We start from the raw sequence: 54,416 nt of genomic DNA on the forward strand, positions 1-54,416 counted from the left end.
CGTGAACAGGTGCACCCACAACCACAGCAGCAGCAGCGCGCCGAGCGACGCCGCGATCCACCAGGTGGGGCGCATCGACCCAACCCCGACCAGGACCTGCGTCCACTGGGTGAGGGTCTGCTTGCCCGTGGCCAGGGCGTACACCTCCAGGATCAAGAAGTCCAGGAAGGCACCGACGAGGTAGATCGGCCAGGCGATGCGCATATCCACCGTGCACCTCCCCGGGGAACGGATGCGTCAGTTTCTGCTCACTCGGGATCAGCGGCGGTGTCGGATCCGACGCCACGCCGAAGACCGGTACAGCTCCGAGAACGGGCCCTCCCGACCATCCCCACGAGCCACACGGCCGCCCTCTCACGTTTCCGCAGGTCAGAGCCGTAAGTAAAACTGGCGCGGGAGCCTTCCTCCTGGCCTCCGCCAGCCCGTCTCGACGCTCCCTCCCCTACCCCCAGGCACTGTCAACGGCACGTGACACTGACCCCGATGCCATTCGCCGTTTACGCAGGTCAAAGGTGGTTGTCGCGCACTCGAACGGACGAAAACCACTCATTGGCACCGTGTTTGGCGTGGACCGGTTTTGTCAGTCCTCGACACTGAGGAGCGCCGCAACCTTTGGCAACTCGGGCAGACAGGAGCGACGATGAGCGATTTGGATACACATGGAACACCGGAAGAAGATCCGGACCCGAAGCGTCAGCTTGTGCGTGCCTTGGTCGCTACGGCACTCGTGGCTGAGTTCGTTGCACTAGTGAGCAACAGCCCGGCCGCTGCGATGTCGGCCGGGTTACTCGCTCTTACGCTACGGGCGTTGCTCGAGTTGTAGCGGTTCCCGCACGGCGGCCGGGTGGTTCGTCGTCGTAGTCGAAGGTAGTGGGCAATACCTTGGACGACGGGTCGCTCGGCTGTTTCGTGTCCGATCGGCAGGATGAGTGTACGACTACTACCTGCGTGGCACGGGTCTCCGCATGGCGGCCGGGTGATCGTCAGTCGTTGACGTCGATGCCGTAGTCACGCAGTGCGATCATTCGCACCACGTTTCTCGCGGATTCGGCGTCGGCCAGTGCTCGAACGTATGCCTCCACGAGCTCCCGCTGTGCCTGGCACGCTCTCGCCACAGCGTCAGGCCCGGCGACCTGATCGACCGCGTTTTGCGGTTCCCGCGTGGCCCGCTCTCGCTTCTCGATTGCTGCGAGAACAGTCTCGATGAACTCCCTGTCCTTCATCATGCAGCGATCGTGCCTGCCCTGCTCAACTGTAGCGACCGGAAGGCAGCCCCAGCGCTGGCCAGGAGTTGCATGCCGAACCCCCAAGGCCGGGGAGGTGGCATTGGGGGTTTCAAGCTATTGACACTGGTGACCCGATCTCACAGATCACCGATGGTGACTAAGCACATGTTCGCTGCAGGTCAGCCCATTGTCAACTTGCGACACGCTGCTGCTTGTGTTGCGCCCACCGAGTGGCACGGTCCTGCACGTCGCCGAACCTGTAGATGGGTCGGCCGACATGGTCACGATCTTGCGCGACGATCTCGCCATTGGACAGCCAGCGCCGCCACGTGCCGGGCGGAATTGTCCACCCGGCGATCAGCTTGACCCACAACAGGGCAGCAGTGGCCGTCAGGAGTTGCTCGGCGGCCGACTCGTCCATCCACGCTCGACGCTCCGCAGCGTCGTGGTCCGAACCGCACACGCGGCAAGTGATCGTGCGTGCATCCGGCTCGGCGTACAGGATCGCCGTGCAGCCGAGGTAGCCGCACTGGCCGGCGGGTAACAGATCCGGCGGCCGGTCGATCACCGAATAGGCCAGCTCCACCGCCGAGCCGATCTCGTCGACCGCCTCGCCCGCAGCGGGATGCATGGCCACCGAGCGTACGCGACGTAACAGCCACTTCGCGGCCGCCGAGGTGATAGCGGCCGAAGCGGTCACGCCTTCCGCTGCCCGAGCGAACTCCTCCGTGGTGCGCACGCCATAGTGCTCGCAGAACAGCCTCGTCCATGTGGTGATGGCGTTGGTCAACACCCATAGCGCCTCCCCGGCCCGCGGCTTGTGCAGCAGCGCGCCGGCGTCGCTGAATTGACCGCTCGGGGCGAAGGAGTCCAGTCGGGCCAGCGTGATGTGCAACTCCTCAATGAGCGCGGGCACCGTGGCCAGGTCGCGCTCCAGCACCTCGCGGCACGTCGTGCAAAGGAACGCCTCTCGCGGGGTCGGGTTGCCGCACACCGGCGTCGAGCAAAGCGCCCGCCCGCGCTTGTAGCTCTTGCTCACACCGTTCTCCACTGCTCGACCAGCCGGTGGACGGTTCCGCACCTCTTCGACGTACAAGATCGACTCGCCGATAGGCTCCGGCTGTGGACGCACCTGGTCGCTCGAAGCTGTTCACCGACAGCGAAGTCGCCGAACTCGCACGCGGCATTGCCCTGGCGCTGAACCTCGTCGTTGAGCAAGTTGTAGCTCGGGTCACCGAGCGGATTGAGGAGGCACGGCTCGTTCCAGCCGAGGATGTCGCGACGCCGAGTGCGGCTGCTCCCAAGGCCCCTCCCACAGCTGTATCGCCCTGGATGACGATCAAGGAGGCTGCGGCCTACACGCGGCGCGGCGAGGAGACCTTGTATCGAGCGCTGCGCACCGGCTTCAGCACTCGCTGGAAATCCGGACTGAAGGGCTACCAGACTGCCGCCAACAGCCCATGGCGTATCCACCGCGACGATCTTGAACTGTGGATCCGAGGCGAACCACCCAGCCGCGGAACCCGTCGGCCCCACCGATGATCCGGCCGTTCCGGGTTTCCCCGGACGAGACGCGCTACGCAAGACGGCCCCCAGGTCGCTCACGCTGACCTCCGGGTGGTGAGCCAGGTGTCCACGGCCATCGCGACGCGCACGAGGCCGTAGCCGAACACGGCACCGGCGGGGACGGCGGCCAGGTGTGCTGTCCAGTGCAGACCGGGCGCGATGTGGGACCACAGCGCCGCCGTCAAGCCGATGGTGCTCAGGACGATGCCGACGATCGCTGGTCTGGCGGCGCGGCGGACGATCTGATCGAGCCGCTGCTTGACCCGCTGTGCGGCCTCGAGCTGCTGGCGCATGTGGTCCCAGTCGATGTCCTTCATGATCAGTTGTCCCACCAGGCGGCGTTGGTCGAATCGAGCGGCGACTCCAGGGCACGGCGACGATGCGGGTGCGCGGCGTACCAAGCCCGGACGTGGACCAACCGCTCACGTTCCCAGCGCTGCTGGTCCTGGCGGAGCCAATCGATGACGCTGTTCTTGGCCGTCCTGTACTGCTCGGCTTCGGCCTCCAGCCCCTCCTGCGTCAGGCCGTAGTCGCCGTGTAGCTGGTTGTCTCTCCAGGACCGGTGCCGCGTGTCGGCGAAGTGCTCGACCACCCACTCCGGAAGGTCGCGGGGTGTCGGGGCGTGGTCGGGGACCTTGTCCACGGCGCGGTAGTGGCGCCAGGCCGGCAGGTAGTCCTCGAACTGTCGCTCCGGAACGCCGAGCACGGTCAGCGGGTCGTACACCCGCCAGGCGGCCGGGAAGTCAGCGTGCCTCACCGCGAACTCGACGTCGAGCTGGTTGTCCCGGATGAACTCGACCGGACAGATCGGCATGCGGTCGACGAACGTTGCATGCTCCTTGCCGTTCGCGATCTTCTCGAGTACCCAGTCGATTCGCGGGGACACCCGCCGGCCGGCGAGCGTCGCGGCGGTAAGCACGACGAGTGGATCCCCGGCGCCGTCGAGCATCTGCTCCAGCAGCTCCGCAGCTTTCGCTTCCTGCTCGGCGGAGGGATGCGGCCCGACCGAGCGGAAGGCGTCCCGCCACACCTGCAGGGCGGCGGCGAAACTGACCCGGCGGGTGCCGTCCTCGTTGCAGCCGTCGTCGGCCAGCCGGGCGCGGTGCCGCTGCGACTCGATCCGGGCAGTGACCATGGCCGGCGTGAGGTACTCCCGCACATGGGTTGCCAGGTAGGCGATCGCCTCCTTTGCCTCGCCTTCGGTCCAGCCGGCCAGCTGTGCCGAGGTGGCCCATGCCTCGGCCATGGCCCGGCTCGGCTTGCGGTTGTCCCAACGTGCCACGAACTGCAACAGGTCGAGTGCGCCGTCGGTGTCCACATCGCACCGGACGGCGAGCGAGGTTCCATCGGTCGCGGCTGGTCTGTGGTGGTTGGTGTATCTGGTGATCTCGTTCACGGAGAACTCCTACGACGCTTGGTGGGTGTAGCCGAGCAGGTGGGCGTTGGCGGGTGTGATGCCGTAGGTGGACAGCCGTTCCCAGTTCGGTCGGGTCTTCAGGAACTCGGTGCGGATCTGGATCTGGTCGCCGGGCGCGAACTGCGCCAGCGGGTCATTGCCTCGCCCGGTGGCCGGGAGGACGCCGCAGTTGCGCTCGATCGCCTCGCGCAAGGTGTCGAGGGTGAACGGGCGGTTGCGGTCCTGTGTGGCCATCCGCTTCACGCCCTCGAACACCACCTCGTAGGGGTAGTTCTCCAGCGCCTTGACCACGACACCGCGGACGGCCATGAACTTGACCATCCGGTTCTTGGACCGGTAGTAGCGGTCGGCGAGGTCGTGTGCCTGCTGTTGCCGCCGATCCTTCTCCAGGTCCACCTTCCGGGCGCGCCGCTTCGTCTTCGGCTTGGCCGCTATGGATGATGCCGAGGAGTCGAACAATCCCTCGTCGTCCTCGACGATCTCAGCCTCGATGACGTCGGGCTCGTCCCCGCCGCGCGGCGCGTCAGCGTCCGCCGCTTCTGGCGGAACTGGTTCACTCACTACCGGTTCATTCACCGGTTCCTCATCGGTTCTGGGCGGCGTTGCGTCCCGGAGTCCGGTACTTAAAGTCCCGGAGTGCGGGTTCTGCGTCCCGGAGTCGGGGTGCAAAGTCCCGGAGTCGCCCTCCTCTCCGGGATTCTCCGTCCCGGAGACGGACGTGGACTCCGGACTTTCCGTCCCGGAGCGGCTTGCGCTGCGCCGCTTCCATCGCTTCTGCTCGTCCAGCCGGGCGGTCTCCACTTCGGCCTCAAGGTCCGCGAGGTCGCTGTCTGGTCGCTTCAGCGACAGGTCCAGTTGCCACACGGTGACGTCCTGCCGTTTGCCGACCGCCTTGATCAGGCCAGCGGTCGAAAGCCGGCCGAGCGCACGCTGAATGGACCGCCGGTCAAGCCCGGTGTACAGCCGCAGCGTGGCCAGAGCCGGGAACGACCGGCACGGCTTCCCGCGCCCAACCTCGGCCAGAGCAACGAGCACGAGCCGGGCGGTGGTGTCGAACTTGTTGGCCTCAGTCCTCAACATCGGCGCGTCCCTCAGCGCCCATTGCACGGCCTCCCAGCTCACCGTCACCCCTCTCGTCCACGGGCAGGCCCAGGAAGGCACCGCGAGGGAAGGCACTCTTGTCGAACTCGCCGCGGGCGTGCAGCATCCGCTCACGGTCCAGCTCCGCGTCGTGTCGCCGGGTGGCTCGCAACCGGGCGTCCTCCTCGATCACCTCGACCAGCAGCGCGGGCAGAGCGTCCTTGACGACGCGTCCGATCAGGCCGGCCGAAGCCAGCCGTTCGGCGATCTGGTCGGCGGTGTCGTTCTGCTCCACCTCGGGCTCGGCCAGCCACTCCTTCAGAGTGGGGATCCGGCCCCACGATGGCAGGAAATGGTCCAGCAGCACCGATGTGATCGTCGGCGTGGCGGGATCGGCCATGGCGGCTACCTCGTCGCCGAGTTGCCGGACGTAGGCGTACGCCCAGTGGGCATCGTCCGCATCCCGGGCGGGCTTGCCGATGCGCTCCAGCGCGATCCGGGCCGCGTCGACCGTGGAGATCCCGCCGCGGTCCACGGTGATCGGCGCGTCCTGGTCGCTGTGCTCCTCGACGACCGCCCAGTACTCGCGGTAGAGCGGGAAATTGTCGCAGTAGTGCTTGTGGACGGCGGCGTAGGAGCGATCCTCTGGGGGCTCAACACCACGGACCTTGTCCTGCAAGGCAAGGCACTCGAGCGCGCAGTCCGGGACGCAAGCCCAGATGTGCCCTTCGCCGTTCGGGCCAGGCTTACTGCCCCACAGCCCGACGACCGTCGCGTTGTCGGCGGTCACCTCACCTCGGCAGATCAGGCACGCATCGCCGGTGATGTGCTCGGTTTCGATCTTGGTGGGATCCGGTAGGAACTCCTCCGGGTCCATGTCGACGTCGAGCCGCGCCAACTCGCGCGCCAGTTCCTCGATCATGGTCAGGCTCCAATCTGACGCTGCGGAGGTTCGGGTCGCCATGCGGCGTACACCGTGGGCTTGTTGCGGTGGACCGAGGCGCACAGAGAGCACCGTCCGCACTCGACGACGTGTCGCTTGAGGACCCGCAGCAGACCGTCCATGCCGGCCGAGGTCACCCGGCGGTCGTACCGCCGGTGGACTGGGACATGGTCAAGTCGTTCGGACTCGCCGTAGGCCGGGAACGCGAACCAGTGCTTGAAGTCCGCATACGGCCGGTTGTGCCGCTCGCCCTGGCGCTTCTCCTCCACCCCGTCGCGGTCCACGGTGAACTCGTCGGTAATCAGGATCTTCCGTTCCCGCAGGTACGCACCGAAGAGGTTCGGGGCCACCCCGAGGTGATCGCAGGCGTTGGCCCACTTCACCGTGCCGTCCGACTCCAGGAAATGCCTGTAGCCCTCGGCCAGCGGCTCAAGCTCGGCCGCGCGGGCCTCGGCCACCTGCGCGCGCTGCCGCTCGGCGAGCGCCAGCTTGATCGCCGTCGACAACTGGACGCTCACCTGCTGGAGCGCGAGCAGCGGGTCGGACAGATCCGGCAGGCCGGCAGCGTCGTACCCATCTTGTACGGCGTCACGAACCCGACGAGCGATGGGCGAGTCGCGCAGCAACAGTCCCACCCGGACGACCGCCCGCCGGTCGAACACCCCCAGGTGAGGGGTCCGAGCATCCATCCGACTCAGGGACAACATGTCCCTGAGTTCCGCCCCGACGAGGAGCCGGTAGCCGTTGGCCTCCATCTCCTCGCGGTTGCGCTGCACCAACTTCTTGACCGTGTCGGTGGGGACCTCGTAGTAGTCGGCCACCAGCTCGGCCGTGAGGTGCACGCCGTTCGGTAGGAGCCGGAGCGCTTTCACCTTGTCCAGCACGTCCGTGCGATCCCCGTACCGGTCTCGCTCGGCGCGTGCCTCGGGCGCGGTGAGGTCCGTCCCCTGGCCGACGGCAAACAGCTCCAGCTCGTCGGTCACCGCGCCACCCCCGGGGAAGGTGTGGAATCAGCGCCACACCTTTCGCGCTCCGCGGAGTCAGCCGCCTCCAAGGCGACGAGCGCAGTTATGAGCTGCTCCTCGTATGCGCTGCGATGCAGAGCCGCCACGACGATCGCGAAGGCAGCCATCCGGCGCAGTTTCTCGGCGGCCGCCCCTTCCCACTGGCTCCATACTTCGTCGCCGTCCTCGTCGAGGTAGGACGGGACGGCCGGCACCCAGTAGGCATCGGTGTCAGCGTCCGACTCCCGATGCACCTCGCGGAGCTGGGTGAGGTTGGACACCACGTGATCAACCAGGCGCGAGGAGACCGGCGGATCGTCGTCCTTGTTCTCCTCGATGGCGCACGGATGCAACGCCAGCCGCTGTCGGGCCTGCTCCAGCAGCTCGGCAAGTCCCGTGATCGGGTCGCTCACCGCTCCACCCCCCGTGACTCAGGCAGCGGCTCGCCAGGGCCGGAGTACTTCGCGCGTTCGAGCGTCACGAGTTCAGACTCGGTGATCAGCGGCCGAGCGCGCATCCGGCGGTACACGAGCGCCGCCTGGTTGTCACACGCCGCCGCCGTGCAGGGAGCGGTGACCCTGGCAGACAGCGGTGTCACTGGACACCTCCGTCCGGCGAGGGCCGGCGGCTACCGAGTCGTTCCTCGATCGCGCTGCCGACCTTCTCCAAGCTGCCGCTGATTGCGTGCAGGCGCTCGAACACCGCGTCCATGTCCGCCAGCAGGTTCTCCCGCTCCGCCTCGGTCAACCGCCCGGTGCCGGCGATGAAGTTGCGGACGTCTGCCAGGTTCATGCCCCGGTTCCGGCCCGGCTCAAGGTCGTGGTCGATGGCGATCCGGGCGTGCAGCGCAACGCGGTACTCGGCACCGAGCGCCCTCTCGGCCGACGTCAACTCTCGAACACCCTGATCCTGAACCTGATCGACCAGGTTCTTGGCTTCCTTCAAGCCAAGGTTCCCCGGCCCGGCCGCCGCCTGCAGGTCTTTGATCTGCTGGATCTTGCGGTCGGGTGGGGTGGCCGTCTGGACCAGCACCTGCTTGGCCCACTCGCGGTCGTAGATCACGGCTCACCGCCATGGGTGCGGCGGACGCGGTCGAAGGCCTCCCGCAGCGCGAGGTCGGCGAGCACGCCCTCAAGATCGCGGCGCAGGACGGCGACCTCGGCCCGCAACTCGTCGAGCTCCTCCCGGCGCCGCGTGAATATGTGGATCTTCATCGGTCGCCACCGGCCTCAGCTGCGTCGGCGGCACTCTGGAGGGCGGCGGCCAGGTCCTGGAACCCGCCGTCCCCGGCGGACTCGAGGGCCTCGGCCCAGTCGCGGGCCTCGTCCGGCGACAGGATGTCGTCGACCACCGGCACCGCGGCGCCGTGCCGACGTAGGACGAACCGCACCTGACCCGGCCGGAGGAGTACCTGAACCGTGCCGCCGCCGTCACCAAGGCGCTGGTCCGCGGCATATGGACTTGCCCACGCGGCGGCGTGGGGGCTGCGGAGCCACTCCAGGAACGCCTCGGTCTGGTGGCCGAGCGTTTGTCTCAGCCCGCGCACCGCACGGCGAACCGCGGCATCGGCCGGCGGCGTGGGCGCCGCCTGACCAGCATCTACGTGCGGGGTTGCTGGTAGGGTTGTTGATGTCGACATCGGGTCACCTCGTTGTTCGACAGGGGTCGCGCCGAGTGCCTGGAAGCTGTCGGCCGGCCCCTTCTTGTTGGGGGAGTTAGCGGTCACGGCGACCGCCTTAAGCTGCAGGGTCAGTCGTGGCGCTCGAGCTGGGCACCGCTTCCAGCAGTGCCACCAACTCGGCCGTCACAACACGCAAGCGGTTGCCGATCTTGAGCACCCGGACCGGAAACCGGTCCTGTTTGACCGCCTCATATGCACCGTTGCGGCCGAGTCCGATGGCACGACCGGCCTGCACGACGTCAACCGTCGCTGGCCAGCGCCGAATCTCATCGAGGGTCGGCACCGATCTATCGGCTGACGTTGTAATCCTCGTCATCTACACTCTCCGTAGTCGTGTCGATCTGACGTCACTTTTTCGCCGATAGGATCGATCAATGTCATTTCGACGCCCAGTGCAGTGGCATGGTCCCTCTGAGTTCCTTGGCGTCCTATACAGTGCGTCGATCTGACGGTACGTCGCTGTCCCGCACCACGTCAACCCGACACACGCGCGCAAGACGTCGACTCGACGCGCCCTTGACCGCCAACTGGAGCGAACGTGTACATTCGACGCGGTACGAACCGGGACTAGCAGGGACGGGAGTGGCCTAGAGGTGCTCAGCGACACTGTCGGGGAGATGATCACAACGTGGCGAAGGCACCGCGGTTGGAGTCGTGATCGTCTTGCTGAGGAATGCGCCAAGCTCGGCATGCCGAAGTTGACCGCCGAGTCGTTCACCAACATCGAGAGCGGGCGACGCAAGGACGGAATCCGTCGTCGGCTGGTCACTATTGACGAACTCGTGGTCATTGCTTTGGCTCTCAACATTCCGCCAATCTTGCTTATTGTCCCGTATCCGGATGAGCGGGAAGTCGAACTCACACCCAACACGCGATTGACAACAGACGTGGCACTTCGCTGGTTTGCTGGCGAGGATATGAACGACTGGCGTACTATCGAGCGCATTAAATCGACTATCGTAGGCCACGTACCCGACGAGGACACTCGTTCAGCCGCGTTGCTGTGGATAGATGCAACGGCGGCGATTGGATATCTTCGAGCGTATCGGAGCACAATCAAAGCGAGGATGGCTGAGGGAGAAAATTTTCGCCACCTGACGGGCATTCTAGAAGACGACAGCCTGAAATCTCAGTGGGAGATCGCCAAAGAAAGGCGCACACAGGTCGCCGAACAGATTACTGAACTCGACACGCAAATACTGATGATGCGGCGGCATTTCGTTCAAAACACCGACTGGCCTATACCGGAGCTGCCGACCGAACTCACATATCTGAGCGACATTAGCGTCGATGAATACCAACGACTCTTTGCTACGTCTGGTAGGCATATCCCGACTCTGACGGGACCACAGGGTTCTGAGAGGGTGGTTCAGGTAGGCTCGTTCGTTGATCTTGCCGACCAAAAGCCACACGAGCGCTCAGTTCTGGCACGCGTGGCCCATAGGCAGGCCGTGAACGCTCTACAGCTCAAGCGCGAGCGTTACGCAAGCGCGAAAAAGGCAATGCGCGGTCGTAATCGCTTTGACGAAGCGGTGAAGGAACGGTTTGCGCAAGCAGAACAAGAATGGTTGAAGGCCGTCGCCAACTACAAGCGGGCCGAAAACGAGCTTCAACAGCTGGAAGCGGAGGATGGACGCTAATGAACGCCGGCAGTGTCCGTCGTCGGTGCAGATGCCGCGACGAGAACGGTCGAGACCTCGGGGCGAGATGCCCGAAGTTAACCAGGCGCGGCCACGGCTCATGGCAGCTGCGGCAAGAACTCCGGACTACCGCTGAAGGGCGCCGGCGAACTTTCCGCCGCACCGGCTACCGCACTCAGGAGGACGCACAGGCCGACCTGGACGCAGTGCGCGCACTCCTCGCCCTCGGCAAGACCGAGGAGGACGGCGACGCCATCGCCGTGATGCTGGATGGACTGGGGAAGGACGAGCCGATCCCGAGTCTCGATGAGGTGCGCAGGAAGCTGAAGTCCGGGCAGGACCTCACGGAGAAGCTCACGGTCGGAGATTGGCTGGACAACTGGCTGAAGCAGGAGCAGGGCAGCCATCGGCGCGCCACGGCGGTGTTCTACGAGGGCCACGTTCGGATGTACCTCAAACCGCTGATCGGCCACATCCGGATCGACCGGCTCACGGTCGGCCATCTGGTCGAGATGGACAACAAGATCCTCGACGCCAATGATGCGATCGTGGCGGCCAATGAGGATCGGCGAACGCTGCTGGCGCAGATCAAGGCCACCAGCAAGCGAGCCGAGAAGCGCCGCCTAAGGGAGCAACTGGACGCCATGCCGCCGTTCCGGCGACCGGTCGGACCGACCAGTCGGCAACGTATTAGGGCGACGCTTCGTGCAGCGATTAACGACGCGATCACGCAGCAGCGGTGCACCTTCAACCCGGCGTCGCACTGGCAGATCCCGGCCAAGAAGCCTCGACCGATCATCTGGACCGCCGAGCGGGTCGAGGAGTGGCGGCGCACCGGCCTGCGTCCGAGTCCGGTGATGGTGTGGACGCCCACGCTGGCTGGCGCCTTCCTGGACTACGTCGCCGAGCAAGACCCGGACTTCGAACCGCTGTGGCACTTGGCCGTCAAGCGCGGCCTGCGCCGTGGCGAACTGGCCGGCCTGCCCTGGACGGAGATCGACCTCGATGCCGCCACCTTGACGGTCAGCATGCAACTGACGGAAGTCGAGTACGAGATCGAGGAAGGGGCGCCGAAGTCCGCGGCCGGTGAGCGGACTATCCCGCTCGACGCCGAGACGGTCCAGTTGCTCCGCGCGCACCGGACACGGCAGCGGAAGGAACGGCTGCGGCTCGGCGGTGCGTGGGTCGAGTCGGGCAAGGTGTTCACTCGGCCGAACGGGTCGGCGCTGCGACCGAGCTGGATTGGTGACCAGTTCGAGAAGCTCTACACCGCAGCCGGCCTGCCACCGCTCCGGCTGCACGACACCCGGCACACAGCCGCCACGCTGATGCTCGCCGCCGGGATCGACTTGAAGATCATCCAGAGCACTCTCGGCCACAGCGCGCTGGCCACCACGAGCGACCTTTACACATCGGTGCTCCCCCAAGTGGCCCAGGCCGCTGCCGAGGCGACCGCCGCCATCCTCCCCCGGGCACCCCGCGGAACGCTCGGGCACCCATCGGGCACCCACGAGGCGGTTGCCGGGTTATCCACACGAGGAGGTGATACCCCTGAGAATCAGAAACCGCAGCTAGATGGTGGTCTCTCTGCGGTGTGATGTGGCGCGCCCGAAGGGATTCGAACCCCTAACCTTTTGATCCGTAGTCAAATGCTCTATCCGTTGAGCTACGGGCGCATGTTCAGTTTGGCGGAGGCTCCGGGATTTGAACCCGGGAGGGGGTGTTGCCCCCAACCGCATTAGCAGTGCGGCGCCATAGACCAGACTAGGCGAAGCCTCCCGGGGCGACAGCGTACAAGGCGGGTGGGCCGACGGGCAAAGCGGCTTCGGCTAGCGGCGGAGGTGCCGCTGGGCTCCGACCTGGTAGGCCTCGCTGAGCAGGGACGATAGCTCATCGTCGACCTCGGCGGGGTCGGTCAGACGCAGGGCGTGCAGGACGTTGTGCGCAGAGTAGACCTCGATCTTGCGGAACCGGGGGAGGTCCACCCGGCGGGCCAGGACGAGGTGGCCGTCGAGCCAGTGGATGCGCGGGGTGAAGGCGGCGAAGCTCATCCGGACGTGCAGGGCGATGCGGGTCTTCTCGGGCAGGACGGTGACCGGGCCGAGCGCGGTGACCACCGCGAGGATGCGGTCGAAGCAGGCGCGGACGGCGGGGGCCTTGCCGGCGAAGTGGGTGTCGAGGTCACCGGGCGGGGCGCAGGTGTGGGTCTGGTTGCGGTTGGCGAAGGTACGCCCGCAGCTCGGGCACCTCCACAGTTCCCCGGCGGTCACCGCGGCAGGCTAGCGTGGGGTGGTGTTCACCACACGGCCTGAGCTGACCGGGACCTTCGGGATGGTGGCGTCCACTCACTGGCTGGCGTCGTCGACGGGGATGGCGGTGCTGGAGCGAGGGGGCAACGCGTTCGACGCGGCCACGGCGGCGGCGTTCGTGCTGCACGTGGTGGAGCCGCATCTGAACGGGCCGGGCGGGGAGGTGCCGGCGATCTTCGTCGGCTCCGGCGATCCCGAGCCGAGGGTGCTGTGCGGGCAGGGCGTGGCCCCCCGGGCGGCGACCATCGAGCAGTTCCACGCGCTGGGTCTCGAGCTGGTCCCCGGCACGGGGCTGCTGGCGGCCACGGTGCCGGGGGCGGTGGGCGCCTGGCTCACCCTGCTGCGGGATCACGGGACCAAGCCGATCGGGGAGATCCTGAGTTACGCGATCGGGTACGCCGAGGGCGGGCACCACGCGGTGCCGCGGGTGCTGGAGACGATCGGCGCGGTCGAGCGGCTGTTCGCCGAGGAGTGGACGACGTCGGCGGAGCTGTGGCTGCCGGTCGCCCAGCCGCTGCGCAACCGGCCGCTGGCCGCGACGTACCAAAGGCTGGTGGACGAGGCGGAGGCGGCCGGGCCGGGCCGCGAGGCGCAGCTCGACGCCGCGATCAAGACCTGGTACGAGGGGTTCGTCGCCGAGGCGATCGACAAGTTCTGCCGGACGCCGGTGCTCGACGACTCCGGGGAGCGGCACACCGGCCTGCTCACCGGCCACGACTGCGCCGGCTGGCGGCCCGGCTACGAGACGCCGGTCAGCCTGGACACCCACGGCTGGACGGTCTACAAGGTGGGGCCGTGGTGCCAGGGGCCGGTGCTGCTGCAGCAGCTGGCGATGCTGGAGGCGCTTGGCGAGCTACCGGCACCCGGCAGTGCCGAGCTGGTGCACCGGATCACCGAGGTGGCCAAGCTCGCCTTCGCCGACCGGGAGGCGTGGTACGGCGACGTCCCCGGGGTTTCGCTCGACGCCCTGCTGTCGCCCGACTACGCGCGCCGGCGGGCGGCGCTGGTCACCGAACAGGCCAGCCTGGAGCTGCGGCCGGGCTCGCCCGACACCACACCTCCGCGACTACCGCGGTACCTGACGGAGCACCGAGCGCCGGTCATCCCGCTGGTGCGCACCGGCGGGCTTGGTGAGCCGACGGTGTCCCAGTACGGCGACACCTGCCACATCGACGTGGCCGACCGGTGGGGGAACATGATCTCGGCGACGCCGTCCGGGGGCTGGCTGCAGAGCTCACCGGCCGTGCCCGGGCTCGGGTTCTGCCTCGGCACCAGGGCGCAGATGTTCTGGCTGGAGGAGGGCCTGCCCGCCTCGCTGGAGCCCGGCAAGCGGCCGCGCAGCACGCTCACCCCGTCGTTCGCCCGCCGGGACGGGCGGGCGATGGCGTTCGGCACGCCGGGCGGCGACCAGCAGGACCAGTGGCAGCTCGGGTTCTTCCTCAACCACGCGGCGTTCGGGATGGACCTGCAGGCCTCCATCGACGCGCCGGCCTGGCACACCACGGCGTTCCCGTCGTCGTTCTACCCGCGGCAGAGCGCGCCCGGCGAGATCGTCGTGGAGTCGCGTGTGGACGGTGCGGCGGTCGCGGAGCTGGAACGGCGCGGCCACCGGGTGGTCCGGTCCGAGCCGTGGTCGCTTGGCCGGCTGTCGGCGGTGACGCGTGACGACGACGGGATGCTGCGCGCGGCGGCGAACCCAAGGGGAATGCAGGGGTACGCCGTCGGACGCTAGCCGTCAGGTCTTGGCCAGGCCGAGGAACGGGGTCAGCGAGTCGGGGTTGGCAAGGGCGTCGCGGCTGACCGCGCGGTCGGGGGCGACGCCGGCCAGGATCTTCTTCACCGGGACCTCGCACTTCTTGCCGTTGAGGGTGCGCGGAACCTCGTCGATCACGATGAACCGGTTGGGGACGTGCCGGGGAGACAGCCCGCTGCGCAGCTCGGCGCGCAGCCGAGGCTCCACAGTGGACAGCTCGACGCCCGGGGCGAGGACCAGGAAGCAGAGCAGCTCACCGTCGGGTTGGCCGGCGCCGGAGGTGTCGATCACCAGCGAGTCGACGATCTCGTCGAAGCCCTCCACGACGCGGTAGAACTCGCTGGTACCCATGCGAACGCCGCCGCGGTTGAGCGTGGAGTCGCTGCGGCCGTAGATGACCGCCGAGCCGCGGTCGGTGATCATGATCCAGTCGCCGTGCCGCCAGACGCCCGGATAGGTGTCGAAGTAGGCCTCGTGCAGCCGGGCGCCGTCGGGGTCGTTCCAGAAGAACACCGGCATCGACGGCATCGGCCGCGTGATCACCAGCTCGCCCACGGCGTTGGTGACCGGCCGCCCCTCGTCGTCGTAGGCGAACACGGCGGCGCCGAGCGCGCGGCAGGACAGCTCGCCGAGCCACACCGGGACGTCCGGCGCGGAGCCGACGAACGCGGTGCACAGGTCCGTGCCGCCCGACACCGAGCAGATCTGCACGCCGTGCCCGATCTCGTCGGCGATCCAGCGGAAGCCCTCTGGCGTCAGCGGCGCGCCGGTGGAGCCGATCGCCCGCAACGCGGACAGGTCGTGCGACCGCGCGGGCTGGAGGTGTTGCTTGAGGCAGGACTGGATGAACGGCGCGGACGTGCCGAAGTAGGTGACCCTGGTCCACTCGGCCAGCCGCCACAGCGCGCCGAGGTCGGGATGCCCGGGGCTGCCGTCGTAGAGCACGATCGTGGCGCCGACCAGCAGTCCGGAGATCAGGAAGTTCCACATCATCCAGCCGGTGGTGGTGAACCAGAAGAACCGCTCCCCCGGCCCGAGATCGCAGTGCAGCGCCAGCATCTTCAGGTGCTCCAACACGATCCCGCCGTGGTCCTGCACGATCCCCTTCGGCAGCCCGGTGGTGCCGGACGAGTAGAGCACCCACAGCGGGTGGTCGAACGGGACCGGTTCGAACTCGAGCGATCCCTCGTGCCGCACCAGATCGTCCCAGCGCACCACCGGATGCGGCCCGTCCGGCAGCGTGGCCTCGTCCGAAAGGTATGGGATCAGCACCGTGGCCTTCAGGCTCGGGATGCCGGAGCGCAGCTGCTCCACCGTGGACCGGACGTCGAACGTGCGTCCGTTGTAGACATACCCGTCCACGGTGATCAGCACGGTTGGCTCGATCTGGGTGAACCGGTCGGCGATGGCCCTGGCACCGAAGTCCGGTGAGCAGGACGACCAGACCGCGCCGAGGCTCGCCGCGGCCAGGAACGCCACCAGCGTGCGCGGTGTGTTGGGCGCGAGCGCGACCACCCGGTCGCCGCGGCGCACGCCGAGCGCGACCAGCCCGGCCCGCGCACCGGCCACCTGGCGCCGCAGCTCCCCGAAGTTGACCTTCTCGGCGAGCCCGTCCTCACGGTGGAACAGCACGGCTAGGTCATGGTCGCCCTTGCCCGGCCCCGGACCCAGCGCGTGCTCGGCGTAGTTCAGCGTGGCGCCGGGAAACCACTGCGCGCCCGGCATCGTGGCCGCACCGAGGATCCGCGACGGCGGCTGGTGGAACCGCACGCCGAGGAACTCCGCCGCCGCGCCCCAGAACGCCTCGATGTCGCTGGTCGACCACGCCCACAGCGCGTCGTAGTCGCCGAAGTCGAGGCCGCGCTCGGCCCGCAGCCAGTCCCGAAAGGCCACCATCCGGCTGCGTCCCACGCGCGACGGGTCGGGGCGCCACAACACGTCCGGAGTACCAATGCTCATGCCATACGTTTCTACACGCCGGGCTACGGGTTCACGCTGGCCACCAGATCGGTCAGCCGCTGGGCGATCCGCTGCGCGTCGCCGGGCGTGAAGGTGAGCCACTCCTCGCGGTCCCGGCGGCGCTCGGCGTACACCACGTACCGGCCGGCCTCGGTGTCGAACCAGTTCAGCACGGCCGACCGGGTGCGCCGGCCCACCCGGTCGACGCTGTTGGCGGCGAGCTGGCCGCCGCCGTGCCGGCCGGACTCGACGAGCGTGCTCAGCGTGCGCAGGCCGCGTCCGGTGATGCCGCCGCGCTGCATGACCCGCTCGAAGCCGAGGTACCCGCTGCCCTCGTAGGCCTCCGCGGCCTCGCCGAACAGCGCGCTCGGCAGCGTCACCGGACCGCCCGGCCCCGGCTTCTCATCCGGCAGCAACGCGACCACCGCGCTCACCACGGCACCGCCGCGCACCGGCTCAAGGCGCAGATCGTCGTCGGTCAGCACGGCGAGCAGGCCGTAGTCACCCCGCCCGGCCGCGAGGACCCGCAGGTGCCGGCCAACGGCCAGCTGGCCGTCGATGGTGAACCTGTTGCGCACCAACATGACCAGCAGGTCCTCCAGGCGCGGGTGCAGCTCCCGCCCGTCGTGCAGGCCCCGTTCGGCCAGCTCGCGGAGCACCCGGTCGCGCAGCGCGGCCCGCTCGTCCATGGTCGCGCCGAAGCTCGGGACGCTGATCGGGTACGGGTGCTCGCCGAGACCGAGCAGCTCCCAGACGATGTCGAACTCGGCGTGCGACAGGTGCACCGCGTTGGTCACGCGGGAAAGGATGCCAGGTTCATCCGGCGAGCAACTGCACGACGGCCGCCATCCCGACGACCACGATCACCCCGCGCAGCCACGCCGCCGGCAGCCGCCGGCCCACCCTGGCGCCGAGCAGGCCCCCGGCGATCGAGCCGACCGTGAGCAGCAGCACGGCCAGCCAGGCCACGTCCGCGACGAACACGAACACGAGGCCCGACGTCAGGTTCACCAGCGAGGCCAGCACGTTCTTCACCGCGTTGATTCGCTGCAGGGTCTCGTCCATCAGGATGCCCATCAACGCGAGCATGAGAACGCCTTGCGCGGCGCCGAAGTAGCCGCCGTACACGCCGGTGCCGACGATCGCGAGCAGCAGCGGGAGCCCGCCGTGCGGGTGCCGGTCCTCCTGCGTGGCGGCGAGCTTGCGGGCCAGCCACGGCTGCAGCACGACCAGCACAAGGGCCAGCATGATCAGCGCGGGGACGATCGTCTCGAACGCGCTCGGCGGAAGCACGAGCAGCAGCACCGCGCCCGCGATGCCGCCGAGCATGGCCGCCGAGCCGAGCCGCAGCAGCCGGCCGATCTGGCCGGTCAGCTCGCGGCGGTAGCCCACCGCCCCGCTGACCGAGCCGGGCACGAGGCCGATTCCGTTCGACACGTTGGCCACCACCGGCGGGTAGCCGACGGCCAGCAGGACCGGGAAGGTGACCAGCGTGCCGGAGCCGACCACCGTGTTGATCCCGCCGGCGAACACCCCGGCCAGGACCACGGCGACCGCCTCCAGCGCGGTCACGTGCCCTCGGGGGCGAACACGCAGAACTCGTTGCCCTCCGGGTCGGCCAGCACGTCCCACTCGATCTCGTCGTCGCGGCGGCGCACGATCGTGGCGCCGAGGCCGACCAGCTCGTCGACGTCGCCGCGGACGTCGAGGTGCATGCGGTTCTTGACGGTCTTGGCCTCGGGAACGGGTTGGATCCAGATGAGCGGTCCCCGGCCGGCGGGGTCGGCGATCGGCACCGGCCAGTCGACCGGCCGCACCCAGCCGTCCTCGGGCGGGTCCAGCTCGTCGTGCCGCCGGTACCCCATGGCGGCACACCAGAAGTCGGCGAGCCCCTGGTGGTCGGCGGCGTCGAGCACCAGGTCCTTGAACGCTGCTGGCATGCGCGCATCCTGACACGGCGCGCGCGATCATGCTCGGAGCCGTGAGCGGAGCTTGTGGAGCGAGCCGTTCAACTCAGCTGGTGCGGTCCACCACGAAGTCGCACATGGACTCGAGCGCCGCCCAGGCGGGGATCAGCGGCAGCGCGACGAGCTGGGCCCGCGCCCTGGCCGCGTACGCCCGGACGTCGGCCCGCGCCATGGCCAGCCCCGGCGAGCGGCGCAGCAGGTCGAGCGCCTCGGCGTGCGGCTCGGGGTCGGTGAGCGGACCACGCCGCAGGATCGTGCGCAGCCGGTCGGCCTCGGGCCCTTGCGCGGCCAGCGCGTGCAGCATGGGCACGGTCACGATCCCCTGGCGCAGGTCGGCGCCGGGGGTCTTGCCCATCTCGGCGGCGCCGGACCGGATGTCGATCAGGTCGTCGGAGATCTGGAACGCCATGCCCAGCCGCTCGCCGAACCGAGCGAGCGCCGCGCACACCCGCGGCTCCGCGCCGGCCACCAGCGCGCCCAACTGTGCCGACATCGAGATGAGCGATGCCGACTTGTCCGCCATGACGCTCAGGCAGTGCGCCATCGGGTCCTCGTCCGGTTGCGCGCCAACGGTTTCCCGCAGCTGGCCGCGGATCAGCCGGTCCAGGGTGTGGATCTGCAGGCGCAGCGCCTCGTCGCCGAGCTCGGCGCCGATCCGGGCGGCGCGGGCCAGCAGCAGGTCGCCGAGCAGCACGGCCACGCTGTTGCCCCAGGCGGCGTTGGCCGACGGCACGCCGTGCCGCTGGGTGGCCTGGTCCATCACGTCGTCGTGATACAGCGTGGCCACGTGCACCAGCTCGACCACGACGGCGGCGGAGATGACCTCCTTGCGGTGCGGGTGGTCGCCGAACTGTCCACTCAGGAGGGTCAAGCGCGGCCGGAACCGCTTGCCCCCGGCCCGGATCAGGTACGTCGCCCCCTCGGTCAGGAAGCCGTCGTCGACGTCGGTGAGCTCCTCGGCCAGCCGGCTCTCCACTTCGGACAGTCCATACCGGAGATCCGCCTGGACCGCCGCGTCATCGGTTGCGGTGCGCATACCGCAACCCTCGCGCGCGGCCCCGCGCGGCGGATCCCCCGCGGGACGGGTTGCGGTCCCTCCCGCGCGGGACCTTGGTCCCGAGGGCACGCGAGACGCGACGGGTGGACCGGAGGCTACCGTTCGGACGCGTCGGCGTAGGCGGCGACGAGGCGCTCCTCGGCGTCGGTGAGGTAGGCGTCGAGCAGCTTGGCCGCGGCCTCGAGGTCGCCGGTGAGCAGCAGCTCCAGGATCTCCCGGTTCTTCGCGACGTACGGCTCGTAGATCATCCGCGGGTTCTCCATCACGTGCCAGACCAGGCGTAGCTCGGCCCACACGCGGCGCATCAGCTCGTCGACCCTTGGGCTGCCGATGAGGCTCACGATGGCCTCGTGGAAGCGGAGGTTGGCGGTGCCGACGTCCGGCCAGCGCTCGTCGAAGGCGGCCTGCTCGGCGTCGGTCACCGCGGCGCACAGGCGGTCCATCGCCGCCTTCGGGATCTCGGTGATCTCGCGGAGGGCCGAGCACTCGACGACGCGGCGGACGCGGTAGAGGTCGCTGAGGTCGTCGGTGCCCAGCTTGCGGACGAACACGCCGCGGTTGAGCTCGTGCACGAGCAGCTTCTCGTGGGCCAGCAGGCGGAACGCCTCGCGCAGGGTGTTGCGGGAGATGCCGAGGCCCTTGATGATCGTCTCCTCGGACAGCCGGAAGCCGGGCGGGAACTGACCTTCCATGATCCGTTCGCGGAGGATGCCGGCCACCCGCTCCGCCATGCTCGTGCGGTCGAGCAACGCCCGGTCCCGCTCGAGACCGGCCCATTCATCCCCTGCTGGCACCGCTGCCTCCCGTATCCGACATGTCGTCCTCAAAGCTAACGCTCAATCATGGTCTTGTCATATCGTTCAACAATCGTACGTTGAACGATCCCCTTGTCAGATGCTCTCCGGTCCTCTAGCCTCAACTGTCACGGATAGCCACCGAACGAGCGAGGTGGGTCATGAGCACGGTTCGTGAATCACAGGAACGGCAGGAGCCCCAGGAGGTTCGGCTCGCCTGGTACCGGGAGCTGCCACCGCAGGGGAAGCGCGCGGTGCACGGCGCGTTCCTCGGCTGGGGATTGGATTCGTACGACTTCTGGGTGCTTCCGCTCAGCCTGACCGCGATCGCCGCGACGTTCGGGCTCAGCAGCGGGCAGAGCGGCTGGCTGGCCACGACCACCCTGGTCTGCTCCGCGATCGGCGGGGCGGTCGCCGGCGTGCTGGCCGACAAGTTCGGCCGGGTCCGCACGCTGATGCTCACGGTGATCGCCTACGCGGTGTTCACCGCGCTGTGCGGGCTCGCGCCCAACTACGAGACGCTGCTTGTTTTCCGTGCCCTGCAAGGGTTCGGGTTCGGCGGGGAGTGGGCGATCGGGGCGATCCTGGTCGCCGAGTACGCGTCGGCCCGGCATCGGGGCAGGACCGTGGCGGTGATCCAGAGCGCCTGGGCGATCGGCTGGGGCGCCGCCGTGCTGGTGTACACGCTGGTGTTCAACCTCGTCGACGAGCAGACGGCGTGGCGCATCCTGTTCTTCACCGGCGCCCTGCCTGCGCTCGCGGTGATCTACATCCGGATGAAGGTGACCGACGCCCCGGTCTACACCGAGCACCGGCAGCACGCGGCGCGCGGATCGTTCGCCGCGATCTTCCGCCCCGACCTCCTGCGGATCACCGTCTTCACCGCCATCCTGTCCACCGGTTGCCAGGGCGGCTACTACACGATCGCCACCTGGCTGCCGGCCTTCCTCAAGAAGGACCGCGGGCTGTCGGTCATCGGCACCGGCGGCTACCTGTTCTTCCTGATCGCCGGCGCATTCCTGGGCTACCTGACCGGCGGCTACCTCACCGACCGGTTGGGGCGCAAGAACGCCTTCCGGATCTTCGCCGTCGCCTCCGGGCTGCTGCTGGTGCTCTACACGCAGCTGCCGCCGAGCACCGGCTCGGCGATCATGTATCTCGGCTTTCCGCTCGGCTTCTGCGCATCGGCGATCTTCAGCGGGTTCGGGTCGTACCTGGCCGAGCTGTACCCGATCCGGGCCCGGGGGGCCGGCCAGGGCTTCAGCTACAACCTTGGCCGGGCGGTCGGCGCCGCCTTCCCCGCGACGATCGGCTACCTGGCCGACGCGTTCGGCACCGGCGGCGCGATGACGTTCGGCGCGCTGGCCTACGCGCTGGCGTTCGTGTCGCTGTTCTGGCTCCCCGAGACCCGGGGCGCCGAACTGTCCTAAGTGGAGGTGTCATGTCGACTCCGGCCGAGGCGAGGGCGGCGTTCCGCTCCGGGGTGGTGGCGACCACCTCGGGCTGGGCGGACGGGTACGTCCAGGCCAACCTGGTGTCGGTGCCGCGGGAGCACGCCTACGACATGCTCCTGTTCGCGCAGCGCAACCCCAAGCCCTGCCCGGTGCTCGACGTGACCGATGCCGGGTCGGCGACGACGGTGCTCGCGCCCGACGCCGACCTGCGCACCGATCTCCCCCGCTACCGGGTGTGGCGGCACGGCGTGCTCGACGAGGAGCCGACCGAGGTCAGCCACGTGTGGCGGGCGGACCTGGTGACGTTCCTCATCGGCTGCAGCTTCACCTTCGAGGCGGCGCTGGCCGAGTCCGGGGTGCCGCTGCGGCACGTCGAGAACGGCACGGCCGTGCCGATGTACGTCACCAACCGGAAGTGCCGGCCGGCGGGGCGGTTCGGCGGACCCATGGTCGTGTCGATGCGCCCCGTCCCGGCCGGTCAGGTGGCCACCGCGGTCGCGGTCACCGCGCGGGTCCCTGCGGTGCACGGCGCACCGGTGCACGTCGGTGCGCCGGCCGCGCTGGGCATCGCCGACCTGGCCAGGCCCGACTTCGGCGACCCGATCGAGATCGCGGACGGCGACGTCTGCGTGTTCTGGGCCTGCGGGGTCACCCCGCAGGCGGCGCTGATCGAGTCGAAGATCCCGTTCGCGATCACCCACGCGCCGGCCCACATGTTCATCACCGACGTTCGGGACATCGAGTACCGAACCTAGCCGGGAGGGGGCCCGACCATGTCCGACTCCACCACCGTCGCCACCGCCGTCCTGCTCAGCTGCCTGGCGATCACCTGGCTGCTGTGCCGGGCAAGGGTTTTCGGCACCCTGACCCTGACCGGGTTCGTCCTCGGGTCGCTGGCCACCGCGGCCGTGTTCGTCTTGCTCGGCTAGTTCAATTACCGTCGGCATCGTGCCGAAACCCGTACTGCTCACAGTGGACGACGACCAGGCGGTCTCTCGCGCCGTGGCGAGGGACCTGCGCCGGCGCTACGGCGAGGACTACCGCGTGGTGCGCGCGGAGTCCGGACCGGCGGCGCTGGAGGCGCTGCGCGAGCTCAAGCTGCGCGGCGAGCCGGTGGCCGCGATGCTCGCCGACTACCGGATGCCGCAGATGAACGGCATCGAGTTCCTCGAGCAGGCCATGGACCTGTTCCCGCGGGCCCGGCGGGCGCTGCTGACCGCGTACGCCGACACCGACGCGGCCATCCAGGCGATCAACCTGGTGGACGTGGACCACTACCTACTCAAGCCGTGGAACCCGCCGGAGGAGAAGCTCTACCCGGTGGTCGACGCGCTGGTCGAGACCTGGCGGGCGGTGGGCGAGACCCCGGTCACCGAGATCAAGGTGGTCGGGCACCGCTGGTCGGCCGGCTGCTACACGGCAAGGGACTTCCTCGCCCGCAACGCCGTGCCGTACCGCTGGTACAGCGTCGAGGAGCCGGAGGGACGGCGGCTGCTGGACGCGGCCGGCGCCACCGAGACCGACGTGCCCGTGGTGATCACCTCGGACGGCACGGTGCTGCGCGCCCCGAGCGAGACGGAGATCGCCGCCGCCGTCGGCCTGTCCACCACGCCCACCCGGGACTTCTACGACCTGGTGGTGGTCGGCGCCGGGCCGGCCGGGCTCGGCGCCGCGGTGTACGGCGCGTCCGAGGGGCTGCGCACGGTGCTGGTCGAGCGGCGGGCGACCGGTGGCCAGGCCGGGCAGAGCTCGCGGATCGAGAACTACCTCGGCTTCCCGGACGGCGTCTCCGGCGCGCAGCTGACCGACCGGGCTCGCCGGCAGGCCAGCAAGTTCGGCGCGGAGATCCTCACCACGCGGGACGTGACCGGGCTGGCCGTCCGCGGCTCGGCCCGGGTGATCCAGTTCGGCGACGGCTCCGAGCTGGCCGCGCACTCGGTGATCCTGGCCACCGGGGTGGACTACCGCAGGTTGGACGCTCCCGGCATCGACGACCTCACCGGGCGCGGCGTGTACTACGGCTCGGCCATGACCGAGGCGCCGGAGTGCGCGGGCGAGGACGTCTACATCGTCGGTGGCGCCAACTCCGCCGGGCAGGCGGCGGTGTTCTTCTCCCGGCACGCAAGGCGGGTCACGCTCGTGGTCCGCGGATCGTCGTTGCGCAGCTCCATGTCGCACTACCTGATCGAGCAGCTCGAGGACATCAAGAACATCGAGGTGCGCACCGGCACCGAGATCGAGCAGGTACACGGCGCCGACCACCTGGAGAAGCTGACCCTGCGCGGGCCGGACGGCTCCGAGACCGTCCACACCGGACACCTGTTCATCTTCATCGGCGCGGCCCCGCGCACCGACTGGCTGTGCACGGACATCGCCCGTGACGAGCGGGGTTTCATCCGCACCGGCCCGGACCTGCTCCTCGACGGCAGTCGCCCGCCCGGCTGGCCGCTCAACCGCGACCCGTACTACCTCGAGTCCAGCGTGCCCGGCGTGTTCGTGGCCGGCGACGTGCGGGCCGAGTCGGTCAAGCGGGTCGCCTCGGCCGTCGGCGAGGGCGCCATGGCCGTCACCCTCGTGCACCGCTACCTGGAGGACCGATGACCCCGGACGAGCTGCGCGAGCTGTTCCTGTTCGCCGACCTGACCGACGAGCAGCTCGCCTGGGTGGCCGAGACCGGCCGGGTCGAGGAGTTTCCGGCTGGCACCATGGTGACCACCGAGGGCGAGCCGGCGACCGGGTTCTACGTGCTGCTGTCCGGCACGCTGTCGATGAGCCGGCTGGTCCGCGGGCAGTCTGTGGAGATCACCCGGTCCGACTACCGCGGCGCGTACACCGGGTCGGTGCAGTTCTACCTCGGGGAGGAGAACCCGCGCTACGGCGGCTCGACCAGGGCCGTCACCGACTGCACCTTCCTGGTGCTGCCCGCCGACGAGTTCGGCAAGCAGTTCCGGAAGTGGTTCCCGATGGCCGCGCACCTGCTCGCCGGCGTGGTGCTCGGCGGCCGCAACCGGGCGTCGGTGATCGGCCAGCGCGAGCGCCTGCTGGCCCTCGGCCGGCTGACCGCCGGGCTGACCCACGAGCTCAACAACCCCGCGGCCGCCGCCAGCCGGGCCACCGAGGCGCTGCGCGAGCGGGTCGCCGGCATGCGGCACAAGCTGGCCGTCCTCGCCGGGTCCGATCTGGACGCCGTCCAGCTCAAGCGGCTCACCGCGATCCAGGAGGAGATCGTCGCCCGCATGACAACGCTGGAGCCACTGTCCCCTTTGGACGCCTCCGACCGGGAGGACGAGCTCGGCGACTGGCTCGACTCGCATGACGTGCCCAACGGCTGGGACCTCGCCCCCATCTTCGTCGGCGGCGGCGTGACGATCGCGGACCTGGAACGCCTCGAGTCCGAAGTGGACATCGAGCACCTGGTCGGCGCCATCCACTGGCTCGGCTACACCGTGGAGACCGAGACGTTGATCAACGAGGTGTGCGACGCCACCTCACGCATCTCCAAGCTGCTCGACTCCGCCAAGCAGTACTCCCAGCTCGACCGCACCCCGCACCAGTGGATCGACGTCCACGACGGCCTGAACTCCACTCTGGTCATGTTCAACCACCGCTTCGCCGACGGCATCCGCGTCGTCAAGGACTACGACCGCAGCCTGCCGCAGATCCCCGCCTACCCCGCCGAGCTCAACCAGGTCTGGACCAACCTCATCGACAACGCCCTCGACGCGATGGGCGCCGCCGGCACCCTCACCATCCGCACCGCGCTCGACGACCAGTCCGTCCTCGTCGAGATCTGCGACACCGGCCCCGGCGTCCCCGACAAGATCCGCGACCAGATCTTCGAACCCTTCTTCACCACCAAGGACGTCGGCGAAGGCACCGGCCTGGGCCTGGACGTCTCCTGGCGGATCGTGGTCAACCGTCACCGCGGCGACCTCCGGGTGGTCTCGCGGCCGGGTGACACCCGCTTCCAGGTCCGCCTCCCGCTCACCGAACCCCCGGAGGACCTCACCGCTTGACCCGCGCCCGCACGGCCAGCACGGCGAGCGCCAACAACACCGGCCCGACGACCCGGGCGACCATGACGGTCCAACTACCCGCCGAGGTCAGCTGCTGCCCCGCATCCCGCAACACCACCGCCCCCAACGCGATCCGCGCCGACTGCTCCACCCTCGGGCCCGCCCACACGGGCTCGCCGGGCAGCCCGACGGTGAACAGCAGCACCGACACCGTGGCGATGACCACGACGAGCGCCGCGAGCGCCCGCGCGGCGCGCTGGCCGTAACCGGACAGCAGCCAGTAAGCGGTGAGGATCCACCGCTCCGATAACGGCGTCGCCGGCGACTGGCGGCGCATCTCCATCTCGCCGTAGTAGAAGTCGCCGGCGCCGGCCTCGTTCTTGCTGTCCTCAAAGGCTTTACGCAACGACCGGTACAGCCCGGCGACCCGGGCCGGCCCAGCCGCAACCGGTACCCCGAGGTGCGGGTGCTGCTGTTGGGTGAACGACAGATACTCCTCGGCCAACTTCTGGCGCCGCGTCCACCACCAGTGAGCACGCTCGGTGTTGAACCGGCAACGTCCCTCGAGGCGAAGCTGGTCCAGCCGGTGGGCGCCGGCGAACAGGCACCAGCTCAGGTCCACATTGACCAGTACGAGATTTCTGACATCACAGCCGCGCAAGGAAAACAGCCTGACGCCCGTCCCAGCGAACCTCTCCTCCCATTCTCTGTCCCATTTGCCGCCTCGCGGCCACGGTGCGTAGCGGTGACTTGTCGCGATCATGGAGGTGTCGCCGAAGGTGGCCTCGGACGCGTCGACGGCGGCGTAGCTGACCTGCAGCCGCACACCGCCGACGAACTGGGTTCCCACGCACGACACATAGTCGGCCCGACCACCGATGTGCACCCAGCGCGCGAACTTGGCGCGGTCCAAGGTGAGCCGGTCACCCAGCAGCTCAACTTCTTCCACGTCTTCGAATTGAGCCTTGGTGAAGTCCAGGTGCCCGAACTCCCCGAGAGCTGGTATCAGCTGGGCCAGCAGGCTTGCGGTGACGGTTGTTCCCCGGGCGTCGAGATCAGCCTTTGGCTGCAGCGCATCCAGGAACTGCTCGAGCTGGTCACCGCTCAGGTGACCGAGGCAGCGATCGAACCCCTTGGCCTTGACGCCGGCGCAGGCCTCGACCTCGCAGGTCGGCCACATGGTCACGCTGACAGTGTGGCTCGGATGGGCTCCAATCGTATGAGTCAGCCGACCTTGGTGATCCTGTTCTGCGGGCCGGGGGCCACGGGGGCGCCGGCGCCGAGGTGGGCCACCAGCGCGTCGATGTCGAAGCCGGGGGCGGTGACGCGGTCGGCGCCGGCCGTGAGCCTTGTGAAGCCGTCGCCGCCGTTGGCAAGGAAGTCGTTGCTGGTGACCCGGTAGCTCGCGGCCGGGTCGATCGGGGTGCCGTCGAGGGACATCGCGGTGATCCTGTCGCCGGCGGCCCTTGTGCTGTCGTAGGACACCGCGAAGCCGGCGGAGATCTGCAGGATCCGTTGGACGGTTTGCCCGGCGAAGCCGACGAACTGCTGCTCGAGGACCTCCTTGAGCTGAGCGCCGGTGAAGGTCTGGGTGACGACCAGGTTGTTGAACGGCTGCACGGTGAAGCCCTCGCCGTAGGTGACCTCGCCCGGCGCCTCGCCGCCGGGGGAGAAGGCGAAGCTGAGGTCGGCGCGGATACCGCCCGGGTTCATCAGGGCGATCTGCGCGCCGACCGACCGGGTGTAGGCGAGCTGGGCGTCGGCGATCACGTCCCCCAGCGCGCTCTCGCCGGCGGCGGTGGTGGCGCGGGTGATGTCGGAGGTGATCCGGCCGACCACGCGGTTGGCGATCGGGGCGACCGCGGTGCGGTACTTGTCGACGAGCACCTTGGCGTCCGGGTCGACCAGGTCGGGGTTGCGGATGAAGTTGCCGGCGGCGTCGCGCGCCCAGGAGCCGTCGGGGAGGCGGACGCCGTTCTCGACGATCACGTTGCGGGCGGCGATGCTGGTGAACTTCTTGGTGCGCCGGTCCAGCGTGAAGCCGATGTCGGTGATCAGCGTGCCGTTGGAGCCGGCGCTGGTGACGACGGAGTTGGCGCCGGAGGAGTTCGGCAGCGCGCAGCTGTAGAAGCGGTGCGTGTGGCCGGAGACCACCAGCCCGTACTCGGGCCGCAGCCCGGCCACGATGTCGGTGATCGGGCCGGCGAAGTTGGCGCAGCTGGACGGATCCTGCGGCGTGGGCGGCGGGTTCTGCGCCCCGCCCTCGTGGATCAGCAGCACCAGCGACTTGATGCCCAGCCAGCGCAGCAGCTCGGCGTAGGAGTTCGCGGTCTGGATCTCGTCGAGGAAGTCGACGGTCTGGATGCCGGCGGGGTTGACGATGCTGGGCGTGCCCTTGAGCGTCATGCCGACGAAGCCGACCGGGACGCCCTGCACGATGCGGATGTCGACCGGCGGCAGGATCGGCAGCCGGGTCTGCTTGTCCACCACGTTCGCCGACAGGTAGCGGAAGTCGGCCCCTTCGAAGCCGTCGCCGTCCTGGCAGCCGTCGGTGGGGTGGCAACCGCCGCGCTGCATCCGCTTGAGCTCGGTCACGCCTTCGTCGAACTCGTGGTTGCCGACCGACGTGACCTGCAGGCCGAGCTGGGACAGCGCCTCGATGCTCGGCTCGTCGTGGAACGCGGCGCTGATCAGCGGGGTGGCCCCGATCATGTCGCCGGCGCCCGCGGTGATCACCTTCTCGCCGTTGGCCTCGCCGGCCGCGCGCAGCCGCTTGACGTGCGTGGCCAGGTACTCCACCCCACCCGCCGGGTTGCCGTTGACCAGGCCGCCGCTGCCCACCGGAGGCTCGAGCGCGCCGTGGAAGTCGTTGAACGACAGGATGCGACCCTTGGCGACCGATCCTCGCGCCGACTCGTCGTAGCTGACCAGCACCGGTGACAGCGGCGTCCACTTCTCCGGTGCCGGGGTCGACGGCACGGACACCAGCGGCACCGCGAGCAGAAACCCACCGGCGAGCGCGGGCGCCACGGCGTGGCGGAGCAGGGACTTCAGACGGGACACGATTCGCCTCCATCGCACCGGGCTGTGCACAACGGGTTGCATCCTGCCTTCCCATAGTGGCCCGTGCATAGCCTCCGGATGACCTGTCATCGAACGGTTGCTCGCCTGGTCACGGAGCCGGTCCGAGCACCGACGGTGCGTTGCCGATTAAGACGTGGTCCCGTGGGTATGCCACTGAACGTAACCACGATAAGAGTGGAGGCAACGCCAATGACTGAGCGGCACACTGGCCCCGCCGAGGGCGTGAAGGGTGTCGTCGAGGACCTCAAGGGCAAGGTCAAGGAGGCCGTCGGCGCCCTGAGCGGTGACCGGTCCAAGGAGCGTGAGGGCGAGGCGCAGCAGGACAAGGCCGCGTCCCAGCGGGAGGCCGCCGGGCGCGAGGCGCAGGCCGAGAAGGCCCGTGCCGAGGCCGAGATGCACGAGACTCGCCAGCGCTTCGAGCAGCAGTAACCGTCAACCCGGCAGGGTCTCCCCGCCAAGCGGGGCAAGGACCTCGCCGGTGTAGTAGGAGGACATCCGTTCGGCGGCAAGGAAGATGTAGGTCGGAGCGATCTCGTCCGGCTGGGCCGGCCGCCCGAGCGGAGTCCGTTCCCCGAACTTCTCGACGTGCCCCGGGTCGAAAGTGGACGGTATCAACGGCGTCCACACCGGACCCGGGGCCACGCAGTTCACCCGGATTCCCCGCTCCGCCAATGCCTGCGCCATCGAGTACGTCCACGCGATGATGGCGCCCTTCGTGGCCGAGTAGTCGATCAGCTGCTTGTGCCCGCGCAGCCCGTTCACCGAAGCGGTGTTGATGATCGCCGCGTCCTTGCCGAGAAACGGAAGCGCGGCCGCGGTCACCCGGAAGTAGCTGTGCAGGTTCACCTCGAACGTGCGCAGCCACTGCTCCTCGGTGAGCTCCTCGGGCGAGTCGACCGGCCGTTGCATGGCGACGTTGTTCACCAGCACGTCGAGCCCGTGCAGATGATGCACGGTCTGCTCGACGACGTCGCGGCAGTGCGCCGCGTCCCCGAGGTCGCCGGGCAGCAGCACGCAGTCCCGCCCGGTCGCCCGGACCAGATCCGCGGTCCGCTCGGCGTCCTCGTGCTCGGACAGGTACGCGATCGCGACGCTGGCCCCCTCCTTGGCGAAGCCGACGGCCACCGCCCGGCCGATTCCCGAGTCGCCGCCGGTGATCAACGCGCGGCGGCCGGCAAGCAGCCCGCGCCCGGTGTAGTCGTCCATCGAGTCCCGCGGCTGCGGGCGCATCGCCCCGGTCTCACCCGGCGGTTCCTGCTGCTGCGGCGGAAGGTTCGTGTCGGCCATGCCGCACGGATAGCCGGCCTGAACGGGCACAAACACGCCGGCGCCTGGCGGCCTAGGCTGGGATCCATGTGCCGAAACATCACCACGCTGCGTGGGCTGGAGCCGCCGGCCACCGCCGAGGAGATCGAGGCGGCGGCCCGGCAGTACGTGCGCAAGGTCAGCGGCGTCCAGTCGGTCTCCGACGCCACCAGGGACGCGTTCGAGGCCGCGGTGGCCGAGGTGGCCGCCGTGACCACCCGGCTGCTCGCCGAGCTGCCCGCCCGCCGCCAGCCGCCAACCACCGTTCCGCCGCTGCGCCGCCCGGAGGTTCGGGCCAGAATCGCCGCGAGAAACCGGTAGGAGGAGGCACGTCGTGCGCACGTTCAAGCTTCAGGTCCAGATCACGGTGGACGGCTACATGGGCGGCCCGAACGGCGAGATGGACTGGACCACGTTCCCGTGGACCGACGACATCGAGGCCTACACCACCGCTCTGGGTGAATCGGTCGACCTCATCGTGCTGGGCCGCAAGCTCGCCGAGGGATTCATCCCGGCATGGGCGGCCGGGCCCGAGGGCGAGGACCAGGAGTCCATCGACTGGATGAACAACACGCCCAAGGTGGTGATCTCCGACAGCCTCACCGAATCCCCCTGGGACAACGCCACCGTGGCCGGCGGCGACCTCGCCGAGACGGTGCACCGGCTCAAGTCGGAGCCCGGCGGCGACATCATCACCTACGGCGGCAGCACGCTGGCGTCGAACCTGATCGCCAAGGACCTGCTCGACGAGCTGCACCTGTTCGTCAACCCGGTCGCGATCGGCGCCGGGCTGCCGGTATTCCCCGACGTCGGCGGCCCCCGGCACCTGCGCCTGGTCAACGCGCAGTCCTTCGACTGCGGAATCACCGTGCTGCACTACCAACCGAAGCGCTCGGACTAGGGCTTGCGGCCGACACCGGCCCAGATCACGGCCTCGTTGGGCCGGTCGAACTCGATCACGGGCGAGGTCGGGCCGGTCTCCTCCGGGTGCCAGTCCGGGGTCCACCCCATGCCAGGGGGAACCAAGTCGAAGTTTCCGAGCAGCTCCCGGATCTCCGCGTGGGAACGCCAGATCACCGGGCTGCTCGAGGTGTCGTACATCCGCTTGAGCTCGACCAGCTTGTCGGCGATGTCGTCGGGCACGTCCTCGTCGGTGATGTGGGACACGGCAAGGTACGACCCGGGGGGAAGCAGTTCCCGGTAGCGGGCGACCGCGCGTGGGCCGACGTCGACGCCGTCCGGACCGGGTTGCTGGACGTGCAGCACCGCGATCAGCAGCAGCGCTATCGGCTCGTCGAGGTCGATCACGCCGGTCTCGATCACCCGCTGCCACAGCCGATCCGGGTTGCGCAGGTCGGCGTTGATCGCCGCATGCCGCTTGGGGTCGCCGTGCTGCTCGAGCAGCACCTGAGAATGCGCCACCGCGACCGGTTCGTTGTCGACGTACACGACCTTCGAGTCGGGTGCGATCTCGTCGGCCACCTGATGGGTGTTGCCCATGGTGGGCACCCCGGAGCCGATGTCGATGAACTGCCGGACCCCGAGGCGGACCAGGTGCCGCACCACCCGGTGCAGGTACAGCCGGTTCGCGATGGCGATCGGCCGGAGCAGCGGGAACGCGGCCAGGACCCGCTCGCCGAATTCGCGGTCGATCGCCCAGTTCGCGGTTCCGCCGAGATACCAGTCGTACACCCGGGCGACGCTGGGGCGGTCGAGGTCAACTCCCTGGGGCGGAAACGGGTCCTGCTCGGATTCGGTCACGTGCTGATCCCTTTCACCCCGGACTCGTCTTGCCTACGCATCGTCACACCTGCACCTGGGCCCGGAGATCCTGGGCGAGCTTCTCCAGGAACTCGGCGGTCTCGTTGCGCTCGAGCGCCGCGCCGCGCAGCCGGTCCCAGGCGTCGACGAACAGCTCGAAGTCACCCTCGTCGTCGATGTAGGTACCCCCGGCCGCATGCTCGATGAAGACGAAGTCCCTCGTGGCGTCCGAGAACCGCATGATCGTGAAGTCGTTGGGAACGAACGAGAGCCGGGTGTCGAACGGGAGAACGTGGATGAACGTCCGCGGGTAGGACTTCTCGAGCTCGAGCAGGTGCTGGACCTGGTCGAGTGCCACCGACGGGCTCGGGCCGCCCGGCATCCGGCGAAACGCGGCCTCACCGAGAATGAAGCGATAGAAGGGCGGGCGCTTGAGCTCGAAGACTTGCTTGCGCTCCAACCGGTTGCGCACCAGCGCGGTCACATCGGTCGCCCTGGCCTCGCTGAACTGCTTGAGCATGTAGTGCTCGGACTGAAGCGGTCCCGGTATGCGTTCGCCGTGCCAGCTGAGGATCTCCGAGGCCGCGGGCTCGAGGTCGGTGAAGGTGCGGAACCAGTGCGGCACCGCCGATCGGTACCCGGACCACTGGCCCCGCTGGCCACTCGTGCGGGCCAGCGCCGTCATCATGTCGGCCTCGGTCTTGCTGGTGCCGAAGGCCTCGAGCATCTGCCTGAGGTCGGACAGCTTGACCGAGACGGCGCCGTTCTCGATCTTGTTGATCTTCGCCTGCCCGCAGCCGAGCAGCGCGGCGACTTCCTGCTGGGTCATCCCGGCCGCCACCCTGGCGCGGCGGATCTCGTTGCCGAGCTGCCGGCGCCGCGACGTGACCGTGCTGGACACGGGTCTCCGCTCTTCACTCCAGGTATCGACGGGTGGCGTCAATGTAATGCATTCCGCACTCGGACCGCTCCGACGAGCATGGCCGGCGCCGGCCAGGCATGCTCCGCACAGAGAATAATCGCCGACCGCGGTCGAAGTCGTTAGGCGTTAGGCGTTAGGCGTTAGGCGCGATCGAACCGCGCCGACCTCGCCGCGTCCATGAACGCTTCCCATCCCACGCTGTCGAAGACCAGCGCCGGACCGGTCGACTTGCCGTCCCGGACACCGGCAAGTCCCGGCACACCAAGGTTCACCTCGACGCAGTTGCCCCCGTTGGGGCCGCACGACGCGGCCGCCCGCCAGGCACCGCGGGGGAAGGCGGCAACGCTCGCGATCCGCTCGCAGCTGTCCATCGTGCACCCCCGCAACCCCAGTGCTCGACAACAAGAATAATCTTGCCCTACGATTATTCCCGGTGCAAGCGACGAGGAGGCGCGACGACCGTGCCGGCCGACGTGGGGGCCCGTAGCCTGAAAACGCTGCTCACAGCGCCCCGACCGGCGCACCGTGGATGGCGGCGTGGTCGACGCTCCACCGCTGACGGACTATTCCCGCCGAGGCGGCGATGACCGTGAACAATTTGTGGCTCCCCGCCTCGGCATGCTCCCATCCCAGGGACGCCCTGCTCGGCGAGCTCGACGCGCCCAAGCTGTCCATCCTGTGCCGCCAATGCGGCGCCGCCTGGAACCAGGACACCATCCCCGGCAGCGTCATCGACACCCTGCAGGAGCTCCTCGACCAAGGCCGCTTCCGCCCCCGCCAACCCCCACCCCTCCCCGAAGCCAAGCCCTGACCAACAGGCCCGCCCACGGACCTCGAGCGCGGAGGCGGAGGGATTTGAACCCCCGGACCCGGTGAAGGGTCTCCTGTTTTCAAGACAGGTGCAATCGGCCGCTCTGCCACGCCTCCTGGGGGGTCAAGGGTAGCGGGGTGGGGTGGGGAGCTCGTCGAGGTGTTTGAGGACGCGTTCGAACATGGTGGCGAGGATGGCCTGCTCCTCGCCGGAGAGTAGGTCGATGAGGTGCTCGCGGACGCCGGCCACGTGGGTGGGGGCGGCGGCGCGGAGGCGGGCCATGCCCTTCTCGGTGAGCTCGGCCATGACCCCGCGGGCGTCGTCGAGGCATTCGACGCGGCGGACAAGGCCGGCCTTCTCCATGCGGGAGATCTGGTGGGACAGGCGGCTCTTGGACGACGCGACGCGGCCGGCCAACTGGCTCATCCGCATCCGCCGACCGTCCCGCTCGGACAGCTGGACCAGGACCTCGTAGTCGGCGATGGTCATCCCGTGCGCCTCCTGCAGCTCGCGATGCAGCTGCTGGCGCATCAGCTCGGTACCCATGATGTAGGCGCGCCACGCCCGCATCTCGCCGGGTGTGAGCCACCGGGGCTCGGATCCTGCGGAGGTCACGTGACAAGGCTATGCGTTCACCCACAGGTTTCTCCCAGATACCCGACCGGGGGCCGGCGCGGCGAGCACATTGGAATGTCCGCTTCGGACGGTGTCCGTGGATTTCACCAGTTCAGGACGGTCGTGCGGCTTGTCCTGACCGGGATCGAGGAGCATATTTGAACCGAGGCAGGCCCGATGCGAGCAGGGCGCGCCAGCCCGGACCGTCCCGTCGCACCGGCCGCGTCGAGAGAGGGTCAGGTGATGCCGTGGCAGGACCCACTTCAGACAACGCTGTGCCGTGGTGGCCGACCGGTGGCCGCAACCCCGCGGCTGAGCCGACAGCATCGGCCCAGTCGCGATTGTGAGCGGCAGGCAACCGGGTATCCGGGTGCACGTGTGCGTAGTGAACGCACATCTCGTGCGCGTCGACGATGTTGAACCCGCTTCGGGCGGCGTCTCGGACGTGCCCGGTGGGTGTCCACGCCAGCCCGGTGCGACCGGTTGGCCACCGCGAGAGTGTCACAGGACCTGGGTGCGTGTGCCTACGGCGGCACCGCACCCAGGCTCTTTTCTGCCCTAAGGTTTGACCCGTGGAGTTCGATGAAGACGTATCGCTGGATACCTCACAGGTACAGGACCAGCGCGGGGCCGGCGGCGGCCTCGGCGGTCGGGTCGCGATCGGCGGCGGCGGGCTGAGCATCGTCGGCCTGATCATCTACTTCGTGCTGTCCCAGCTCGGCGGCGTCGGCGGCGGCGTGCCGCTGTCCACCGGGGACGTCGGCAACGGGGAGCAGGTCAACAACTCCGACCTGGCCAACGAGTGCCGCACCGGCAAGGACGCCAACACCAACCACGACTGCGCGATCGTCGCGATCATCAACTCGATCCAGGCCTACTGGCAGGACGAGTTCGCCCGGTCGAACCTGACCTACAGGGAGGCGCAGACCAACTTCTTCACCGGCGGGGTGCGGACCGGGTGCGGCAGCGCGACGTCGGACGTCGGGCCGTTCTACTGCCCGGCCGATTCGGAGGTCTACATCGACCTGTCGTTCTTCCGGGAGCTGCAGACCAGGTTCGGCGCCCAGGGCGGCACGTTCGCCGAGGCCTACGTGCTGGCCCACGAGTACGGCCACCACGTGCAGAACCTGCTCGGCACCTCGAACCGGGTGCGCGAGGGCAGCGGGCCGACCTCCGACTCGGTTCGCCTTGAGCTGCAGGCCGACTGCTACGCGGGCGTGTGGGCCAATCACGCCACCACCACCCCGGTGAACAAGAGCGGCCGCCCGCTGATCAAGTCGATCAGCCAGGACGACATCACCCGCGCGCTGGACACCGCGTCCCGGATCGGCGACGACTACATCCAGCGCGAGCTGGGCGGCGGCCAGGTGGACCCGAGCCAGTTCACCCACGGCACCTCCGAGCAGCGCGAGAAGTGGTTCCGCACCGGGCTGGACAGCGGCGAACCCAACTCCTGCAACACGTTCGACACCAGCAACCTGGGCTAGGGAGCGTCCTCAAAGCCAGATGGTGAGGGTGGCCAGGTCGATCATGGCTTGGTAGGACAGGGCTGTCTTGTCGTATCGGGTGGCGATCGCACGGAATTGTTTGAGGCGTTGGAAGCAGCGTTCGACGATGTTGCGGCGGCGGTATGCGGTCTTGTCGAAGGCGGGTGGCCTGCCGCCCTTGGAGCCGCGCCGGGCGCGGTTGGCGCGTTGGTCGCGGCGTTCGGGGATAGTCGCTGGGATGTGACGTCTGCGCAGGTAGGTGCGGATCGCTTTGCTGGAGTAGCCCTTGTCCGCCAGCACCCGGTCCGGACGAGTGCCAGGTCGGCCCGGACCGGATCGCTCGAACCGGACACCGGCCAGGACCTGCGCGAAGCGGGTGCAGTCGTTGACGTTCCCGCCGGTCAACACCACCGACAACGGCCGACCGTGACCGTCGCAGGCGAGATGGATCTTGGTAGTGGGTCCGCCACGCGACCGACCGATAGCATGATCATCTGGCTCGGTCTGCCCGAACCAAGACCCGTTCACCCCCTGTGTACGGCCGGGACCGGTGAGCGCCCGCGGCGTGCTGGTGCGCGCGCACGATCGAGGAATCGACCGAGACCTCTCGATCGAGTTCGTCGATCGCTTCTGCGATCACCCGGACCTTGCGCACAAGCATGGTGAGGGTGCCATTGCGCGACCAGCGCCAGAATCGGTTGTAGATCGTCTTCCACGGCCCATACCGTTCCGGCAGATCCCGCCAGGCGATCCCGGTCTTGGCCTTGTAGAGCATCCCGTTGATCACCCGACGGTCACCCACCCGAGGACGCCCCTTCGCACCTGAGAGCGGCAACAATGGCTCGATCACAGCCCACTGCTCATCGGTTAACTCATGCCTGCGCACCACGACACAAGATCAAACCAGGTCACACTCACCGACTTTGAGGACGCTCCCTAGGGCGCACGAACCGAAACGCCCTCCGCACGGTGTCCGTGCGGAGGGCGTTTCGGTCAGCGGGCTACTCGGCGACCACGTGATCGCAGAAGGCGTGCGGCGCGTGGGCCGCGGTGGCCGTCGCGTCCGCGCTCATGGTCCGCATCAGCGAGGTGAAGCGGGCCTTCGAGGCGTTGGCCTTGGACTTGGCCACGGTCGCGGCCGAGGCGTCCGGCGGGATCCCGTTGACGTCCTCGGTGCTGATCCCGTAGGACGCGGCCACCCACGCCATGGCGTCGGCGTTGCGGTCGAGGGCGACCCGGTCGAGGTTGCCCAGGTTGTCACACGCGGCGTGGTAGCACGGGTCGTACGCGACGTTGGCCGCGCCGCCCCACTTGTCGGCCTGGGCAGGCGTCTTGATGCCCTCGGCGCCGGTGAACAGGCCGCCGGCCGGGATGCCAACGGCGATGAACCTGCCGTAGTCCGAGCGGCCGGTGAAGTCCGTGCCCTCGGTCGGAATGCCTGCCGCGTCGAGGAACTCGACGAACGCGCTCTCGATCTGCGCCGAGCCGAACGGGCCGGGGCCGGCGCCGACGCCGTCGGAGTTGTCGCCGTCGTAGACGAAGTACGCCGCGTTCGGCGAGGCGATCATGTCGAAGTTGAGGTACAGCGCGATGTTGAGCTGCTCCTCGAAGTCCAGCGAGTCGACGTAGAAGTTGGAGCCGATCAAGCCCAGCTCCTCCGCGCCCCACCAGGCGAACCGCAGCGCGTTGTTGACCCGCGGCGAGCTGCCCAGCTGCAGCGCGGTCTCCAGCAGCGCCGCGCTGCCCGAGCCGTTGTCGTTGATCCCGCCGCCTGCGGTGACGCTGTCCAGGTGCGCGCCAGCCATCACGACGTTGTCGTGCCGCCCGGTCTGCGTCTCGGCGATCACGTTGTACGTGGTGCGGGGTTCGGTGGTGCCGCGCAGCTCCAGCGTGGTGGCCGCGCCGTTCCGGGTGGCAAGCGCCTCGCCGTCGGCGAGCGTGATGCCGCCGGTCGGGATGCGCACGGCCGCCGGGTCGCCGAGCGTTCCGGCCAGCGCGCCCGGCACGTTGTTGTAGATGACCGCGCCGACCGCGCCCGCGTCGGCGGCCAGCTGCGACTTCAGCAGGAATGTGCAGCCGCCCCGCTTGATCAGCGCGATCTTGCCGGTGACGTCGACGCCGGTGTAGTCGGACGCCTCGCAGCCCGGCGTGTCGTCGACCGGGACCACGGCGAGCGGCGCGGTGATGCCGCCGGTCGGCGTCGACGGGCTGTAGGTCATCCGGCTGATCGGCACGGCGGTGCCGGCGACGCTCAGCGACTGGGCGAGCGTCTGGTCGAAGGTGAACGGAAACTCCTGGCGGGTCACCACGAACCCGGCGGCCTCCAGCTTGCCGGCGACGTACTCGGCCGACTCGACGTGCCCGTTGGTCCCCGCGGCCCGGTTGCCCCCGTTGCGGTCCGTGAAGCGCTGCAGCGCGATGAGGTGACGGTTGATCGCGCTGACGGTCACTTTGCGCACCAGGTTCCGGGCGAGGGCCGGCCCGTCCGGAAGATCCGTTGCGGCTTGCGGCGCGGGTGACGCGGGAGTCGAGGTGAACGCGAGACCGGCGGCGACCGCGGCCAAGGCGACGACCGTTCTCCGCGTTGTACTGGCGGACGGCATGTAGTTCCCCTTACCTGACGGGATGGACGCCGGGCGCCGACCGCCCCGATCTCGATCGTCACAATCCGGCGAAGACACCCTTACCGGATGGTCGCACCTGGTCAATACCCCCGTTCGTACTGTTATCCGGATTCGGCCGTCCGGACCCTCGCTAGGGTCGTGCCATGCACGCGATCACGATGCGCGAACCCGGTGGTCCGGACGTCCTCGAGTGGTCCGAGCACGACGAGCCTGAGCCGGGTCCCGGCCAGGTGCTCATCGACGTCGCGGCCAGCGCAGTGAACCGGGCAGACCTGTTGCAGCGCAAGGGCGTCTACCCGCCACCGCCCGGCGCGAGCGACGTCATCGGGCTGGAGTGCTCCGGCACGGTCGCCGCGCTCGGCGAGGGCGTGACCGGCTGGGAGGTGGGTGAGCCGGTGTGCGCGCTGCTCGCCGGGGGCGGGTACGCCGAGCGGGTCGCGGCGCCAGCGGCGCAGCTCATGCCGGTGCCGTCCGGGGTGGACCTGGTGACCGCGGCGAGCCTGCCGGAGGTGGCCTGCACGGTCTGGTCGAACGTGGTGATGACCGCTCGGCTGTCGGTCGGCGAGGTGCTGCTGGTGCACGGCGGCGCCGGCGGGGTCGGCACGCACGCCATCCAGGTGGGCAAGGCGGTGGGCGCCATGGTGGCGGTGACCGCGGGCTCCGGCGACCGGCTGGCCCGGTGCGCCGAGCTGGGCGCCGACGTGCTGGTGAACTACCGGGAGCAGGACTTCGTGGCCGAGGTGCGGGCGGCGACCGGCGACCGCGGCGCCGATGTCGTGCTGGACAACATGGGCGCGGCCTACCTCGACCGCAACCTCGCGGTGCTGGCCAGGCACGGCCGGCTGGTGGTGATCGGGATGCAGGGCGGCGGCAAGGGCGAGCTCGATCTGCGCGCGATGCTCGGCAAGTGCGCCAGCGTGACCGCGACCGGGCTGCGCTACCGGCCGGTGGCGGAGAAGGGCGTGATCGTCGCCGAGGTCGTTGAGCACCTCTGGCCGCTGATCGAGACCGGCGAGGTGCGGCCGGTCGTGCACGAGGTGCTGCCGATCCAGCAGGCCGCCGACGCGCACCGGCTGCTGGAGGAGGGCGCGCCGTTCGGCAAGGTGGTGCTCAAGGTCCGCTAGGCGATCAGGTCGGCCACCGCGTCGACGAGCTGGTCGATCTCGGCCGCCGTGGTGTAGTGCGCCAGCCCGATCCGCACCGCGCCGCCGACCTCGGCCACCCCGAGCGCGGCGAACACGCCGCTGCGGGTCTCGTCGGCGAACGCGCAGATGCCCCGGTCGGCCAGGTGCACGACGGCCTTGGCCGCCTTGACGTCGGCCACGGTGAACGCCAGCGCCGGGATCCGGCGCATGGCGTCGCCGATCACCGTCACGTCGGACAGCCCGCGCAGCTCGGTGACCAGCTTGGCGAGCAGCCCGGCCTGGTAGGCCTTGGCCGAGCTGATCGAGGTGTGCAGCCGCTGGCGCCGGGTGCCGGACGCGGCGTCGTCCAGGACGGCCAGGTAGTCGACGGACGCGACCAGCCCGGCGAGCAGCGGGTAGGCGTGCGGGCCAAGCTCGAGCCGGTCCGGGCCGCTGGTGTTGGGGTCCAGCGAGCAGGCCGGCAGCCGGTCGAGCAGGGCCGGGTCGGCGAAGGCCAGCGCGCCGACCGTGGGGCCGCCCCACGCGGTGGCGGACACGGCGATCACGTCCACGCCCAGCGCGGCGATGTCCAGCGGCACGAACGGCGCGGCCGAGGTGGCGTCCAGGACGACGAGCGCGCCGGCCGCGTGGGCCACCGAGGCGATCTTGTTGATGTCCGGCCGGGTGCCGACCGTGCCGGACGCGGCGGTGACCGCGACCGCCTTGGTGCGGTGCGAAACCAGGCTTTCGTACTGCCACGCGGGCAGCTCGCAGGTCTCGATGTCGATCTCGGCCCAGCGCACCGTGGCGCCGGCCCGCTGCGCCGCGCGCAGCCACGGCGCGATGTTGGCCTGGTGGTCGAGCCGGGAGACGACCACCTCGTCGCCGATCAGCCAGTTGCCGCCGAGGGCCTCGGCGAGGCGCTGCAGCAGCACCGCGGCGTTGGGCCCGAGCACGATGCCGGCCGGGTCGGCGCCGACCAGGTCGGCGACCGCACGCCGGGCGGCGTCGACGATCGCCTCGGCCCGCTGCGACGCCGGGAAGACCCCGCCGGGGCCGGAGACCGGGGCGCGCAGCGCGGTGGAGACGGCGGTGGCCACCTGCTCGGGGACCTGCATGCCGGCGGGCGCGTCGAGGTGAATCCAGCCATCCCCCAGTGCGGGAAACAGTCCCCGGATCCGAGCGACGTCGAACGCCATGGACCACACCGTAGAGTGGCTGTGTAGAGCCGCGGTTCCCTGGGTCAGGATGGAGGGAGATGAACCAGCCCAACGACGGAAAGGTCGAGCAGGCGCAACACGTGGTGGTGGTCGGACCGGACGGCACACCGGTCGGCGCCGCGCGCATTCCCGGCGCCGGCGGCGGACCGGGCGAGGATGCCGGCAACCGTGAGCAGGTCGGCGACATGATCGAGCAGCCGGCCAAGGTCATGCGGATCGGCACGATGATCAAGCAGCTGCTGGAGGAGGTCCGCGCGGCACCGCTGGACGAGGCCAGCCGCAACCGGCTGCGGGAGATCCACAAGCGGTCGATCGTCGAGCTGGAGGACGGCCTGGCACCCGAGCTGCGCGAGGAGCTGGAGCGGTTGTCGCTGCCGTTCACCGAGGAGGGCACGCCGTCGGACGCGGAGCTGCGGATCGCTCAGGCTCAGCTGGTCGGCTGGCTGGAGGGCCTGTTCCACGGCATCCAGACCGCGCTGTTCGCCCAGCAGATGGCCGCGAGGGTGCAGCTGGAGCAGATGCGTCGCGGCCTGCCGCCGGGCACCGGCGGGCATCCGGGCGAGGCCCATGACGGCCCGAACATTCGCGGCACGGGTCAGTACCTCTGACAGACCCACGCCCTGAAGGCCACCTTCGCGCGCACTTGTCGGCGCCGGGAAGGTGGCCTTCAGGGCACCTCCACAACCCCCGTTACGTCGCGGCTATGACGCCCAGGTCGCGTCGAAGCGCTCGGCGAGCAGGTCACCGACCATCAGCATGCAGGCCATGCAGCGCCGGCCCTGGTCGGTGCAGGTGATCTTGGAGTTGGGCACGCTGTGCTCGCACAGCGCCTCACCGAATTCCTTGCTGGCCTGCTCGGTGCGAAAGGCGTGGACCTGGTCGTCATACTCGGACCGCCACCAATGGACGTCCACCATGCCCCGACCTCCGCCTCGGTCGCGCGATCCCTCTACCCACAGTAGACACGAGGCCATCGCGATCTTGCACCAGGGTATGACGCATTTTCGGAGCTGGATTTTTCACAGTTGATAGGACAACTGTGAATCGTTAACACCCTGTTAACAGGGCCCCTTTGCCGTGAGCCCGCGGTAGTCGACGCGGCACCGCCCGTGGTTCCGGTGATCCGAACGGTGGGCCTATCATGCGCTGACTCACCTGCGAGAGGAGTTCGACGTGCTCGACCGAATGCGCGATCGGTTGGGGATCAAGAGCATCCGCCGCGCCGTGCAGGCCAAGCTTGCGGGCACCGTCGACGAGGTGCTCCGGCGGCACCAAGTCGAGCAGACGAAGTACCTCGAGGAGCAGATCAGCAAGCTCCGGGACGAGGTGCACCTGCTGACCAACCGGACGGTCGACCGGGTGCACGACCTCGAGATGCGCATCCGCAGGGACATCGTCTTCGCCGGTGAGCACAACGCCGCGCGCGAGGCCAGCGAGTTCGCCCGCGAGCACATGGTCTCCGCGCAGCATTGCCGGCACCCGCACCAGACCCTCGAGTACGGGCTGTCGCTCGCCCCGGAGGGCGGGATGGCGCTGGAGTTCGGCGTGTTCAGCGGCACCACGTTGAAGATCATCTCGTCGGCCCGGGGCGGGAAGGAGGTCTACGGCTTCGACTCCTTCCAGGGCCTGCCGGCCGACTGGCGGGCCGGCTACCCGGCCGGCACGTTCTCCGTCGACGGGCTGCCGGACGTGCCCGGCGCCGAGCTCGTCGTCGGTCTGTTCGAAGACACGCTGCCCGGTTTCCTGGAATCGCACGCCGGCCCGGTGGACTTCCTGCACGTGGACGGGGATCTGTACAGCTCGGCCAAGACCGTGCTGGACCTGGCCGGCCCGCGGCTGCGGGAGGGCAGCGTCATCGTGTTCGACGAGTTCTTCAACTACCCCGGCTGGCAGGAGCACGAGTACAAGGCATGGCGCGAGTACGTCGAGCGCACCGGCATCCAGTTCAGCTACCGGGCCTACACCTGGGACAACGAGCAGGTCGTCGTGCAGATCACCGGCCTATGAGGGTGGGGCCCCCGAGCGCGGGGCCCGCGGCCGGCCGTCGGTACGCTGGCTAGCCGTGCCAGCAATCAGCACAGCCGAAGCACCGATCCCCGCGGAACCGATTCCGGCCACCGCGCGCACCTTCGCGCGCGCGCTCGCCGACATCCGCGGCGGCATGCGGGAGCGGGAGCTGTGGAGCCACCTCGGGTGGCAGGACATCAAGCAGCGCTACCGGCGCTCGGTCATCGGGCCGCTGTGGATCACGCTCAGCATGGCGATCACCGCGATCGCGCTCGGGCTGCTCTACTCCCAGCTGTTCGGCGCGTCGGTGGGCACCTTCCTGCCGTACATCACGGTCGGCTTCATCGTGTGGCAGTTCATGCTGGGCTGCCTGGTCGAGGGCACCGAGACGTTCATCGCCAACGAGGGCCTGATCCGGCACCTGCCAGCGCCGCTGACGCTGTACTCGTTCCGGACGGCCTGGCGGCAGGTGCTGCTGTTCGCCCACAACCTGCTGGTGTACCTGGTCGTCGTGGCCATCTTCTGGAGCGACCTGGCGACCCCGGGCTACGTGCTCAGCGAGGGCGGGATCCCGCAGCCGGGCCTGAGCTGGAGCATCGTGTTGGCGATCCCCGCGTTCGCGCTGCTCGCGTTGAACGGGGTGTGGGTCTCACTGCTGTTCGGCGTGATCAGCACCCGGTTCCGGGACATCCCGCCGGTGATCAACGCACTGACCAACCTGCTGTTCTTCATGACCCCCATCGTGTGGACCACGGACATCCTGACCAGCAAGTTCGGTGCGGCCACCAGCGACTGGCGGATTCTGATCGCCGAGCTCAACCCGCTCTACCACTACATCGAGATCCTGCGGGCGCCGCTGATCGGCGGGGTGCAGAGCTGGCACCACTGGGCGGTGGTCGGCGGCCTGACCGTCGTGGGTTGGGGATTAGCGTTGCTCGTGCTGCGGAACTACCGTTCTCGTGTGTCCTACTGGGTCTGAGTGAGGCTTCGCTACATGGTCAGCATCGACGTCTGGAACGCCTCGGTCGACTTTCCGATCTTCGACGCCAAGACCCGGTCGTTGAAGAAGAAGGTGCTTGGCAAGGTGGGCGGCAAGATCGGCACGGAGAGCCGGGTGCCGATCATCGAGGCGCTGCGCGACATCTCCCTTTCGCTCAAGGAGGGCGACCGGGTCGGCCTGGTCGGCCACAACGGGGCGGGCAAGTCGACGCTGCTGCGCGTGCTGGCCGGCATCTACGAGCCGACGAGGGGCTCGTCGCGGATCGTCGGCCGGGTGGCGCCGGTGTTCGACCTTGGCGTCGGCATGGACCCGGAGATCTCCGGCTACGAGAACATCATGATCCGCGGGATGTTCCTCGGCATGACCCGCAAGCAGATGTCCAAGCGGGTGGACGACATCGCGGAGTTCACCGAGCTCGGCGACTACCTGCAGATGCCGCTACGCACCTACTCGACCGGCATGCGGGTGCGCCTGGCGCTTGGCGTGGTGACGTCGATCGATCCGGAGATCCTGCTGCTGGACGAGGGCATCGGCGCGGTGGACGCCGCGTTCCTGAACAAGGCGCGGGACCGGCTGGTGGATCTGGTCAAGCGTTCCGGCATGTTGGTGTTCGCTTCGCACCAGGACGACCTATTGTTCGAGCTGTGTGACACGGCGATCTGGATGGACGAAGGGCACATGAAGATGCGCGGCTCGCTGCGAGAGGTGCTCACGGCGTACAAGGGCCGGGACCCGTTCGCCCATCTGGACCCGCCGCAGCCGGTGCTGACGAACAGCGGCGACTCCTGATGGGTGGGCAGGAGCGGTTGCCCGCCGACGCCGTGGTGGCCGTGGTCGTCACCCGGCACCGGCGCGAGCTGCTCGCCGGCTCCCTGAAGATGATCTCCACCCAGACCCGGCCGCCCGACCATCTGGTCGTGGTGGACAACGGGCCGGACGAGCCGGCGCGCGACATCGTCGAGTCCTGCCCGGTGCCGTCGACCTACCTGGCGTCGCACCGCAACCTGGGCGGGGCCGGCGGCTTCGCGCTCGGCATGCTGCACGCGCTCGCGCTGGGCGCGGAGTGGGTGTGGTGCGCCGACGACGACGGCCGGCCGGCCGACGAGACCGTGCTGGAGACCCTGCTTGGCGAGGCGTCCGCGCGGGGGCTGGCGGAGATCTCCCCGGTGGTGGCCAACATCGAGACGCCGGAGCGGCTGGCCTTCCCGCTGCGCCGCGGCCTGACCTGGAAGCGCAGCGCGGCCGAGCTCGGCGACGACTTCCTGCCCGGGATCGCCTCGCTGTTCAACGGCGCGCTGTTCCGAGCGTCCACTTTGGACGTCGTGGGCGTGCCGGACTACCGGCTGTTCTTCCGCGGTGACGAGGTCGAGGTGCACCGCCGCCTGGTCCGCTCCGGCCTGCCGTTCGGCACCTGCCTGCGCGCGGTCTACCTGCACCCCGACGGCTCCGACGAGTTCAAACCCATGCTCGGCGGCCGGTTCCACGCCCAGGACCCGGAGAACGAGATCAAGCGCTACTACACCTACCGCAACCGCGGCTACCTGCTCTCCCAACCCGGTCTGCGCAAGATCGGCATGCTCGAGATCATCCGGTTCGGCCTGTACTTCCTCGGCACCAAGCGCGACCCCAAGGCCTTCCTGGAGTGGCTGCGCCTCGTCCGCCAGGGACAGAAGGAACGCTTTTACCGCCACTGACGCCATCGCGGGCCCTACGATCGTCCGGTGCGTCGCTCGAAGATCATCGCGATCCTGTCGGCCGTGGTCGTGGTGGCCGGCGCCTGCTCATCCGGCGGATCCGGCTCGGCGCTGCTCGGCGCGCTCGGCAAGGTGCGCGCCACCGACAGCACCCGCCAGTGGATCGAGTACGGGGACCTCGCCGCGCTGCGCTCGCTGCGCGACGCGAACCGGGACCGGTTCCTGAGCCTGACCGGGTCCGGCATGAGCAACATCGCGCGCTACGACAAGACGGTCGCCGAGAACCTCGCGTTCGACCCGCTGTCGATGCGGACGGCCGTCACCGCGGGCGCGCCGCCGAACTGGTCGGGCATCATCTGGGGCTTCTACGACGTCGCGGCCGTCAACGACAAGTTCGCCGCCCTCGGCATCGAACGCACCGGGGACCTCGGCGGCACCACCTGGTCCGCCAGCCCCGACGGGACCATCCGAATCGACTCGCCCCTCGTCGAGACCGCCGGGCCGGCCACCCTCAACAACGTGCGCACCGCCCCCGGCTCGTTCGCCTTCTCCCCCAAGCGCGACACCCTCGCCTTGGTCACCGACCCCGGCTCCGACACCCTGGCCGACGACCCCACGATCAGGTCCATGGCCCACTGCCTCGGCGACGTCGTCGCGGCCGTCATCTCCCGCGCCCGCGGCCCCGAAACCCTCGCCGTCGGCGTCCGCGCCCCCTCGGCCACCGACGTCACCGAGGTCATCTGCGTCGCCCCCGCCACCCGCGACCCCGCCGCCCTCCGCGACCACGCCAGATCCGAGCTGCAGACGGGCCGATCCGCCCTCTCCGGCAGGCCCTGGTCCGAGCTCCTCCCCGACGCCACGGTGCAGGTCACCGGCCTTCCACCCGCCGTCCAGATCCTCGCCAAGCCCGCTCCCGACGCCCCCGCCGGCCGGTCCATCCAGATGCTCCTGGCCGCCGACCTGGACGCCCTCCTGGACCTACGCTGAATCGACCGGCTTGCGGTAGACGAGCGAGTAGCGCCAGTAGAGGTGGCGGCGGATCTCGGCGCCGGGCAACAGGCCGCGGGACAGTGCGCGGATCTCGCGGAGGCTCAGGTCGGGGTCCATGATCGGCGGGTGCGGGCCGGGCCGGGCGCCGCGCAGCCGGCCGGCGGCCGTGCGGGCCTTGTTGGGGGCGAAGGCGATGCCGCTGAGCAGGAGGTCGGCCAGGGTGGGGCGGCTAAGGCCGAGGATGGCAAGGACGCCGCGCGGCGCCAGCGCGTCCCGCAAGCGTGCCACGGTCGCGGCAAACGGGACGTGGTGGATCGCCGCGATGCACGAGATGAAGTCGTAGCGGGCGGCGCCCAGGTCGAGATCGCGGATGTCCGCCTCCAGGTAGGAGACGTTGGGCGGGTCTGCGAACAGCTCCCGGGCGGCGGCGATCATCTCCGCGGACCGGTCGACGGCGTGCACCTCGGCGGCGTGCCGGGCCAGCAGCCGGGCGAACGTGCCCGAGCCACACCCGACGTCCAGCGCGCGATGACAGCCCACCGGCACCTTCCGCAGCAGGAACGGGTGGTAGAAGTCGTTGTGGTTGAAGCTCATCCGAAGAACTCCGTGACCGCGGCGATGGCCGGTCCGCTGGCGTAAGGCCGCCACGCGGTGAACAACCCGCGCAGCCCGGCGCCATGCTCCGCGCGTAGATCATCATTGTGCGTCAGCACGTCCAGCTCGCTGGCGACCGTCAGCTCGACGAAGTCCCGGACCTGCCGCCCGTCCGGCGAGATCTCCGCGCCGGTGAACCGGTCCCGCATCGGCCCACCGTTGTGCAGCCGCGGATAGCTGAAGCCCCGGTCGCAGCTGCCGTACCGGTAGACGATCTCCTCCGCCTCCGGGCCGATCACCTCGACCAGGGTGGGGCGGGCCGCCACCTCGACGAGCCCCTGCGGGAAGCCGTCGGTGCCGTACGCGGCGTGCGCCAGCCCGGCCAGGCACAGCGCGGGACGGGCACCCCACGACGCCAGCATGTCGCGGGTGCGGCACAGATGGGCGAGCAGCGTGCCACCCGGATGGGGCATCTCCTCCGCACCCCGGGCGACGAGGAACTCCTCGACGTCGGTCATGGGCCCACGATGCCACTTTTCTGTGAGCTGATCCGCCGAGGGCGAACCGGGTTGTGCCGCCGTGTGCCGGGCTGGTGGGGTCGAGCACATGAGCGATGTGAAACGGGCACTGGTGCTGCACGTGGCGGGAAGTGGTGAGCCGCTGGTGTTCGCCCTGTCCGACCGGGGGGCGAAGACGCTGGCCGGCCGGCTGCCGACGCTGATGAACTCGGGCGGGGTGGACACGCCGGAGCTGGCCGATGGGAGCACGGTGGCGGTGAACTTCGCGCACGTGGTCACCGCGCACCTCGACGAGCTGCCGCCGCTCGGCCGGGTGTACGGCAGCGTCACCCACCGCGGGCACGGCTTCAACAAATAGCGTCAGGACCGGAAGACCACGGTGCGGAGCATGACGAAGTTGATCACCGTGGCCGTGCCCTGCGCGACCACCCAGGCCAGCGCGTACTCCCAGCGGAAGGCCGGAAGCACCGACAGCGTCGCCGCGTTCGTGCCGACGTTGACGAAGAACGTCACCGTGTACAGCAGGGCGAACCCGCCGGCCTGGGGCAGCCCGCCGTTGCGCGCCCGGAACGTGAACCGCCGGTTGAGGAAGAACGCCGTGGTGGTGCCCGCGATGAAGCTCAGCGCCTTGGCCAGGTGCACCCACACGCCCAGCTGCAGCAGCGCCCAGTAGCAGCCGGAGTCGACGAGGGCGCACAGCGCGCCGACGGCCACGAACCGGACGATCTGGTTCCCAAGGCCGATCCGCCGAGCCTCCACGGTCGCCACCGTCACCGTCCTTTCCCGCCCACCATCTCCCGCCGCGTCCCCGCTCTCGCATACCCGTCAGGCGCGAGACAGTCTAGGGCTACCCTGTTGCCGGTGTTGACCAGGCTGACCGGCTGGGGACGTACCGCGCCGACCGTGGCAGAGGTAGTCAGCACCAGCGACGTGGACGTGATCGCCGAGACCGTTCGCACCGCGGGCGGGCGCGGGGTGATCGCCCGCGGGCTCGGGCGCAGCTACGGCGACCCGGCGCAGAACGCCGGCGGGGTCGTCATCGACATGACGGCGCTGAACCGGATCCACCGGGTGGACGCCGACGCGGGGATCTGCGAGGTGGACGCCGGGGTCTCGCTGGACACGCTGATGCGCGCGCTGCTGCCGTTCGGGCTGTGGCTTCCGGTGCTGCCCGGCACCCGCCAGGTCACCGTCGGCGGGGCGATCGGCAGCGACATCCACGGCAAGGCGCACCACGTCGAGGGCAGCTTCGGCAACCACGTGCGGTCGCTGGATCTGCTCACCGCGGACGGAACCATTCGGACGCTGACCCCGGACGGGCCGGACACCGAGCTGTTCTGGGCCACGGTCGGCGGCATGGGGCTGACCGGGATCGTGCTGCGCGCCACGCTGCACCTCAACCGCGTGGAGACCGCGTACTTCCTGGTCGACACCGAGCAGATCGGCGGCCTCGACGAGCTGATGGCCCGGCAGTCCACCGACGACGAGTCCTATGTGGAGTCCGTGTCCTGGTTCGACGCGACGACCACCGGCCCCCGGCTCGGCCGCGGCATCCTGACCAGGGCGAACCATGCGCGGCTCGACGACCTGCCGCGACGGCTGCGCCGCCACCCGCTGAAGTTCGACGCCCCGCAGCTGCTCACCGTGCCGGACGTGTTCCCGCCCGGGATGCTGAACCGGCTCACCGGCCGGATGTTCAGCGAGGTCTGGTACCGCAAGTCGCCGACCCGGCTCGGGGCCGTCCAGAACATCACGCAGTTCCTGCACCCGCTGGACATCCTCGGCGAGTGGAACCGCGGCTACGGCCCGCACGGCTTCCTGCAGTACCAGTTCGTGGTGCCGTTCGGCGCGGAGCCGGTGATCCGCCGGGTCGTGGAGATCATCGCCGGGTCCGGGCACGTCTCGGTGCTCAACGTGCTGAAGCGGTTCGGCGACGGCAACCCCGCTCCGCTGTCGTTTCCCATGCGCGGCTGGACGTTGTGCGCCGACTTCCCGGTGCGGGCCGGGCTTTCCGAGCTGTGCGACGAGCTCGACGAGCTGGTGCTCGACGCCGGCGGCCGGCACTACCTGGCCAAGGAGTCGCGCGCCGTACCCGAGGCGATCCAGCGCGGCTACCCCCGGCTCGACGAGTGGCGCAAGGTGCGCGCCTCGGTGGACCCTGACGGCGTTTTCGCCTCCGACATGTCCAGAAGGTTGGCTCTGAAATGATCGACGCGGTCGGCAATCCCCAGTCCATGCTCATCCTCGGCGGCACGTCCGAGATCGCCCTTGCCGTGGCCGAAAAGTACGCCGCGGCCCGTCCACTTCGGATCGTGCTCGCCGCCCGGCCGTCGCCGCGCCGCGACGAGGCGGCGGCCAGGCTCGGCCGGCTGAACGCCACGGTGTCCACTGTGGACTTCGAGGCGAAGGACGTGGACAGTCACCCCGGCGTGCTGGACAAGATCTTCGCCGACGGCGACATCGACCTGACCATCGTGGCCTTCGGCGTGCTCGGTGACGCGGAGGCGGCCTGGCAGAGCCACGACAAGGCGGTGGAGCTGGCCAGGGTCAACTACACCGGCGCGGTGTCGGTCGGGGTGGCGCTGGCCGAGCGGCTGCGCCGGCAGGGCCACGGGGCCATCGTCGCGCTGTCCTCGGTGGCCGGCGAGCGGGTCCGCAGGGCGAACTTCGTGTACGGCTCCACCAAGGCCGGGATGGACGGCTTCTACCTGGGCCTGGGCGAGGCGCTGCGCCCGCACGGCATCCGGGTCACCGTGGTGCGGCCCGGGTTCGTGCACACCAGGATGACCGAGGGCATGCCGGCGGCCCCGCTGTCGACCACGCCCGACCGGGTGGCCGACGTGATCGTCGACGCGGTCCGCAAGCGCAAGGACCTGGTCTGGGCGCCGGCCCCGCTGCGCGTGCTGATGTCGATCTTCCGGCACATCCCGCGGGCGGTCTTCCGCCGGCTGCCGGTCTGACCTATCGTCCGGCACGGACTATCGGAGGTGTGTGGTGGTGACGCCCGAGGAGTGGCTGGCCGGCTTCGAGGCGCAGATCGCCGACGTCAAGCAGAAGGCCGCCGAGTTCAAGGCGAACCTCGAGGCCTCAGGCGCCACCGAGACCTCCCCGGACGGGACGCTGACCGTGACCGTGGCGCCGAACGGTGCGCTCACCGGCCTGACGATCGACGACTCCGCGTGGCGCGGCTCGGGCGAACAGCTCGCCGGCAAGATCATGCAGCTGGCCCGGAAGGCCCAGCGGACGGCCGCCGTGCACGTGGCCGAGGCGTTCGCCCCGCTGGCCGGCGAGGACTCCGAATCGTTGCGGATGGTGACCGGCTACCTCCCACCGGAGGAGGACGAGCCGGAGCCCGACGACGGCAGCCGTGGCTATGCGTTCACAAATAATGAGCCGGACGCCGAAACTCGTCCCCGATCGGGGGAACCGCCGGCCCGCCCCCGTCGTCCTGTGTCCAGTCCGGACGACGATGAGGACTTCGGCAATGACCAGATCTTCGGCCGCAGGGACGATTGGTGACCCGAGGGGTGTGACGCATGCCTGATGGTGTCGCGACGTCGGTATCGCCCACGACCACCGCGACCAGCGGTGCGGGCATCGTGGAGAGCTACTCCAGCCTGGTCACCTCGATCACGAGTGACGCCGAGTCCGAGGGCGAGCGGTGCGTCGACGTCGCGCTCAGCGCGGCCGGCGTGGTCACAGACACGGTCGGGTTCGCCATCGACCCGCTCGGCTCGATCCTGACCGCCGGGGTGGGTTGGCTGCTCGAGCACGTGAGCTTCCTGCGCGAGCCGCTCGACGCGTTGCTCGGCAATCCCGACGAGATCAATGCCAACATCGACGCGCTGAAGACCGCGGCGGCCGAGATGCGCACGATCGCCGAGGAGCACCGCCAGGACCTGACCACGGTCGCCGACTGGACCGGCGACGCGGCCAACGCCTACAACGCCAGCATGCGGCAGCTCGCCGAGGAGCTCGACTCGATGGGCATGACGCTGGACGGCACCGCGGCCGTCGTGGGCGTGTCCGGGATGCTGGTCACCACGCTGCGCGGGATCGTCTTCGACATCATCTCCACGGTGATCGCGGAGCTGATCCGCGGCGCCCTGATCGCACTGGCCTCGGCCGCGGTCACGTTCGGCGGCTCGATCGCGGCATACTGCGGCTACGCCGGCGCAAGGGCCGCGATGACCGCGTCCAAGATCGCCGGCAAGATCAGCAAGCTGCTCGGCGGCCTCGGCCGCCAGGCCGGCCGGCTCGCCGAGCTGGGCCGCGCCATGCAGCGCCTTGCCGACGGCCTCGACCGGTTCGCAACCGCCGGCGACCTCGCCTACGGCACCTACCAGGCGGTCAAACCCTACGAGACACCGGCACCGGAGACCACCCGATGACCGGGCGGCGGCGGCACAGCGGCGGTTCACACCACAGTCCGTCCACTTCGCACACTCCACATCGGAGGCAAGACGGCGGGGACGGCGGCGATCCCAGCCGGCGCACCGGTGGCCAGGGCGGCGGTGGGATCAGCGGCAACCTCGACGCGATCGACACGATGGCCGGGCGGCTGGACGCCACCCGGGCCAAGGTCGAGGGCGTCGGCACCATGGTGCGCAGCATCAACGTCGGGCCGCAGAGCATGGGCATCGTCGGCTCCGGGTTCACCGGCGCCGCCCAGGCCCACCTGCAGACCGCCCAGCAGCACGTCGCCCGCACCACCAGGGCCGTCGAGCAGGCCCAGGCCGGCACCCGCGGAACGGCGGCGGCGTATCGCAACACCGACGCCACCAACGCCGCCAACCTGGCCCGCATCGACACCACCACCCGGCCGCCGACCGTCAACTCGACGTCCGGCACGACGAGCCCGGCCGGGACCACGTCCAGCGGAACGCTGACGGCGCCGCCGACCACGCACGGCGGTCCGCCCGGCGGCCCCGGCAGCGGCGGCCCACCCGGCGGCGGTGGGACCCCGCCCACGCCGCCCGGCGGCGGGACCGGTGGCCCCGGCGGGCACGGCACCCCCGGCGGACCGCCGCAGCACCGGGAGAGCTGGCGGGACACCATCAAGCGGAACTTCACCAGGGAGGAGTACCACCGGCTGCAGAAGGCCCTGCACAAGATGGCCCAGGACCCGAGCGAGCCGGGTCGGGTCGCCGGATCCGGGGCCCTGACGCCGAAGGAGCGCGAGCTGGTCGCCCGCGCGCAGAAGCTGGTGACGGTCGAGGCGGACACGCCGATGCGCAAGGTGATCCCGCCGGGCGACGTGGCGAAGTACCTCAGCGGCCGGTACGACTCGATCGGCGGGTTCGTCAGCCGGGCCCAGGACGGTGGGCACCTGAGCACGCCGGACGACATCGTCCGCGGAAACCGGCTCGACTACTACAACAGCCCGTTCGGCCCCGGCATGAGCGAGGTGCACGTCATCGAGTTCCCGGCGACCGATCCCGGCCGCTACCAGACCCCGCTGGGCGCGCCGCAGGATCTGCACACGAACCTGCCGGAGAACTCCCCTGCCGTGCGCAGGGCGACCGACGACATGATGGACGCGGCCGAGGCGGCCGGGCTCGATCCGTCGACCTACCAGCGCTACATCGCGGACTGGCCGTACAGCGGGATCGGTGTGACCGCCGACGGCGACATCGGAATACCGGAGCGAAGGATGACCGACCGCATGCCGATCCCCGACGGCTCGGTGATGTACAAGTACGACGCGTCCGGTGTGGCCACCCCCGTGGCGACGTACCACAAGGGTCTCGGGTGGGTGACGCACTGATGGCCTACCTCGTTGCCCGGCACGGCGAGTTCGCCACGATCGGCGGAATCGAGTACCCCTGCGCGTACCTGCCGAAGACCAACACCGTGCGCCTGGTGTCCAGGGCCGCCGAGAACCCGAACCCCGAGCTGTACCGATGGAACGAGCAGTGGAAGGTCTGGCTCGGCGAGCTGCCGGCCGACCGGTTCGAGCGGGTGGTGGCGGTCAACTCCTATGCGAGGTACCAGGGCCACCGCTGCGAGGTGGAGACCGTCGAGCCCGACGGCTCCGCCGAGCTGATCTACGCGGACTGGAACGGCGCGTGGGCCAGGAACAACGACTTCGTCCAGACCGATCCCGGCACATACCGCAAGACCGTGCCGGTCAGCGAGCTGTACGACTACCACGAGGAACAGGTGGACCTGCTGTTCGACGGCTGGCGCGAGCGGAACTTCGCCCGATCCGCGGGGGACAAGCCGTGACCCAGCCAGTCGTTCCCGGCTCCGGAAGCCTCACCCAGGACGAGCGCGTGCTCGCAGCCCGGGTGCAGGGCCTCGTCGAGATCGCCCCCGACACCCCGATGATCAAGCTGCTGGCCCCCGGCGAGCTGGAACGCTACCTGCGCCGCGAGGTGTCCCAGGGCGAGTGGGGTCGCCGCCCGCCGTTCGACTTCCGCACCGTCGGCGGAATCGTCGCCAGGGCACAGGACACCACCAACCTCCGCACTCCCGTGGAGTTCATGCGTGCGTTCCGGGTGGACTATCCGGGCAGCCCGTTCCGGCCGGACCAACCCGTGGTGCACGTCATGGAGTTCCTCGCTGTCCAACCCGGACAGTTCGTCATTCCCTTGGGCGCGCCGGCATCCCTGGACCCTTCGGCCGGCCTGCGCCCCAACACCCCCGCCGTGCGCGACGCCGCCTACGCCATGATCGACGCGGCCGCCACGGCCGGCCTCGACCCCAACACCTACCGCATGGAGATCGCCCCCTGGCCATACACCGGCACCGGAGTCACCGCCGACCCCGAGCTCGGCGTGCCCGAGCGTTGG

62 protein-coding genes, 3 tRNA genes and 1 pseudogene (1 of these 66 running past the window's edge) are annotated in these 54,416 nt (G+C 69.4%); 29 read left to right on the forward strand and 37 right to left on the reverse strand.

What is annotated here, in order from left to right; genetic code table 11:
- The 3 genes from VGX25_RS00585 to VGX25_RS00595 all read right to left on the reverse strand — a co-directional run.
- A partial coding sequence (locus VGX25_RS00585) for a hypothetical protein (protein ID WP_326915498.1) occupies window positions 1–210 on the reverse strand: 210 nt, incomplete at its 3' end.
- A 773-nt stretch (window positions 211–983) separates the two neighbouring features.
- Window positions 984–1,226 (reverse strand): hypothetical protein, encoded by a 243-nt coding sequence (locus tag VGX25_RS00590; protein ID WP_326915499.1) that lies wholly within the window; start codon window positions 1,224–1,226, stop codon window positions 984–986.
- Between the two features lie 190 nt (window positions 1,227–1,416).
- Entirely contained in the window at window positions 1,417–2,265 is an 849-nt protein-coding gene (locus tag VGX25_RS00595; RefSeq protein ID WP_326915500.1) for a hypothetical protein, read from the reverse strand.
- Window positions 2,266–2,348: 83 nt separating this feature from the next.
- On the opposite strand from VGX25_RS00595, the gene VGX25_RS00600 reads away from it, so the two are divergent.
- Entirely contained in the window at window positions 2,349–2,768 is a 420-nt protein-coding gene (locus VGX25_RS00600) for a helix-turn-helix domain-containing protein (protein WP_326915501.1), read from the forward strand.
- A 59-nt stretch (window positions 2,769–2,827) separates the two neighbouring features.
- On the opposite strand, the gene VGX25_RS00605 is transcribed toward VGX25_RS00600, so the two are convergent.
- The 10 genes from VGX25_RS00605 to VGX25_RS00650 all read right to left on the reverse strand — a co-directional run bounded on the left by VGX25_RS00605 (window position 2,828) and on the right by VGX25_RS00650 (window position 9,200).
- A complete protein-coding gene (locus VGX25_RS00605; protein ID WP_326915502.1) occupies window positions 2,828–3,124 on the reverse strand; it encodes a hypothetical protein in 297 nt (98 codons plus the stop codon).
- The gene (locus tag VGX25_RS00610) at window positions 3,112–4,188 is read right to left on the reverse strand and encodes a hypothetical protein (RefSeq protein ID WP_326915503.1); all 1,077 of its coding nucleotides are present in this window, start codon (window positions 4,186–4,188) and stop codon (window positions 3,112–3,114) included. The genes VGX25_RS00605 and VGX25_RS00610 overlap by 13 nt, the downstream gene beginning before the upstream one ends.
- 9 nt (window positions 4,189–4,197) lie before the next feature.
- Window positions 4,198–5,289 carry a hypothetical protein gene (locus VGX25_RS00615; RefSeq protein WP_326915504.1) on the reverse strand — a complete coding sequence of 364 codons (1,092 nt, stop codon included), beginning with the start codon at window positions 5,287–5,289 and terminating at the stop codon, window positions 4,198–4,200.
- Entirely contained in the window at window positions 5,276–6,211 is a 936-nt protein-coding gene (locus VGX25_RS00620) for a hypothetical protein (RefSeq protein ID WP_326915505.1), read from the reverse strand. The genes VGX25_RS00615 and VGX25_RS00620 overlap by 14 nt, the downstream gene beginning before the upstream one ends.
- A 2-nt stretch (window positions 6,212–6,213) precedes the next feature.
- The gene (locus VGX25_RS00625) at window positions 6,214–7,215 is read right to left on the reverse strand and encodes a phage antirepressor KilAC domain-containing protein (protein ID WP_326915506.1); all 1,002 of its coding nucleotides are present in this window, start codon (window positions 7,213–7,215) and stop codon (window positions 6,214–6,216) included.
- Window positions 7,212–7,649 (reverse strand): hypothetical protein, encoded by a 438-nt coding sequence (locus tag VGX25_RS00630; RefSeq protein WP_326915507.1) that lies wholly within the window; start codon window positions 7,647–7,649, stop codon window positions 7,212–7,214. Before VGX25_RS00630 ends, VGX25_RS00625 begins: the two co-directional genes overlap by 4 nt.
- Window positions 7,650–7,830: 181 nt before the next feature.
- The gene (locus VGX25_RS00635; protein WP_326915508.1) at window positions 7,831–8,298 is read right to left on the reverse strand and encodes a hypothetical protein; all 468 of its coding nucleotides are present in this window, start codon (window positions 8,296–8,298) and stop codon (window positions 7,831–7,833) included.
- Window positions 8,295–8,450 carry a hypothetical protein gene (locus VGX25_RS00640; RefSeq protein ID WP_326915509.1) on the reverse strand — a complete coding sequence of 52 codons (156 nt, stop codon included), beginning with the start codon at window positions 8,448–8,450 and terminating at the stop codon, window positions 8,295–8,297. Before VGX25_RS00640 ends, VGX25_RS00635 begins: the two co-directional genes overlap by 4 nt.
- Complete coding sequence (locus VGX25_RS00645) at window positions 8,447–8,782, reverse strand: hypothetical protein (protein ID WP_326915510.1); 336 nt, start codon at window positions 8,780–8,782, stop codon at window positions 8,447–8,449. Before VGX25_RS00645 ends, VGX25_RS00640 begins: the two co-directional genes overlap by 4 nt.
- 190 nt (window positions 8,783–8,972) lie before the next feature.
- Entirely contained in the window at window positions 8,973–9,200 is a 228-nt protein-coding gene (locus VGX25_RS00650; RefSeq protein ID WP_326915511.1) for a DNA-binding protein, read from the reverse strand.
- A gap of 334 nt (window positions 9,201–9,534) precedes the next feature.
- On the opposite strand from VGX25_RS00650, the gene VGX25_RS00655 reads away from it, so the two are divergent.
- Both VGX25_RS00655 and VGX25_RS00660 read left to right on the forward strand, forming a co-directional pair.
- Window positions 9,535–10,557 carry a hypothetical protein gene (locus VGX25_RS00655; RefSeq protein ID WP_326915512.1) on the forward strand — a complete coding sequence of 341 codons (1,023 nt, stop codon included), beginning with the start codon at window positions 9,535–9,537 and terminating at the stop codon, window positions 10,555–10,557.
- A gap of 206 nt (window positions 10,558–10,763) precedes the next feature.
- Window positions 10,764–12,155 (forward strand): site-specific integrase, encoded by a 1,392-nt coding sequence (locus tag VGX25_RS00660; protein WP_326915513.1) that lies wholly within the window; start codon window positions 10,764–10,766, stop codon window positions 12,153–12,155.
- 2 nt (window positions 12,156–12,157) lie between these two features.
- Here VGX25_RS00660 and VGX25_RS00665 read toward each other — a convergent pair.
- The 3 genes from VGX25_RS00665 to VGX25_RS00675 all read right to left on the reverse strand — a co-directional run bounded on the left by VGX25_RS00665 (window position 12,158) and on the right by VGX25_RS00675 (window position 12,827).
- A tRNA-Arg gene (locus tag VGX25_RS00665) sits at window positions 12,158–12,233 on the reverse strand.
- 10 nt (window positions 12,234–12,243) lie between these two features.
- Window positions 12,244–12,336, reverse strand: a tRNA-Ser gene (locus tag VGX25_RS00670).
- Between the two features lie 50 nt (window positions 12,337–12,386).
- The gene (locus VGX25_RS00675) at window positions 12,387–12,827 is read right to left on the reverse strand and encodes a DUF5655 domain-containing protein (RefSeq protein WP_326915514.1); all 441 of its coding nucleotides are present in this window, start codon (window positions 12,825–12,827) and stop codon (window positions 12,387–12,389) included.
- Between the two features lie 22 nt (window positions 12,828–12,849).
- On the opposite strand from VGX25_RS00675, the gene VGX25_RS00680 reads away from it, so the two are divergent.
- Window positions 12,850–14,598 carry a gamma-glutamyltransferase family protein gene (locus VGX25_RS00680; protein WP_326915515.1) on the forward strand — a complete coding sequence of 583 codons (1,749 nt, stop codon included), beginning with the start codon at window positions 12,850–12,852 and terminating at the stop codon, window positions 14,596–14,598.
- A gap of 3 nt (window positions 14,599–14,601) precedes the next feature.
- Here the strand turns inward: VGX25_RS00680 and VGX25_RS00685 are convergent, their stop codons facing one another.
- From VGX25_RS00685 to VGX25_RS00710, 6 genes are all read right to left on the reverse strand, one after another.
- Entirely contained in the window at window positions 14,602–16,578 is a 1,977-nt protein-coding gene (locus tag VGX25_RS00685; RefSeq protein WP_326915516.1) for an acetoacetate--CoA ligase, read from the reverse strand.
- Between the two features lie 23 nt (window positions 16,579–16,601).
- Window positions 16,602–17,375: an ESX secretion-associated protein EspG gene (locus tag VGX25_RS00690; protein WP_326915517.1), complete on the reverse strand. Its 774-nt coding sequence runs from the start codon at window positions 17,373–17,375 to the stop codon at window positions 16,602–16,604.
- Window positions 17,376–17,394: 19 nt separating this feature from the next.
- Complete coding sequence (locus VGX25_RS00695) at window positions 17,395–18,150, reverse strand: sulfite exporter TauE/SafE family protein (RefSeq protein ID WP_326915518.1); 756 nt, start codon at window positions 18,148–18,150, stop codon at window positions 17,395–17,397.
- The gene (locus tag VGX25_RS00700; RefSeq protein WP_326915519.1) at window positions 18,147–18,518 is read right to left on the reverse strand and encodes a VOC family protein; all 372 of its coding nucleotides are present in this window, start codon (window positions 18,516–18,518) and stop codon (window positions 18,147–18,149) included. Before VGX25_RS00700 ends, VGX25_RS00695 begins: the two co-directional genes overlap by 4 nt.
- A 73-nt stretch (window positions 18,519–18,591) precedes the next feature.
- Complete coding sequence (locus VGX25_RS00705; protein WP_326915520.1) at window positions 18,592–19,581, reverse strand: polyprenyl synthetase family protein; 990 nt, start codon at window positions 19,579–19,581, stop codon at window positions 18,592–18,594.
- A gap of 116 nt (window positions 19,582–19,697) precedes the next feature.
- A complete protein-coding gene (locus VGX25_RS00710) occupies window positions 19,698–20,396 on the reverse strand; it encodes a GntR family transcriptional regulator (protein WP_414635696.1) in 699 nt (232 codons plus the stop codon).
- Window positions 20,397–20,557: 161 nt separating this feature from the next.
- Here VGX25_RS00710 and VGX25_RS00715 point away from each other — a divergent pair, with 161 nt between their 5' ends.
- From VGX25_RS00715 to VGX25_RS00735, 5 genes are read left to right on the forward strand one after another with little or no spacing between them, the layout of a single operon-like run.
- A complete protein-coding gene (locus VGX25_RS00715; RefSeq protein ID WP_326915521.1) occupies window positions 20,558–21,826 on the forward strand; it encodes an MFS transporter in 1,269 nt (422 codons plus the stop codon).
- A gap of 11 nt (window positions 21,827–21,837) precedes the next feature.
- Window positions 21,838–22,605 carry a putative hydro-lyase gene (locus tag VGX25_RS00720; protein WP_326915522.1) on the forward strand — a complete coding sequence of 256 codons (768 nt, stop codon included), beginning with the start codon at window positions 21,838–21,840 and terminating at the stop codon, window positions 22,603–22,605.
- Between the two features lie 18 nt (window positions 22,606–22,623).
- The gene (locus tag VGX25_RS00725; RefSeq protein WP_326915523.1) at window positions 22,624–22,779 is read left to right on the forward strand and encodes a hypothetical protein; all 156 of its coding nucleotides are present in this window, start codon (window positions 22,624–22,626) and stop codon (window positions 22,777–22,779) included.
- 19 nt (window positions 22,780–22,798) lie between these two features.
- The gene (locus VGX25_RS00730; RefSeq protein ID WP_326915524.1) at window positions 22,799–24,451 is read left to right on the forward strand and encodes an FAD-dependent oxidoreductase; all 1,653 of its coding nucleotides are present in this window, start codon (window positions 22,799–22,801) and stop codon (window positions 24,449–24,451) included.
- Window positions 24,448–25,866 carry an ATP-binding protein gene (locus tag VGX25_RS00735; protein ID WP_326915525.1) on the forward strand — a complete coding sequence of 473 codons (1,419 nt, stop codon included), beginning with the start codon at window positions 24,448–24,450 and terminating at the stop codon, window positions 25,864–25,866. The genes VGX25_RS00730 and VGX25_RS00735 overlap by 4 nt, the downstream gene beginning before the upstream one ends.
- Here VGX25_RS00735 and VGX25_RS00740 read toward each other — a convergent pair.
- The gene (locus VGX25_RS00740; protein WP_326915526.1) at window positions 25,856–27,052 is read right to left on the reverse strand and encodes a hypothetical protein; all 1,197 of its coding nucleotides are present in this window, start codon (window positions 27,050–27,052) and stop codon (window positions 25,856–25,858) included. The two genes, VGX25_RS00735 and VGX25_RS00740, sit on opposite strands and share 11 nt — an antisense overlap.
- Before the next feature lie 38 nt (window positions 27,053–27,090).
- Window positions 27,091–28,929 carry a bifunctional metallophosphatase/5'-nucleotidase gene (locus VGX25_RS00745; RefSeq protein WP_326915527.1) on the reverse strand — a complete coding sequence of 613 codons (1,839 nt, stop codon included), beginning with the start codon at window positions 28,927–28,929 and terminating at the stop codon, window positions 27,091–27,093.
- 210 nt (window positions 28,930–29,139) lie between these two features.
- On the opposite strand from VGX25_RS00745, the gene VGX25_RS00750 reads away from it, so the two are divergent.
- Window positions 29,140–29,379 (forward strand): CsbD family protein, encoded by a 240-nt coding sequence (locus tag VGX25_RS00750; protein ID WP_326915528.1) that lies wholly within the window; start codon window positions 29,140–29,142, stop codon window positions 29,377–29,379.
- A 3-nt stretch (window positions 29,380–29,382) separates the two neighbouring features.
- Here VGX25_RS00750 and VGX25_RS00755 read toward each other — a convergent pair whose 3' ends face one another.
- Window positions 29,383–30,237: an SDR family oxidoreductase gene (locus tag VGX25_RS00755; RefSeq protein WP_326915529.1), complete on the reverse strand. Its 855-nt coding sequence runs from the start codon at window positions 30,235–30,237 to the stop codon at window positions 29,383–29,385.
- Window positions 30,238–30,303: 66 nt separating this feature from the next.
- On the opposite strand from VGX25_RS00755, the gene VGX25_RS00760 reads away from it, so the two are divergent.
- Together VGX25_RS00760 and VGX25_RS00765 are read left to right on the forward strand one after the other, a co-directional pair.
- Window positions 30,304–30,576 carry a DUF2277 domain-containing protein gene (locus VGX25_RS00760; protein ID WP_326915530.1) on the forward strand — a complete coding sequence of 91 codons (273 nt, stop codon included), beginning with the start codon at window positions 30,304–30,306 and terminating at the stop codon, window positions 30,574–30,576.
- Window positions 30,577–30,589: 13 nt separating this feature from the next.
- Entirely contained in the window at window positions 30,590–31,156 is a 567-nt protein-coding gene (locus VGX25_RS00765; protein ID WP_326915531.1) for a dihydrofolate reductase family protein, read from the forward strand.
- Here the strand turns inward: VGX25_RS00765 and VGX25_RS00770 are convergent.
- The 3 genes from VGX25_RS00770 to VGX25_RS00780 form a co-directional block, all read right to left on the reverse strand.
- Window positions 31,153–32,016, reverse strand: coding sequence for an SAM-dependent methyltransferase (locus VGX25_RS00770; protein ID WP_326915532.1), 864 nt, complete (start codon window positions 32,014–32,016; stop codon window positions 31,153–31,155). The genes VGX25_RS00765 and VGX25_RS00770 overlap by 4 nt on opposite strands.
- 43 nt (window positions 32,017–32,059) lie before the next feature.
- Entirely contained in the window at window positions 32,060–32,917 is an 858-nt protein-coding gene (locus VGX25_RS00775; protein WP_326915533.1) for a helix-turn-helix transcriptional regulator, read from the reverse strand.
- 161 nt (window positions 32,918–33,078) lie between these two features.
- The gene (locus VGX25_RS00780; protein ID WP_326915534.1) at window positions 33,079–33,309 is read right to left on the reverse strand and encodes a DUF397 domain-containing protein; all 231 of its coding nucleotides are present in this window, start codon (window positions 33,307–33,309) and stop codon (window positions 33,079–33,081) included.
- 212 nt (window positions 33,310–33,521) lie between these two features.
- Between VGX25_RS00780 and VGX25_RS00785 the strand changes: the two genes are divergently transcribed.
- Window positions 33,522–33,749 (forward strand): hypothetical protein, encoded by a 228-nt coding sequence (locus VGX25_RS00785; protein WP_326915535.1) that lies wholly within the window; start codon window positions 33,522–33,524, stop codon window positions 33,747–33,749.
- Window positions 33,750–33,778: 29 nt separating this feature from the next.
- Here VGX25_RS00785 and VGX25_RS00790 read toward each other — a convergent pair.
- Both VGX25_RS00790 and VGX25_RS00795 read right to left on the reverse strand, forming a co-directional pair.
- Window positions 33,779–33,865, reverse strand: a tRNA-Ser gene (locus tag VGX25_RS00790).
- 7 nt (window positions 33,866–33,872) lie between these two features.
- Window positions 33,873–34,319 (reverse strand): MarR family winged helix-turn-helix transcriptional regulator, encoded by a 447-nt coding sequence (locus VGX25_RS00795; RefSeq protein WP_326915578.1) that lies wholly within the window; start codon window positions 34,317–34,319, stop codon window positions 33,873–33,875.
- A 617-nt stretch (window positions 34,320–34,936) separates the two neighbouring features.
- On the opposite strand from VGX25_RS00795, the gene ypfJ reads away from it, so the two are divergent.
- Complete coding sequence (gene ypfJ, locus VGX25_RS00800) at window positions 34,937–35,851, forward strand: KPN_02809 family neutral zinc metallopeptidase (protein WP_326915536.1); 915 nt, start codon at window positions 34,937–34,939, stop codon at window positions 35,849–35,851.
- A 9-nt stretch (window positions 35,852–35,860) separates the two neighbouring features.
- Here ypfJ and VGX25_RS00805 read toward each other — a convergent pair.
- Both VGX25_RS00805 and VGX25_RS00810 read right to left on the reverse strand, forming a co-directional pair.
- A pseudogene (locus tag VGX25_RS00805) lies at window positions 35,861–36,740 on the reverse strand (IS5 family transposase).
- Between the two features lie 112 nt (window positions 36,741–36,852).
- Complete coding sequence (locus VGX25_RS00810; protein ID WP_326915537.1) at window positions 36,853–38,454, reverse strand: M28 family metallopeptidase; 1,602 nt, start codon at window positions 38,452–38,454, stop codon at window positions 36,853–36,855.
- Window positions 38,455–38,618: 164 nt separating this feature from the next.
- Between VGX25_RS00810 and VGX25_RS00815 the strand changes: the two genes are divergently transcribed.
- A complete protein-coding gene (locus tag VGX25_RS00815; RefSeq protein ID WP_326915538.1) occupies window positions 38,619–39,599 on the forward strand; it encodes an NAD(P)H-quinone oxidoreductase in 981 nt (326 codons plus the stop codon).
- On the opposite strand, the gene VGX25_RS00820 is transcribed toward VGX25_RS00815, so the two are convergent.
- Window positions 39,596–40,798, reverse strand: a complete 1,203-nt coding sequence (locus tag VGX25_RS00820; protein WP_326915539.1) for a cysteine desulfurase-like protein — start codon at window positions 40,796–40,798, stop codon at window positions 39,596–39,598. The two genes, VGX25_RS00815 and VGX25_RS00820, sit on opposite strands and share 4 nt — an antisense overlap.
- Before the next feature lie 59 nt (window positions 40,799–40,857).
- Between VGX25_RS00820 and VGX25_RS00825 the strand changes: the two genes are divergently transcribed.
- The gene (locus VGX25_RS00825; protein WP_326915540.1) at window positions 40,858–41,427 is read left to right on the forward strand and encodes a bacterial proteasome activator family protein; all 570 of its coding nucleotides are present in this window, start codon (window positions 40,858–40,860) and stop codon (window positions 41,425–41,427) included.
- A gap of 93 nt (window positions 41,428–41,520) precedes the next feature.
- On the opposite strand, the gene VGX25_RS00830 is transcribed toward VGX25_RS00825, so the two are convergent.
- Complete coding sequence (locus VGX25_RS00830) at window positions 41,521–41,736, reverse strand: hypothetical protein (protein WP_326915541.1); 216 nt, start codon at window positions 41,734–41,736, stop codon at window positions 41,521–41,523.
- A 256-nt stretch (window positions 41,737–41,992) separates the two neighbouring features.
- On the opposite strand from VGX25_RS00830, the gene VGX25_RS00835 reads away from it, so the two are divergent.
- The 5 genes from VGX25_RS00835 (at window position 41,993) to VGX25_RS00855 (ending at window position 46,507) form a co-directional block, all read left to right on the forward strand.
- Window positions 41,993–42,826, forward strand: a complete 834-nt coding sequence (locus tag VGX25_RS00835) for a class I SAM-dependent methyltransferase (protein WP_326915542.1) — start codon at window positions 41,993–41,995, stop codon at window positions 42,824–42,826.
- Between the two features lie 154 nt (window positions 42,827–42,980).
- On the forward strand, window positions 42,981–43,805 hold the full coding sequence (locus tag VGX25_RS00840; protein ID WP_326915579.1) for an ABC transporter permease: 825 nt from the start codon (window positions 42,981–42,983) through the stop codon (window positions 43,803–43,805).
- 15 nt (window positions 43,806–43,820) lie between these two features.
- Window positions 43,821–44,615 (forward strand): ABC transporter ATP-binding protein, encoded by a 795-nt coding sequence (locus tag VGX25_RS00845; protein ID WP_326915543.1) that lies wholly within the window; start codon window positions 43,821–43,823, stop codon window positions 44,613–44,615.
- Complete coding sequence (locus tag VGX25_RS00850; RefSeq protein ID WP_326915544.1) at window positions 44,615–45,520, forward strand: glycosyltransferase family 2 protein; 906 nt, start codon at window positions 44,615–44,617, stop codon at window positions 45,518–45,520. Before VGX25_RS00845 ends, VGX25_RS00850 begins: the two co-directional genes overlap by 1 nt.
- A gap of 27 nt (window positions 45,521–45,547) precedes the next feature.
- Window positions 45,548–46,507: a hypothetical protein gene (locus VGX25_RS00855; protein WP_326915545.1), complete on the forward strand. Its 960-nt coding sequence runs from the start codon at window positions 45,548–45,550 to the stop codon at window positions 46,505–46,507.
- Here the strand turns inward: VGX25_RS00855 and VGX25_RS00860 are convergent.
- Together VGX25_RS00860 and VGX25_RS00865 are read right to left on the reverse strand one after the other, a co-directional pair.
- On the reverse strand, window positions 46,499–47,158 hold the full coding sequence (locus VGX25_RS00860) for a class I SAM-dependent methyltransferase (RefSeq protein ID WP_326915546.1): 660 nt from the start codon (window positions 47,156–47,158) through the stop codon (window positions 46,499–46,501). The genes VGX25_RS00855 and VGX25_RS00860 overlap by 9 nt on opposite strands.
- Entirely contained in the window at window positions 47,101–47,622 is a 522-nt protein-coding gene (locus VGX25_RS00865; RefSeq protein ID WP_326915547.1) for a DUF6817 domain-containing protein, read from the reverse strand. The genes VGX25_RS00860 and VGX25_RS00865 overlap by 58 nt, the downstream gene beginning before the upstream one ends.
- Before the next feature lie 88 nt (window positions 47,623–47,710).
- Between VGX25_RS00865 and VGX25_RS00870 the strand changes: the two genes are divergently transcribed.
- Window positions 47,711–47,980 (forward strand): hypothetical protein, encoded by a 270-nt coding sequence (locus VGX25_RS00870; protein WP_326915548.1) that lies wholly within the window; start codon window positions 47,711–47,713, stop codon window positions 47,978–47,980.
- Between the two features lie 2 nt (window positions 47,981–47,982).
- Here the strand turns inward: VGX25_RS00870 and VGX25_RS00875 are convergent, their stop codons facing one another.
- Window positions 47,983–48,390: a GtrA family protein gene (locus tag VGX25_RS00875; protein ID WP_326915549.1), complete on the reverse strand. Its 408-nt coding sequence runs from the start codon at window positions 48,388–48,390 to the stop codon at window positions 47,983–47,985.
- 93 nt (window positions 48,391–48,483) lie between these two features.
- Between VGX25_RS00875 and VGX25_RS00880 the strand changes: the two genes are divergently transcribed.
- The 7 genes in view from VGX25_RS00880 to VGX25_RS00910 are tightly spaced (at most 37 nt apart) and all read left to right on the forward strand, a layout consistent with a single transcriptional unit that may run on beyond the window.
- Window positions 48,484–49,830 (forward strand): FAD-binding oxidoreductase, encoded by a 1,347-nt coding sequence (locus VGX25_RS00880; RefSeq protein ID WP_326915550.1) that lies wholly within the window; start codon window positions 48,484–48,486, stop codon window positions 49,828–49,830.
- Window positions 49,827–50,582 (forward strand): decaprenylphospho-beta-D-erythro-pentofuranosid-2-ulose 2-reductase, encoded by a 756-nt coding sequence (locus VGX25_RS00885; RefSeq protein WP_326915551.1) that lies wholly within the window; start codon window positions 49,827–49,829, stop codon window positions 50,580–50,582. Before VGX25_RS00880 ends, VGX25_RS00885 begins: the two co-directional genes overlap by 4 nt.
- Before the next feature lie 37 nt (window positions 50,583–50,619).
- Entirely contained in the window at window positions 50,620–51,141 is a 522-nt protein-coding gene (locus VGX25_RS00890) for a YbaB/EbfC family nucleoid-associated protein (RefSeq protein WP_326915552.1), read from the forward strand.
- Between the two features lie 17 nt (window positions 51,142–51,158).
- Window positions 51,159–52,013 carry a WXG100 family type VII secretion target gene (locus VGX25_RS00895; protein WP_326915553.1) on the forward strand — a complete coding sequence of 285 codons (855 nt, stop codon included), beginning with the start codon at window positions 51,159–51,161 and terminating at the stop codon, window positions 52,011–52,013.
- A complete protein-coding gene (locus VGX25_RS00900) occupies window positions 52,010–53,389 on the forward strand; it encodes a hypothetical protein (protein ID WP_326915554.1) in 1,380 nt (459 codons plus the stop codon). Before VGX25_RS00895 ends, VGX25_RS00900 begins: the two co-directional genes overlap by 4 nt.
- Window positions 53,374–53,850: a hypothetical protein gene (locus VGX25_RS00905; RefSeq protein ID WP_326915555.1), complete on the forward strand. Its 477-nt coding sequence runs from the start codon at window positions 53,374–53,376 to the stop codon at window positions 53,848–53,850. The genes VGX25_RS00900 and VGX25_RS00905 overlap by 16 nt, the downstream gene beginning before the upstream one ends.
- Window positions 53,847–54,416, forward strand: partial view of a hypothetical protein gene (locus VGX25_RS00910; RefSeq protein ID WP_326915556.1) — the 5' portion only. It continues 117 nt past the right edge of the window; the window shows 570 of its 687 coding nt (coding positions 1–570); its start codon is at window positions 53,847–53,849; its stop codon lies beyond the right edge, outside the window. Before VGX25_RS00905 ends, VGX25_RS00910 begins: the two co-directional genes overlap by 4 nt.

The sequence above is a fragment of the Actinophytocola sp. genome (genome assembly GCF_035942955.1).
Classification (GTDB): Bacteria; Actinomycetota; Actinomycetes; order Mycobacteriales; family Pseudonocardiaceae; genus DASYTH01.

What these genes read in the sequence shown, in the direction of transcription:
- VGX25_RS00830 (WP_326915541.1), bottom strand. Translation starts at nt 41,736, where the DNA reads ATGGTGGACGTCCATTGGTGGCGGTCCGAGTATGACGACCAGGTCCAC.
- VGX25_RS00750 (WP_326915528.1), top strand. Translation starts at nt 29,140, where the DNA reads ATGACTGAGCGGCACACTGGCCCCGCCGAGGGCGTGAAGGGTGTCGTC.
- VGX25_RS00820 (WP_326915539.1), bottom strand. Translation starts at nt 40,798, where the DNA reads ATGGCGTTCGACGTCGCTCGGATCCGGGGACTGTTTCCCGCACTGGGG.
- VGX25_RS00735 (WP_326915525.1), top strand. Translation starts at nt 24,448, where the DNA reads ATGACCCCGGACGAGCTGCGCGAGCTGTTCCTGTTCGCCGACCTGACC.
- VGX25_RS00655 (WP_326915512.1), top strand. Translation starts at nt 9,535, where the DNA reads ATGATCACAACGTGGCGAAGGCACCGCGGTTGGAGTCGTGATCGTCTT.
- VGX25_RS00815 (WP_326915538.1), top strand. Translation starts at nt 38,619, where the DNA reads ATGCACGCGATCACGATGCGCGAACCCGGTGGTCCGGACGTCCTCGAG.
- VGX25_RS00795 (WP_326915578.1), bottom strand. Translation starts at nt 34,319, where the DNA reads ATGCGGGCGTGGCGCGCCTACATCATGGGTACCGAGCTGATGCGCCAG.
- VGX25_RS00755 (WP_326915529.1), bottom strand. Translation starts at nt 30,237, where the DNA reads ATGGCCGACACGAACCTTCCGCCGCAGCAGCAGGAACCGCCGGGTGAG.
- VGX25_RS00720 (WP_326915522.1), top strand. Translation starts at nt 21,838, where the DNA reads ATGTCGACTCCGGCCGAGGCGAGGGCGGCGTTCCGCTCCGGGGTGGTG.
- VGX25_RS00715 (WP_326915521.1), top strand. Translation starts at nt 20,558, where the DNA reads ATGAGCACGGTTCGTGAATCACAGGAACGGCAGGAGCCCCAGGAGGTT.
- VGX25_RS00840 (WP_326915579.1), top strand. Translation starts at nt 42,981, where the DNA reads ATGCGGGAGCGGGAGCTGTGGAGCCACCTCGGGTGGCAGGACATCAAG.
- VGX25_RS00615 (WP_326915504.1), bottom strand. Translation starts at nt 5,289, where the DNA reads ATGTTGAGGACTGAGGCCAACAAGTTCGACACCACCGCCCGGCTCGTG.
- VGX25_RS00640 (WP_326915509.1), bottom strand. Translation starts at nt 8,450, where the DNA reads ATGAAGATCCACATATTCACGCGGCGCCGGGAGGAGCTCGACGAGTTG.
- VGX25_RS00900 (WP_326915554.1), top strand. Translation starts at nt 52,010, where the DNA reads ATGACCGGGCGGCGGCGGCACAGCGGCGGTTCACACCACAGTCCGTCC.
- VGX25_RS00700 (WP_326915519.1), bottom strand. Translation starts at nt 18,518, where the DNA reads ATGCCAGCAGCGTTCAAGGACCTGGTGCTCGACGCCGCCGACCACCAG.
- VGX25_RS00780 (WP_326915534.1), bottom strand. Translation starts at nt 33,309, where the DNA reads ATGGACAGCTGCGAGCGGATCGCGAGCGTTGCCGCCTTCCCCCGCGGT.
- VGX25_RS00825 (WP_326915540.1), top strand. Translation starts at nt 40,858, where the DNA reads ATGAACCAGCCCAACGACGGAAAGGTCGAGCAGGCGCAACACGTGGTG.
- VGX25_RS00870 (WP_326915548.1), top strand. Translation starts at nt 47,711, where the DNA reads ATGAGCGATGTGAAACGGGCACTGGTGCTGCACGTGGCGGGAAGTGGT.
- VGX25_RS00725 (WP_326915523.1), top strand. Translation starts at nt 22,624, where the DNA reads ATGTCCGACTCCACCACCGTCGCCACCGCCGTCCTGCTCAGCTGCCTG.
- VGX25_RS00785 (WP_326915535.1), top strand. Translation starts at nt 33,522, where the DNA reads ATGACCGTGAACAATTTGTGGCTCCCCGCCTCGGCATGCTCCCATCCC.
- VGX25_RS00685 (WP_326915516.1), bottom strand. Translation starts at nt 16,578, where the DNA reads ATGAGCATTGGTACTCCGGACGTGTTGTGGCGCCCCGACCCGTCGCGC.
- VGX25_RS00865 (WP_326915547.1), bottom strand. Translation starts at nt 47,622, where the DNA reads ATGACCGACGTCGAGGAGTTCCTCGTCGCCCGGGGTGCGGAGGAGATG.
- VGX25_RS00590 (WP_326915499.1), bottom strand. Translation starts at nt 1,226, where the DNA reads ATGATGAAGGACAGGGAGTTCATCGAGACTGTTCTCGCAGCAATCGAG.
- VGX25_RS00885 (WP_326915551.1), top strand. Translation starts at nt 49,827, where the DNA reads ATGATCGACGCGGTCGGCAATCCCCAGTCCATGCTCATCCTCGGCGGC.
- VGX25_RS00810 (WP_326915537.1), bottom strand. Translation starts at nt 38,454, where the DNA reads ATGCCGTCCGCCAGTACAACGCGGAGAACGGTCGTCGCCTTGGCCGCG.
- VGX25_RS00845 (WP_326915543.1), top strand. Translation starts at nt 43,821, where the DNA reads ATGGTCAGCATCGACGTCTGGAACGCCTCGGTCGACTTTCCGATCTTC.
- VGX25_RS00760 (WP_326915530.1), top strand. Translation starts at nt 30,304, where the DNA reads ATGTGCCGAAACATCACCACGCTGCGTGGGCTGGAGCCGCCGGCCACC.
- VGX25_RS00620 (WP_326915505.1), bottom strand. Translation starts at nt 6,211, where the DNA reads ATGATCGAGGAACTGGCGCGCGAGTTGGCGCGGCTCGACGTCGACATG.
- VGX25_RS00895 (WP_326915553.1), top strand. Translation starts at nt 51,159, where the DNA reads ATGCCTGATGGTGTCGCGACGTCGGTATCGCCCACGACCACCGCGACC.
- VGX25_RS00850 (WP_326915544.1), top strand. Translation starts at nt 44,615, where the DNA reads ATGGGTGGGCAGGAGCGGTTGCCCGCCGACGCCGTGGTGGCCGTGGTC.
- VGX25_RS00705 (WP_326915520.1), bottom strand. Translation starts at nt 19,581, where the DNA reads ATGCGCACCGCAACCGATGACGCGGCGGTCCAGGCGGATCTCCGGTAT.